The sequence below is a fragment of the Pseudomonas sp. GW822-FHT06D10 genome (genome assembly GCF_058799535.1).
The window spans coordinates 168,072-223,937 of the sequence record NZ_JBXALN010000011.1 but is presented as its reverse complement, the minus strand read 5'-3'; the positions used below and the strand labels follow the sequence as shown (position 1 = coordinate 223,937).

General features: G+C 62.5%; 55 protein-coding genes (2 of these 55 running past the window's edge). 37 read left to right on the top strand and 18 right to left on the bottom strand.

The genetic code is table 11. The features are described 5' to 3' along the window. The 7 genes from benC to AC1RL5_RS29690 all read right to left on the bottom strand — a co-directional run. On the bottom strand, window positions 1–158 hold the start of the coding sequence (gene benC, locus AC1RL5_RS29720; RefSeq protein ID WP_072452752.1) for a benzoate 1,2-dioxygenase electron transfer component BenC. The gene continues 856 nt to the left of window position 1, outside the view; 158 of the gene's 1,014 nt are visible here — the first part of the coding sequence; it begins with the start codon at window positions 156–158; its stop codon lies off the left edge, out of view. Window positions 159–168: 10 nt separating this feature from the next. Then, a complete protein-coding gene (gene benB, locus AC1RL5_RS29715; protein ID WP_011062145.1) occupies window positions 169–657 on the bottom strand; it encodes a benzoate 1,2-dioxygenase small subunit in 489 nt (162 codons plus the stop codon). Continuing rightward, window positions 654–2,018, bottom strand: coding sequence for a benzoate 1,2-dioxygenase large subunit (gene benA / locus AC1RL5_RS29710; protein ID WP_145714257.1), 1,365 nt, complete (start codon window positions 2,016–2,018; stop codon window positions 654–656). The genes benB and benA overlap by 4 nt, the downstream gene beginning before the upstream one ends. Window positions 2,019–2,409: 391 nt before the next feature. Further along, window positions 2,410–3,366: an AraC family transcriptional regulator gene (locus tag AC1RL5_RS29705; protein ID WP_492590016.1), complete on the bottom strand. Its 957-nt coding sequence runs from the start codon at window positions 3,364–3,366 to the stop codon at window positions 2,410–2,412. 155 nt (window positions 3,367–3,521) lie between these two features. Next, complete coding sequence (gene catA, locus AC1RL5_RS29700) at window positions 3,522–4,451, bottom strand: catechol 1,2-dioxygenase (protein ID WP_152686304.1); 930 nt, start codon at window positions 4,449–4,451, stop codon at window positions 3,522–3,524. Between the two features lie 51 nt (window positions 4,452–4,502). Next, entirely contained in the window at window positions 4,503–4,793 is a 291-nt protein-coding gene (gene catC, locus AC1RL5_RS29695; RefSeq protein WP_011062149.1) for a muconolactone Delta-isomerase, read from the bottom strand. A 10-nt stretch (window positions 4,794–4,803) separates the two neighbouring features. Continuing rightward, window positions 4,804–5,952 (bottom strand): muconate cycloisomerase family protein, encoded by a 1,149-nt coding sequence (locus AC1RL5_RS29690; RefSeq protein ID WP_011062150.1) that lies wholly within the window; start codon window positions 5,950–5,952, stop codon window positions 4,804–4,806. 125 nt (window positions 5,953–6,077) lie between these two features. Between AC1RL5_RS29690 and AC1RL5_RS29685 the strand changes: the two genes are divergently transcribed. Continuing rightward, a complete protein-coding gene (locus tag AC1RL5_RS29685) occupies window positions 6,078–6,986 on the top strand; it encodes a LysR family transcriptional regulator (RefSeq protein ID WP_492590014.1) in 909 nt (302 codons plus the stop codon). 72 nt (window positions 6,987–7,058) lie between these two features. Here AC1RL5_RS29685 and AC1RL5_RS29680 read toward each other — a convergent pair whose 3' ends face one another. Further along, on the bottom strand, window positions 7,059–7,811 hold the full coding sequence (locus tag AC1RL5_RS29680) for an outer membrane beta-barrel protein (protein ID WP_011062152.1): 753 nt from the start codon (window positions 7,809–7,811) through the stop codon (window positions 7,059–7,061). 184 nt (window positions 7,812–7,995) lie between these two features. On the opposite strand from AC1RL5_RS29680, the gene AC1RL5_RS29675 reads away from it, so the two are divergent. From AC1RL5_RS29675 to AC1RL5_RS29665, 3 genes are all read left to right on the top strand, one after another. After that, entirely contained in the window at window positions 7,996–8,451 is a 456-nt protein-coding gene (locus tag AC1RL5_RS29675; protein WP_145714252.1) for an RDD family protein, read from the top strand. 61 nt (window positions 8,452–8,512) lie between these two features. Next, window positions 8,513–8,848, top strand: coding sequence for a DUF6388 family protein (locus AC1RL5_RS29670; RefSeq protein ID WP_053152665.1), 336 nt, complete (start codon window positions 8,513–8,515; stop codon window positions 8,846–8,848). A 42-nt stretch (window positions 8,849–8,890) separates the two neighbouring features. Further along, entirely contained in the window at window positions 8,891–9,595 is a 705-nt protein-coding gene (locus AC1RL5_RS29665) for a YoaK family protein (protein ID WP_011062155.1), read from the top strand. A 15-nt stretch (window positions 9,596–9,610) separates the two neighbouring features. Here AC1RL5_RS29665 and AC1RL5_RS29660 read toward each other — a convergent pair whose 3' ends face one another. Further along, window positions 9,611–10,360 carry an SDR family oxidoreductase gene (locus AC1RL5_RS29660; RefSeq protein WP_011062156.1) on the bottom strand — a complete coding sequence of 250 codons (750 nt, stop codon included), beginning with the start codon at window positions 10,358–10,360 and terminating at the stop codon, window positions 9,611–9,613. 186 nt (window positions 10,361–10,546) lie between these two features. Here AC1RL5_RS29660 and tusD point away from each other — a divergent pair, with 186 nt between their 5' ends. From tusD to AC1RL5_RS29630, 6 genes are all read left to right on the top strand, one after another. After that, entirely contained in the window at window positions 10,547–10,939 is a 393-nt protein-coding gene (gene tusD / locus AC1RL5_RS29655) for a sulfurtransferase complex subunit TusD (RefSeq protein WP_019092899.1), read from the top strand. A 1-nt stretch (window position 10,940) separates the two neighbouring features. Further along, window positions 10,941–11,303, top strand: coding sequence for a sulfurtransferase complex subunit TusC (tusC, locus tag AC1RL5_RS29650; RefSeq protein ID WP_011062158.1), 363 nt, complete (start codon window positions 10,941–10,943; stop codon window positions 11,301–11,303). Beyond that, window positions 11,303–11,599: a sulfurtransferase complex subunit TusB gene (gene tusB / locus AC1RL5_RS29645; protein ID WP_492590012.1), complete on the top strand. Its 297-nt coding sequence runs from the start codon at window positions 11,303–11,305 to the stop codon at window positions 11,597–11,599. The genes tusC and tusB overlap by 1 nt, the downstream gene beginning before the upstream one ends. Further along, complete coding sequence (locus AC1RL5_RS29640; RefSeq protein WP_016966956.1) at window positions 11,596–11,931, top strand: TusE/DsrC/DsvC family sulfur relay protein; 336 nt, start codon at window positions 11,596–11,598, stop codon at window positions 11,929–11,931. The genes tusB and AC1RL5_RS29640 overlap by 4 nt, the downstream gene beginning before the upstream one ends. Continuing rightward, window positions 11,928–12,929 carry a glycosyl transferase family protein gene (locus tag AC1RL5_RS29635; protein ID WP_492590010.1) on the top strand — a complete coding sequence of 334 codons (1,002 nt, stop codon included), beginning with the start codon at window positions 11,928–11,930 and terminating at the stop codon, window positions 12,927–12,929. The genes AC1RL5_RS29640 and AC1RL5_RS29635 overlap by 4 nt, the downstream gene beginning before the upstream one ends. Before the next feature lie 88 nt (window positions 12,930–13,017). Beyond that, window positions 13,018–14,019, top strand: a complete 1,002-nt coding sequence (locus AC1RL5_RS29630) for a glutathione S-transferase family protein (protein WP_492590008.1) — start codon at window positions 13,018–13,020, stop codon at window positions 14,017–14,019. A 71-nt stretch (window positions 14,020–14,090) separates the two neighbouring features. Here AC1RL5_RS29630 and cysG read toward each other — a convergent pair whose 3' ends face one another. The 6 genes from cysG to AC1RL5_RS29600 all read right to left on the bottom strand — a co-directional run bounded on the left by cysG (window position 14,091) and on the right by AC1RL5_RS29600 (window position 21,613). Beyond that, a complete protein-coding gene (gene cysG / locus AC1RL5_RS29625; RefSeq protein ID WP_072452743.1) occupies window positions 14,091–15,485 on the bottom strand; it encodes a siroheme synthase CysG in 1,395 nt (464 codons plus the stop codon). Then, window positions 15,486–16,766, bottom strand: a complete 1,281-nt coding sequence (gene serS / locus AC1RL5_RS29620) for a serine--tRNA ligase (RefSeq protein ID WP_072452741.1) — start codon at window positions 16,764–16,766, stop codon at window positions 15,486–15,488. It abuts the gene before it with no gap. Between the two features lie 16 nt (window positions 16,767–16,782). Then, window positions 16,783–17,157, bottom strand: coding sequence for a fluoride efflux transporter CrcB (gene crcB / locus AC1RL5_RS29615; protein ID WP_011062165.1), 375 nt, complete (start codon window positions 17,155–17,157; stop codon window positions 16,783–16,785). After that, a complete protein-coding gene (locus AC1RL5_RS29610) occupies window positions 17,154–18,479 on the bottom strand; it encodes a replication-associated recombination protein A (RefSeq protein WP_015636284.1) in 1,326 nt (441 codons plus the stop codon). The genes crcB and AC1RL5_RS29610 overlap by 4 nt, the downstream gene beginning before the upstream one ends. A gap of 33 nt (window positions 18,480–18,512) precedes the next feature. After that, on the bottom strand, window positions 18,513–19,136 hold the full coding sequence (lolA, locus tag AC1RL5_RS29605) for an outer membrane lipoprotein periplasmic chaperone LolA (protein ID WP_011062167.1): 624 nt from the start codon (window positions 19,134–19,136) through the stop codon (window positions 18,513–18,515). A gap of 68 nt (window positions 19,137–19,204) precedes the next feature. Beyond that, window positions 19,205–21,613 carry a DNA translocase FtsK gene (locus AC1RL5_RS29600; RefSeq protein WP_015636285.1) on the bottom strand — a complete coding sequence of 803 codons (2,409 nt, stop codon included), beginning with the start codon at window positions 21,611–21,613 and terminating at the stop codon, window positions 19,205–19,207. A 295-nt stretch (window positions 21,614–21,908) separates the two neighbouring features. On the opposite strand from AC1RL5_RS29600, the gene trxB reads away from it, so the two are divergent. The 4 genes from trxB to infA all read left to right on the top strand — a co-directional run bounded on the left by trxB (window position 21,909) and on the right by infA (window position 24,697). Further along, complete coding sequence (gene trxB / locus AC1RL5_RS29595; protein ID WP_015636286.1) at window positions 21,909–22,859, top strand: thioredoxin-disulfide reductase; 951 nt, start codon at window positions 21,909–21,911, stop codon at window positions 22,857–22,859. Window positions 22,860–22,931: 72 nt separating this feature from the next. After that, window positions 22,932–23,612 (top strand): leucyl/phenylalanyl-tRNA--protein transferase, encoded by a 681-nt coding sequence (aat, locus tag AC1RL5_RS29590; protein WP_015636287.1) that lies wholly within the window; start codon window positions 22,932–22,934, stop codon window positions 23,610–23,612. 58 nt (window positions 23,613–23,670) lie between these two features. Then, entirely contained in the window at window positions 23,671–24,378 is a 708-nt protein-coding gene (locus AC1RL5_RS29585; protein ID WP_015636288.1) for an arginyltransferase, read from the top strand. Window positions 24,379–24,478: 100 nt separating this feature from the next. Beyond that, a complete protein-coding gene (gene infA / locus AC1RL5_RS29580; protein WP_002553999.1) occupies window positions 24,479–24,697 on the top strand; it encodes a translation initiation factor IF-1 in 219 nt (72 codons plus the stop codon). Window positions 24,698–24,824: 127 nt separating this feature from the next. Here infA and clpA read toward each other — a convergent pair whose 3' ends face one another. Together clpA and clpS are read right to left on the bottom strand one after the other, a co-directional pair. Further along, window positions 24,825–27,095: an ATP-dependent Clp protease ATP-binding subunit ClpA gene (gene clpA, locus AC1RL5_RS29575; protein WP_011062172.1), complete on the bottom strand. Its 2,271-nt coding sequence runs from the start codon at window positions 27,093–27,095 to the stop codon at window positions 24,825–24,827. 29 nt (window positions 27,096–27,124) lie between these two features. Next, complete coding sequence (clpS, locus tag AC1RL5_RS29570; protein WP_011062173.1) at window positions 27,125–27,487, bottom strand: ATP-dependent Clp protease adapter ClpS; 363 nt, start codon at window positions 27,485–27,487, stop codon at window positions 27,125–27,127. Window positions 27,488–27,705: 218 nt separating this feature from the next. Here clpS and cspD point away from each other — a divergent pair, with 218 nt between their 5' ends. Continuing rightward, the gene (cspD, locus tag AC1RL5_RS29565) at window positions 27,706–27,969 is read left to right on the top strand and encodes a cold shock domain-containing protein CspD (RefSeq protein WP_275656340.1); all 264 of its coding nucleotides are present in this window, start codon (window positions 27,706–27,708) and stop codon (window positions 27,967–27,969) included. A 79-nt stretch (window positions 27,970–28,048) separates the two neighbouring features. Here the strand turns inward: cspD and icd are convergent, their stop codons facing one another. Next, the gene (icd, locus tag AC1RL5_RS29560; RefSeq protein ID WP_011062175.1) at window positions 28,049–29,305 is read right to left on the bottom strand and encodes an NADP-dependent isocitrate dehydrogenase; all 1,257 of its coding nucleotides are present in this window, start codon (window positions 29,303–29,305) and stop codon (window positions 28,049–28,051) included. Between the two features lie 504 nt (window positions 29,306–29,809). Between icd and AC1RL5_RS29555 the strand changes: the two genes are divergently transcribed. The 22 genes from AC1RL5_RS29555 to nuoN all read left to right on the top strand — a co-directional run. Continuing rightward, window positions 29,810–32,035, top strand: a complete 2,226-nt coding sequence (locus AC1RL5_RS29555) for an NADP-dependent isocitrate dehydrogenase (protein ID WP_072452739.1) — start codon at window positions 29,810–29,812, stop codon at window positions 32,033–32,035. 147 nt (window positions 32,036–32,182) lie between these two features. After that, complete coding sequence (locus tag AC1RL5_RS29550; protein WP_053152686.1) at window positions 32,183–32,629, top strand: NUDIX hydrolase; 447 nt, start codon at window positions 32,183–32,185, stop codon at window positions 32,627–32,629. A 71-nt stretch (window positions 32,630–32,700) separates the two neighbouring features. Beyond that, window positions 32,701–33,834, top strand: a complete 1,134-nt coding sequence (mnmA, locus tag AC1RL5_RS29545) for a tRNA 2-thiouridine(34) synthase MnmA (RefSeq protein ID WP_492590006.1) — start codon at window positions 32,701–32,703, stop codon at window positions 33,832–33,834. Beyond that, on the top strand, window positions 33,831–34,454 hold the full coding sequence (gene hflD / locus AC1RL5_RS29540; RefSeq protein WP_011062179.1) for a high frequency lysogenization protein HflD: 624 nt from the start codon (window positions 33,831–33,833) through the stop codon (window positions 34,452–34,454). Before mnmA ends, hflD begins: the two co-directional genes overlap by 4 nt. Before the next feature lie 119 nt (window positions 34,455–34,573). Then, window positions 34,574–35,944, top strand: coding sequence for an adenylosuccinate lyase (gene purB / locus AC1RL5_RS29535; RefSeq protein ID WP_019092906.1), 1,371 nt, complete (start codon window positions 34,574–34,576; stop codon window positions 35,942–35,944). Between the two features lie 83 nt (window positions 35,945–36,027). Beyond that, window positions 36,028–37,194, top strand: a complete 1,167-nt coding sequence (locus AC1RL5_RS29530; protein WP_015636294.1) for a ribosomal protein uL16 3-hydroxylase — start codon at window positions 36,028–36,030, stop codon at window positions 37,192–37,194. Continuing rightward, window positions 37,187–37,609, top strand: a complete 423-nt coding sequence (locus AC1RL5_RS29525; protein WP_011062182.1) for a GNAT family N-acetyltransferase — start codon at window positions 37,187–37,189, stop codon at window positions 37,607–37,609. Before AC1RL5_RS29530 ends, AC1RL5_RS29525 begins: the two co-directional genes overlap by 8 nt. Before the next feature lie 178 nt (window positions 37,610–37,787). Beyond that, the gene (locus AC1RL5_RS29520) at window positions 37,788–38,543 is read left to right on the top strand and encodes a secretin N-terminal domain-containing protein (RefSeq protein ID WP_072452737.1); all 756 of its coding nucleotides are present in this window, start codon (window positions 37,788–37,790) and stop codon (window positions 38,541–38,543) included. A gap of 515 nt (window positions 38,544–39,058) precedes the next feature. Continuing rightward, window positions 39,059–40,384 carry an isocitrate lyase gene (gene aceA, locus AC1RL5_RS29515; RefSeq protein WP_011062184.1) on the top strand — a complete coding sequence of 442 codons (1,326 nt, stop codon included), beginning with the start codon at window positions 39,059–39,061 and terminating at the stop codon, window positions 40,382–40,384. 604 nt (window positions 40,385–40,988) lie between these two features. Further along, window positions 40,989–41,402: an NADH-quinone oxidoreductase subunit A gene (locus AC1RL5_RS29510; protein ID WP_011062185.1), complete on the top strand. Its 414-nt coding sequence runs from the start codon at window positions 40,989–40,991 to the stop codon at window positions 41,400–41,402. 10 nt (window positions 41,403–41,412) lie between these two features. Then, a complete protein-coding gene (locus tag AC1RL5_RS29505) occupies window positions 41,413–42,087 on the top strand; it encodes a NuoB/complex I 20 kDa subunit family protein (RefSeq protein WP_011062186.1) in 675 nt (224 codons plus the stop codon). 70 nt (window positions 42,088–42,157) lie between these two features. After that, the gene (gene nuoC / locus AC1RL5_RS29500; RefSeq protein WP_492584113.1) at window positions 42,158–43,939 is read left to right on the top strand and encodes an NADH-quinone oxidoreductase subunit C/D; all 1,782 of its coding nucleotides are present in this window, start codon (window positions 42,158–42,160) and stop codon (window positions 43,937–43,939) included. Window positions 43,940–43,941: 2 nt separating this feature from the next. Further along, on the top strand, window positions 43,942–44,439 hold the full coding sequence (nuoE, locus tag AC1RL5_RS29495) for an NADH-quinone oxidoreductase subunit NuoE (RefSeq protein WP_011062188.1): 498 nt from the start codon (window positions 43,942–43,944) through the stop codon (window positions 44,437–44,439). Then, window positions 44,436–45,791, top strand: a complete 1,356-nt coding sequence (gene nuoF, locus AC1RL5_RS29490; RefSeq protein WP_011062189.1) for an NADH-quinone oxidoreductase subunit NuoF — start codon at window positions 44,436–44,438, stop codon at window positions 45,789–45,791. The genes nuoE and nuoF overlap by 4 nt, the downstream gene beginning before the upstream one ends. A 137-nt stretch (window positions 45,792–45,928) precedes the next feature. Next, a complete protein-coding gene (gene nuoG / locus AC1RL5_RS29485) occupies window positions 45,929–48,643 on the top strand; it encodes an NADH-quinone oxidoreductase subunit NuoG (RefSeq protein ID WP_072452733.1) in 2,715 nt (904 codons plus the stop codon). Then, window positions 48,640–49,647 (top strand): NADH-quinone oxidoreductase subunit NuoH, encoded by a 1,008-nt coding sequence (nuoH, locus tag AC1RL5_RS29480; protein ID WP_011062191.1) that lies wholly within the window; start codon window positions 48,640–48,642, stop codon window positions 49,645–49,647. Before nuoG ends, nuoH begins: the two co-directional genes overlap by 4 nt. 11 nt (window positions 49,648–49,658) lie before the next feature. Then, a complete protein-coding gene (gene nuoI, locus AC1RL5_RS29475) occupies window positions 49,659–50,207 on the top strand; it encodes an NADH-quinone oxidoreductase subunit NuoI (RefSeq protein WP_003223795.1) in 549 nt (182 codons plus the stop codon). Window positions 50,208–50,216: 9 nt separating this feature from the next. Beyond that, window positions 50,217–50,717 carry an NADH-quinone oxidoreductase subunit J gene (nuoJ, locus tag AC1RL5_RS29470; protein WP_011062192.1) on the top strand — a complete coding sequence of 167 codons (501 nt, stop codon included), beginning with the start codon at window positions 50,217–50,219 and terminating at the stop codon, window positions 50,715–50,717. Between the two features lie 4 nt (window positions 50,718–50,721). Next, window positions 50,722–51,045, top strand: a complete 324-nt coding sequence (gene nuoK, locus AC1RL5_RS29465; protein ID WP_011062193.1) for an NADH-quinone oxidoreductase subunit NuoK — start codon at window positions 50,722–50,724, stop codon at window positions 51,043–51,045. Beyond that, on the top strand, window positions 51,042–52,895 hold the full coding sequence (nuoL, locus tag AC1RL5_RS29460) for an NADH-quinone oxidoreductase subunit L (protein ID WP_011062194.1): 1,854 nt from the start codon (window positions 51,042–51,044) through the stop codon (window positions 52,893–52,895). The genes nuoK and nuoL overlap by 4 nt, the downstream gene beginning before the upstream one ends. Window positions 52,896–52,934: 39 nt before the next feature. Further along, window positions 52,935–54,467 (top strand): NADH-quinone oxidoreductase subunit M, encoded by a 1,533-nt coding sequence (gene nuoM / locus AC1RL5_RS29455; RefSeq protein ID WP_015636298.1) that lies wholly within the window; start codon window positions 52,935–52,937, stop codon window positions 54,465–54,467. A 7-nt stretch (window positions 54,468–54,474) separates the two neighbouring features. Beyond that, window positions 54,475–55,866 carry the 5' portion of an NADH-quinone oxidoreductase subunit NuoN gene (gene nuoN, locus AC1RL5_RS29450; RefSeq protein ID WP_011062196.1) on the top strand. Its footprint extends 72 nt past the window's final position, so 1,392 of the gene's 1,464 nt are visible here — the first part of the coding sequence; it begins with the start codon at window positions 54,475–54,477; its stop codon lies off the right edge, out of view.

Here is a 55,866-nt window from a genome sequence, read left to right as displayed (position 1 = left end):
TCGGCAAAACACTTGCAGGTGCCGCAGGCGCCGTCGCGGCAGTCCAGGGGAACATTGATGCCCTGGCGGTAGGCGGCGTCGGCCACGGTTTCGCCCGGGTTGGCGTTGACGAAACGGGTCACGCCGTCTTCGAAGTTGAGTGCGATTTGATGGCTCATGGCGGTCGCCTCAGAGGTGGTAGATATCGACGACCTGGCGAACGTAGTCGTTCTTCAGGATGACTTTCTTGGCCAGGATCAGCGGGTTTTCGCCCCGCAGGTCGAGGGTGTAGAAGCTGCAGCCGAAATAGCTGTCCACAGTCTTGTAGCGAAAGCTCAGGGTGTGCCAGTTGAAGCGCAGCTTGCACTGGCCGTCGCCCTGCTCCAGCAGCTCGATATTGCTCAGGTTGTGGGAGGTGCGGGTGTCGGGAATGCTGGCGCTGGAGCGCTCGGTCTTGATGCGGAACACCCGGTCTTCCAGGCCGCTGCGGTTGCCGTACCAGATCAGCGAGATTTCCCGCTGCGGGTCTTCGGTCAACTGATCGCTGTCGTCCCAGGAGGGCATCCAGAAGGTCGCGTCCGGGGCGTAGAGTTCCAGCCAGCTGTCCCAGTCCTTGTCGTCCAGGTAGCGGGCTTCGCGGTACAGGAAATCGCGCACGGCGTCGTAGGAAATGGTCATTGCACGGCCTCCACGTCGATCCGGCGAGAGGCTTCAAGCTCCAGGGCCGCGAGCAGGGTTTGCTGCCAGTACTTGTGCTGCATCACGAACAGGCCCTCGTCCTCGGTGCGCACCCCGCTGAGGATCGGTTGCAGGTCGATTTCTTTCGCTGCGTCGTCCGCCCCCTGGACCCAGTGCTCGGCGCCGCGGGACATGTCGTTCCAGGCCGTGGTGCTGCCCTGGTAGCCGAGCTGGCAGGAGCGGAATTCCTCCAGGTCGTCGGGGGTGGCCATGCCGCTGACGTTGAAGAAGTCTTCGTACTGGCGGATGCGCCGGGCCCGGGCTTCGTCGCTCTCGCCCTTGGGGGCGATGCAGTAGATGGTGATTTCGGTGCGGTCCACGGCGATCGGCCGGGCGATGCGGATCTGCGAGCTGAACTGGTCCATCAGGTAGACGTTGGGGTACAGGCACAGGTTGCGCGAGTTCTCGATCATCCAGTCGGCGCGGGCCTGGCCAAAGTCCCGGGCCAGCTCGTCGCGGCGCTCGTAGAGCGGGCGGTCCTCGGGGTTGGACCAGCGGGTCCAGAGCAGCATGTGGCCCTTGTCGAACGAGTAGAAACCGCCGCCCTGCTTGGCCCAGGTGCCGGCGCTCATGGTACGGATGTCTTCCCCGGCCTCGCGCTGCTTGCGCTGGTTCTGGGTGGCCGCGTAGTTCCAGTGCACCGAGCTGACGTGGTAGCCGTCGGCGCCGTTCTCGGCGGTGAGTTTCCAGTTGCCTTCGTAGATGTAGCTGGAGGAACCGCGCAGCACTTCCAGGCCGTCGGCGGACTGGTCGACGATCATGTCGATGATCTTCGCCGACTCCCCCAGGTGTTCCACCAGGGGCAGCACGTCGGGGTTGAGGCTGCCGAACAGGAAGCCGCGGTAGGACTCGAAGCGCGCGACGCGGGTCAGGTCGTGGGAGCCTTCGCAGTTGAAGCTGGCCGGGTAGCCGGCGGCGGCCGGGTCCTTGACCTTGAGCAGCTTGCCGGTGTTGTTGAAGGTCCAGCCGTGGAACGGGCAGGTGAAGGAGGCCTTGTTGCCGGTCTTGTGCCGGCAAAGCATGGCGCCGCGATGGCTGCAGGCGTTGATGAAGGCATTGAGCTCGCCGTTCTTGTTGCGGGCGATGAACACCGGCTGCCGGCCCATGGTGGTGCTGTAGTAGTCGTTGGGGTTGGGGATCTGGCTTTCGTGGGCCAGGTACAGCCAGTTGCCTTCGAAGATGTGCTGCATCTCCAGGTCGAACAGCCGGGGGTCGGTGAACATCTCCCGCTTGCAGCGGTAGACGCCCTGGTCGGGGTCTTCTTCAAGCAGGGAATGCAGGTATTCGGGTCGCAGGGACATGGCCGCCGCCTCCATTGTTTTTATTCAGGCAGGGCCATGCTAGGGCGGGCTTGGAACGGGTAATAGCCAATGCCTGCAGACCTGTATCCGTTTTCTGCAGGCTGCGAACGGCCCGAAGGGACGCAAGGATCTCAAGGCCGCTGGAGGTTCGGCTGGCGATCGCCAGGCAAGGTCCTGCGGACCTTTTCGCAGCCTCGCAGGCTCGGCAGCGGCTACAAGGGCGTGTAGCCGCTGCCGCAGGCTGCGAACGGCCCGAAGGGACGCCAGGATCCCAAGGCCGCTGGAAGTCCGGCTGGCGATCGCCAGGCAAGGTCCTGCGGACCTTTTCGCAGCCTCGCAGGCTCGGCAGCGGCTACCAGCCGCCGAGCCGAGAGGCGGGCCCATCAAGGGCTCAGTGCCGACGCTTGAGGGTGTCGGAGGGCAGTTCGCCGTATTGCTGGCGGTAGCTTTGGGCAAAACGCCCAAGGTGCAGGAAGCCGAAATCCAGGGCCAGCTCGGTGACGTTGCGCACCGGGCTGTGCGGGTCGCTGAGGCAGGCGTGCACCCGTTGCAGTTTCTGCTGGCGGATGTAGTTCTTCGGCGTGGTGCGGGCGTTGCGCTCGAACAGCGCGTACAACGAGCGCAGGCTCATGCGCGCCTGTTGCGCCAGTTCTTCGCAGCCGATGTCGTGCTTGAGGTTGCGTTCGATGTAGTCGGCAATCCGTTCGAAGGTCGCCGCCGAGGCGCCCAGGGCACCGCGCTGCACGTTGGTCTGCATCAGCCCCAGCAGTTTGCCCACCAGGATGTGCGCGTAGTGCTCCTGGACCTTGGGCATGCTTTCCAGGGCTTCGGCTTCCTGGCACAGCAGGCTCAGCAAGGGCACGAAGCCTTCCAGTTCCTGCAGTTGGTAGCGCTGGCGCAGAAAGCGCACACCCTGCCCCGGGTACTGCCAGCGCTGTTCCTGACAGGCGTTTTCCAGCAAGCGGGTGGGAATCTTGATGATGAATTTTTCGCAGTCGTCGGAATAGGTCAGGTCCACCGGGTCGTCGGGGTTGATCAGCAGCAGTTCCCCCGGGGCGAAGTAGTGCTCCTGGCCCGGGCCACGCCACCGGCAGTGGCCCCGCAGCAGTACTTGCAAGTGGTAGATGCTTTCCAGGGCCGGCGAGGTGACGCGCACGCTGGCGCCGTAGCTGATGCTGCACAAATCCAGGCTGGCCAGGGCCCGGTGCTGCAGGCTGGCCTGGGGATGGCCGGCCCGGGGCAGGCGGATGCAGTGGCTGCCCACGTGCTGGTTGACGTAACCGGATACGGCATAGGGATCGGCTTGAACAAACACGCGGCTGCGTTCACTCAACAGATGCATTTGCATAATCGGGTCACTCTGATTGTTCTTGTTGGGGCTGCACCGCGCGGTGGCAGGCCGCGCAGGCAGGCAATCACGCAAGGTCAAAAAGCCCAGGCCGACAACGACAAAAGCCACGGGCCGCACAAGGCGTCCGTGGCTCGGTCTTGCCGTGCTGGGGGTCAGGCCTCCAGGGCACGCACCCGCTCGTGGCGCTGCTGCTCTTGCGGCTGGGCCGAAGACTGCAGGGTGAAGTCGAACTCGATCTCGGCAAAGCGCCCGCTGACCCCCAGGGCCTTGGCCCGAGCCTGGTCTTCGCTGAAGGTGATCTGGGCGATCAGCTCGTCGCGAGTGGCGTAGGCAAAATCGTCGTGCAGGTACTGGTCGCCATCCAGGTTGATCTGGGTGGTCAGGTGGCGATGGTCATCGGCCGAGATGAAGAAGTGGATGTGCGCCGGGCGCTGGCCATGGCGGCCCAGTTGGTCCAGCAGTTGCTGGGTCGGACCATCCGGCGGGCATCCGTAGCCGGACGGCACGATGCTGCGAAAGCGGTAGCGGCCCTCGGCGTCGGTGACGATGCGCCGGCGCAGGTTGAACTCCGACTGGCTGCCGTCGAAGTAGGAATAGGTGCCTCCGGTGTTGGCGTGCCAGACATCGACGATAGCCCCGGCCAGTGGCTCGCCGGCGGTGTTGCGAACCTGCCCCTGCATGAACAGCACCACCCCCGGGTCGACGCCGTCGTCCAGGCGCGCTTCGCCCTGGCTCAGCGGTGCACCGGCCACGTACAGCGGGCCTTCGATGGTGCGCGGGGTGCCGCCGGTCTTGCCCACCTGTTCGTCGGCAGCGTCCATCAGCAGGTCCAGGTAATGCTCCAGGCCCAGGCCCGCGGCCAGTAGCCCGGCTTCCTGGCGGGCGCCGAGAACGTTGAGGTAGTTGACGGCCTTCCAGAACTCTTCCGGGGTGATCTCCAGGTCTTCGATGATGTTCACCGAATCCCGCAGGATGCGGTAGATGATGGCCTTGGCCCGGGGGTTGCCGCCCTCGGTGAACTGGCCGCTGGCTTCTTCAAGAAACTGCTGGGCGCTGGCAGTGTGGGAAATTCTGACGTTCATGATTAATCCTCATCTTGTATTTATTAGAGTGGTGAACGGGCTGGCACGGGCTCAGCGGTCATCCTCATGAATGGACGAAGGATGCCTGCACATGGCGTCAACTTCGATGGCCATATAGGGGTACAGCGGCAATTGCATCAGGGTGTCGTGCAATTCCTGCACGCTGTCGACGTCGAACACGCTGTAGTTGGCGTACAGCCCGGCGATGCGCCACAGGTGGCGCCACTTGCCTTCGGCCTGCAGGCGTTGGGCCAGGGCCTTTTCGTCGGCTTTCAGCTGCGCGGCGCGCTCGGGGTTCATGTCGACCGGCAGGTTCACGGTCATTTTCACGTGGAATAGCATGCAGCCCTCCTCAGGTGTGATGCAGCACGGGGGTGGTTTTGTCGCGACGGAAGAACGCCAGGCGCTCCTCGTCCAGGCTCAGGCCAAGGCCCGGTGCCTTTGAGACATGCAGGTGGAAATCCCGGTACACCGGCGGCTCGGCGAGGATGTCCTCGGTCAGCAGCAGCGGGCCGAACAGTTCGGTGTCCCAGCTCAGTTTGTTCAGGGTCAGGAAGGCGTGGGCCGAGGCCAGGGTGCCGATGCCGCCCTCGAGCATGGTGCCGCCGTACAGGCCGATGCCCGCCGCCTCGGCAATTGCCGCGGTGCGCAGGGTGGCGCGAGGGCCGCCGTTCTTGGCGATCTTCAGGGCGAACACCGAAGCCGCCCCTTCCCGGGCCAGGTTGAAGGCGTCTTCCACGCACTCGATGGATTCGTCGGCCATGATCGGCGCCGGGCTGCTGGCATTCAGGCGCACCATGCCGGCGCGGTTGTTGCGCGAAATCGGTTGTTCGATCAGGTCGATGCCATTGCCGCCGAGGATGCGGCAGGCGCGCAGGGCCACGGCTTCGTCCCAGGCCTGGTTGACGTCGACCCGCACGCTGGCGCTGTCGCCCAGGGCCTTCTTGATGGCGATCACGTGGGCCAGGTCGCGGTCCACTTCACCGGCGCCGATCTTCAGCTTGAAGATGCGGTGGCGGCGCAGGTCGAGCATCTTCTGCGCTTCGGCGATGTCCTTGGCGGTGTCGCCACTGGCCAAGGTCCAGGCCACCGGCAGCGCATCGCGCACCCGGCCGCCCAGCAGTTCGCTGACCGGCAGCCCGAGGCGCTTGCCCTGGGCGTCGAGCAAGGCGCTTTCGATACCGGATTTGGCGAAGGTGTTGCCGCGGATGCTCTGCTCCAGGCGCAGCATGGCGGCGTTGATGTTGCTGGCGTCCTGGCCGATCAGCAGCGGCGCGACGAAACGGTCGATATTGGTCTTGATGCTGTCCGGGCTTTCATTGCCATAGGCCAGGCCACCGATGGTGGTGGATTCCCCCAGGCCTTCGATGCCGTCGGCGCAGCGCAGGCGGATCAGCACCAGGGTCTGGTTCTGCATGGTGTGCATGGCCAGCTTGTGGGGGCGGATGGTCGGCAGATCGACGATGATCGTCTCGATCGATTCAATGGCAGAAGCGTGCATTTCCATACCCATCAGGTTCTTGAAGTTCTGCCAGCGATTCTGTCCCGGCTTTTTCCGGGGTTCCAATATAGAATTGGTCTGGCTTGATACCTTTAAGGTATGCACTTCACCACTGGGGAGCTGTCATGGAACTGCGTCATCTGCGCTATTTCCAGGTGCTGGGGGAAACCCTCAATTTCACCCGCGCCGCCGAGCGCCTGCACATCGCCCAGCCGCCGTTGAGCCGGCAGATCCAGCAACTGGAAGACGAGTTGGGGGTGCTGCTGCTGGAGCGTGGCCGACCGCTGCGCCTGACCGCCGCCGGGCGGTTTTTCTACGAGCATTCCAACCGGGTACTGGAGCAGTTGGGCAAGGTCTGCGACAACACCCGGCGCATCGGCCTGGGGCACAAGACCTGGCTGGGCATCGGCTTTGCCCCCTCGACCCTGTACGGCGTGCTGCCGCAACTGATCCGCCGCCTGCGCAGCAACGGCACCCTGGAACTGGAACTGGGCCTGTCGGAGATGACTACCCTGCAGCAGGTGGAAGCCTTGAAGGCCGGGCGCATCGATATCGGCTTCGGGCGTATCCATCTCGACGACCCGGCCATCGTGCAGAAGGTGCTGACCGAAGACCGCCTGGTGGTCGCCCTGCCCGCCGGCCACCCGCTGCTGGGGCAACCGGTGAGCCTGGCGCAACTGGCGGACGAGCCTTTCGTGCTGTACCCGGCCAACCCGCGCCCGAGCTACGCCGACCATGTGATCGCGCTGTTCAGTGCCCGCGGCCTGAACCTGAAGATCGCCCAGTGGACCAATGAACTGCAGACCGCCATCGGCCTGGTGGGCGCCGGCATCGGCATTACCCTGGTACCGGCCTCGGTGCAGGTGCTGCACCGTGACGACATCGGCTTCTGCCCGCTACTGGAGGCCGAGGCCACCTCGCCGATCATCCTCAGCCGCCGCATCGGCGAGCCCTCGCCGGGCCTCACCCACTGCCTGCACCTGATCGCCCAGTTGCGCAGCGAGATCGGCCGCGAACACCCCATCGTCAGCTGAAAGCACAACCGCCGGCCCCATCGAAAGACGGGCACCGGCGGCTCTCTTGCAGCTTGGAACGGGCGGCTGCCCTTAGAAGGTCAGGCCCACCTTGAAGCCATACTCGTTACGCTTGAGCTTGGTGTTGTCAGCCACAGGCGTATCTTCGTCCAGCTTGTACTCGGTGCGGGTGTAATAGACCCCGGCCATGACTGGCAGCGAGCCGTTCTGGTTCATCAAGAAATTCACCTCGGCGTAAGGGTTGGTGCGGTCCTTGAGGTCCACGGTGTCGCTGCCGACGTCATCCACCTTGAGCCGCGCCTTGCCGTTGATGGTGTGGCGCGCACCCAGCTCGACGCGCATGGTCAGGTCGTCAAACTGGTGGTTGTAGCCCAGGGCAGCCTTGGCGAAGGGCGACTTGTTGGTGAGCTTCATGTCGTAGTCGCCGGTGTCCGGCTCGTAGCGGGTCCAGGTGTAGCCACCCCCCACCAGCACATCGACAAAGTTGCGCGCGTCCAGGGCGGCGCGCCAGCCCAGGTCGAGGTCGGCCTGGCCTTCCTTGAGCTTGTTGTCGTGCTTCTTGCCGAACTTGGCCTCGACCCCAGCCTGGTAGATCAGGCCCGATTCGGCGGTCATCTTGTTGCCGAAGTTGTAGAACACACCCCCTTCACCCAGGTGCTCCTTGTCGCTTTCACTACCGCCTTCGAGCTTGAAGTCGTTGTAGCTCCCGAGGATACCCAGGGTGGAAATCGGCCCGGTGGCCGGGGCGGCCATGGCGCTGCTGGAAAGGGCCAGCAAGGTGGCTGCAGAGGTGCTGGCCAGAAGGGTTGCGAATACCTTTGACATCGTGTGTAGATCTCCCTGTTTGAATAAGGCAAATGCTGCAGGAGCCTTTTCGAGGGAAGCCAAAAGCAAAAGGTTCTAATTATTTTTCACGTTTTTTTCACATCCCTGTGAAGCCTCGCCCCCGCAGGGGCTTTAGGCCTTACAATAGGGCGCTCAATACAGGGCGTAGTCTTTGGGGCAGTGCATGGAAGTATCGAGAGCCGGCCTGATCATCCGGCGCATTCTGGCTTATCTGGTCGACGGCCTGCTGGTACTGCTGCTGTGGTTTGTCCTGTGCCGACTGGCCGAACGCCTCCAATACCCGGATATGGAGCAATTCTCCACCTGGTGCCTGCTGGCCACCTGGTGCCTGTATTTTCCCCTCAACGAATACCTGTGGCGTGGCTACACCACCGGCAAGGCACTTTGCGGCCTGCAAGTGATCAATGGCATCGGCCAGCCCCCCTCGCTGTTGCAGGTATTGATCCGCTCGGCGACCCGCCCCTTCGAAGCGGCCATCAGCCCGGTGACCCTGCTGATCTGCTGCGAATCAAGCCGCGGCCAGCGCATCGGCGACCGGCTGGCGCGCACCTATGTCATCCCGTGCAAGGATCTGGCGCGACTGCGTGGCTTGATGACCGCTCAGCCGAACCTGCCTTGAGCATCCGGCCGTAACCCATTCAGTCTTGCGCCCTGGCGTGGCGCTTTTTCCGGGAGTCTTCATGGCAATCGATCAACACCCGCATGAACAGGCCTTGGTCACGTTCCTCGAACAGCGCCCCGAGCTGCGCGAACAGCTGGACAACCTCAACCCCCTGGAAGCCCGGGCCCGGGGCGAAACCCCGGCGCAGTATCGCGCCGAGCGCCTGCATGAAGCCTTCGAGGCCGAAGCCGAACGCCTGGGGCTGTTCGCCTGGGAACTGAGCCTGCAACTGACCGCTGCCAGCCCCGAGGAATTCCACGCCCAGCGCCTCGAAGTGCACCGGGAAGTGGCGGAGATGGCCGGCATGCCGTGGGACGAGTACTGCACCCTGCACCACCTTGACCCTCGGCCTTGACCCCCACGCGCCCCTCGCAGTCCCTGTTCAGGAGAACCGACGATGTTGCCTTCGACTTCCACGCAATCGGCCAGCGCAGCCCTGCAGCACACGCAGAAATGGCGCGGACGGGTCGGCCTCGGGCTGGTGGCCTGCCTTTCGGTGCTGGCGGGGATGACCGACGCCATCGGCTTCATGGCCACCGGGGATTTCGTTTCCTTCATGAGCGGCAACACCACGCGCATGGCCGTAGCCATCAGCGATGGCGAACCGGGCCTGGTGCTGCGCCTGCTGCTCCTGGTGGCCACCTTTATCGTCGGTAACGCCCTGGGCGTGGTGGTCAGTCGCCTGGCCGGGCACCGTGCCCTGCCCTTGCTGCTGAGCATCGGAGCGTTGCTCTGCGCCTCTGCCGCCTGGCCTTTCGAGCAGCAACTGCCGGCCCTGCTGGCGGCCATCATTGCCATGGGCATGCTCAACGCCGCGGTGGAGGAAGTGAACGGCCTGCCCATCGGCCTGACCTACGTCACCGGCGCCCTCTCACGCTTTGGCCGCGGCCTGGGGCGCTGGATGCTCGGCGACCGGCGCAACGGCTGGCGGGTGCAACTGGTGCCCTGGAGCGGCATGTTCGCCGGGGCGGTGCTGGGCGCCTTGCTGGAACAGCACCTGGGGCTCAAGGCACTGTATGTCAGCGGGTTGTTTGCCGTGCTGCTGGGTGTGGCGTCATTGAAGATCCCCCGCCGCTGGCAACTGGGCTACAAGAACCGCTGACATTGAGCATGGCTATCAGCTGAACAGGCCGCCGCTGTCGGTATCGATCACGATCGACGACAGGCTGATATGCCGCGGCCGGGTCAGGGCGAAGATCACGGCCTCCACCACATCACGGTTGGTGCCCTGCTCGCCCTTCTGCCGCGCCGGAATCTGCTGCCAGGCCTCATCCAGCGGCGAGACATCCTCCAGGTACGGCGGGTGCACGCACAGCGAGCGCACCGGTGTGCCCTTGAGCATCTGCCGCAGGCCATCGGCCAGGGCCAGTTGCCCGTGCTTGGCCGCATAGAACGGCAGCGACACGCTGTGCAGCGGTGCATTGGGCAAGCCGCTGATGGAGCCGATGGTGACGATGTCCGGGCGCTTGGAAGCCTTGAGCACCGGCAGCAGGCCCTGGGTCAGGAGGAAGGTGCCGCTCAGTGCGGCGTCGATCACCCCGGTGACTTCAGCGGCGCTGTGGGGCTGCTCGCTGGCCTCCAGCCACATGGCGCCGTTGTTGATCAGGATGTCCACTTGCGGGTGGCGGACGTGGATCTCAGCCAGGGCGGCCTTGACGCTGTCGCTGCTGGCCAGGTCCACCACCACCTGATCGGCGGGGCTGCCGGTACGCGCCTCGATGGCCGCGCTGACCTGCGCCAGGGCCTCGGGGTTGCGCCCACAGAGAATCAGCTTGCAGCCCTGGTCCGCCAGGCTGATGGCAAGCGCGGCCCCCAAGCCCCTTCCGGCCCCCGTGACCACTACCACCGCCGAATTCAGATCCATCATCCCTTGCTCCTTGTCCCCGGTTGAATGAAGGCGCGAGTCTATCCCTCGCTTCGCGGTTTGGGGCCGGGCAATGCTTTACCCGATATGTCCTGCATGCCTGGAACCAGAGCCCCAGGGGCGAAACGGGTTTAGCCGATGTTCGGAGAAAGCTTTATCATGGCCGCAGTTTTATCCATCGAGTCCGTCATGAAGTTCGCCATCGCCCTGTTCTCTGCCGCCCACGCGCCTTCCTCGCGCCGCGCCCTGCTGTTCGCCCAGGCGGCGCTGGCGGGCGGGCATGAAATTGTCCGGCTGTTTTTCTACCAGGACGGCGTGTACAACGCCGCCAACAGCATCGTCACGCCCCAGGACGAACAGGACCTGCCTCGGGAATGGCGCGAGTTTGTCGGCCAGCATCAACTGGACGGCGTGGTGTGCATCGCCGCAGCCCTGCGCCGAGGCGTGTTGAATGCTGACGAAGCCCAACGCTACCAGCGCACGTCGGTGAGCGTCGAAGCCCCCTGGGAGCTCTCGGGGCTCGGGCAATTGCATGACGCGGTACAGGCCGCCGACCGCCTGATCTGTTTTGGAGGGGCGTGACATGGCCAAATCCCTGTTGTTGATCAGCCGCCAGGCGCCGTGGACCGGCCCTGGCGCCCGGGAAGCCCTGGATATCGTCCTGGCCGGCGGCGCCTTCGACCTGCCCATCGGCCTGCTGTTTCTCGATGATGGCGTGCTGCAACTGGCGCCCGGGCAACAGGCCTCGCTGCTGCGCCAGAAAGACCTGAGCGCCAACCTGCAGGCGCTGTCGCTGTTCGGCGTCGACGAACTGTTTGCCTGCAGCGCCAGCCTCGCTGCCCGCGGCCTCGACCCGGCGAGCTTGAGTCTTGACGATGTACAGCTGCTGGACGCCCCGGAACTGGCCGGGATCATCGACCGTTTTGATCAGGTGATTACCCTCTGATGTCGACCTTGCATGTGTTGTCCCACTCGCCCTTCACCGACACCCGCCTGAGCAGTTGCCTGCGCCTGCTGGGCAGCGTCGACGGCCTGCTGCTGTGCGGCGACGCCGCCTATGCCCTGCAACCGGGCAGCGCCATTTGCAGCGAACTGAGCACCCGTAGCGGCTTGAATCTGTACGTGCTGGAAGAAGACCTGAACGCCCGCGGCCTGGCCCTGCCGGCCTGGGCCCGCGCGGTGGACTACCCGGGCTTCGTCGAGCTGTCCCTTCAGCATGACAAGGTCAACACCTGGCTATGAGTACCTTGACCGTGGGCGCTCGCGCCATCGAACTGGACAAGGACGGCTACCTGGTCAACCTCGACGACTGGTCCGCCGACGTGGCGCAAGCCCTGGCCGCCAACGAAGAGCTTGAGCTGAGCGCGGAACACTGGGAAATCCTCGAACTGCTCCAGGGCTTCTACAAGGAGTTCCAGCTGTCCCCGGCCACCCGCCCGCTGATCAAGTACACCGCCCTCAAGCTGGGCCCGGACAAGGGCAACAGCCTGCACCTGAACCGACTGTTCAAAGGCACTCCCGCCAAACTTGCCGCCAAGCTGGCGGGCCTGCCCAAGCCGACCAATTGCCTATGAACGATTTCGCCCCCCTGCTCACCCAAACCCCGGAAGAACACCCTTTCGCCCAGTTCGTGCGCATCCTTGGCAAGGGCAAGCGCGGCGCGCGCAACCTGACTCGCGAGGAAGCCCGGGAAGCCATGGGCATGCTGCTGGACGGCAAGGTCGAGGACACCCAACTGGGCGCCTTCCTCATGCTGCTGCGGCACAAGGAAGAAAGCCCGCAAGAGCTGGCGGGCTTCACCGAAGCCTTGCGCGAACGCCTCAACACCCCGGCGATTGCCCTGGACCTCGACTGGCCGACCTACGCCGGCAAGAAGCGCCACCTGCCCTGGTACCTGCTGGCGGCCAAGTGCCTGGCGCAGAACGGCGTGCGCATCCTGCTCCACGGTGGCGGCGCCCATACGGCCGGGCGCCTCTACACCGAGCAGTTGCTGGAGCCCCTGGGGATTCCCCTGTGCCGTGACTGGCAGGCGGTCGGCCAGACACTGGACCAGGGCAACCTGGCCTTCATGCCCCTGGGGGACTGGGCGCCGCAACTGCAGCGCATGATCGACTTGCGCAACATCCTCGGCCTGCGCTCACCGATCCATTCCCTGGCGCGAATCCTCAACCCCCTGGGCGCCCGCTGCGGCCTGCAGAGCATCTTCCACCCCGGCTACCAGGCAGTGCACCGCGATGCCAGCGGCCTGCTGGGGGACAACGTCATCGTGATCAAGGGCGATGGCGGCGAGATCGAGATCAACCCGGACAGCGCCAGCCATCTGTACGGCAGCACCGGTGGCGTCAGTTGGGACGAGGAATGGCCGGCACTGTCGGCGCAACGCCATGTGAAACCTGCGAGCCTGGAACCCGAGCACCTCAAGGCGCTGTGGCGCGGCGATGTAGAAGACAGCTACCCGCAACTGGCCCTGCTGGCCACCATGGCCCTGGCCTTGCGCGGCCTGGGCACGCCTCGGGAGCAGGCCTTCGAGCGCGCCCGGCAGTACTGGGATGCGCGGGAAAGATCGATTTAATCGATCAAAACCGCCCATGCTTTGCGCTTTTTGTTCGAACCCAGGGGCATAGACTGCACTCCAACGCAAAACAGCCGAGGAGCATTTCATGGGTCTGCTGATCGAAGGGCGCTGGCATGACCAGTGGTACGAAAGCGGCAAGGACGGCGCCTTCCAACGGGAACAGGCGCAACGTCGCAACTGGGTCACTGCCGATGGCCGCCCCGGCCCCAGCGGTGAAGGCGGCTTCGCCGCCGAGGCCGGGCGCTACCACCTCTATGTCTCCCTGGCCTGCCCCTGGGCCCACCGCACGCTGATCCTGCGCAAGCTCAAGGGTCTGGAAAAGCTGATCGACGTCTCGGTGGTCAGCTGGCTGATGCGCGAGAACGGCTGGACCTTCGACACCGCCTACGGCTCCAGCGGCGACCCCCTGGACCACTTCGACTTCATGCACCAGCGCTACACCGCCGACACCGCGGACTACACCGGCCGCGTCACCGTACCGGTGCTGTGGGACAAACAGCGCCAATGCATCGTCAGCAACGAATCGGCGGAAATCATCCGCATGTTCAACAGCGCCTTCGACGGCTTGACCGGCAATACCCTGGACTTCTATCCGCAACCCTTGCGCAGCAGGGTCGATGAGCTCAACGGGCGCATCTATCCGGCACTGAACAACGGCGTGTACCGCGCCGGGTTCGCCACCTCGCAAAAGGCTTATGAGACGGCGTTCGATGATGTCTTCGCCGAACTGGATGCGCTGGAGGCCCTGCTCGACACGCAGCGCTACCTGGCCGGCGAGTACCTGACCGAAGCCGACGTGCGGCTGTTCACCACTCTGATCCGCTTCGATGCGGTGTACTACAGCCACTTCAAGTGCAACCTGCGGCGGATTGCCGATTACCCGAACCTGTCGAACTGGCTGCGGGAGCTGTACCAGTGGCCGGGGATTGCCCAGACCGTGGACTTTACCCACATCAAGGGGCACTACTACGCCAGCCATCGCACCATCAATCCGACCGGGATTGTGCCGAAGGGGCCGTTACAGGACTTCAGCCGCGGCCATGATCGGCAGCGGTTGAGTGGGCAAGGGGTTTGGTGCAGGGGTTGAGGACGCTTTCGCCGGCAAGCCGGCTCCTACAACAGCGGAATGTGTAGGAGCCGGCTTGCCGGCGAAGCTTTTCAGACCTCGGACTGAGCGCCTTCGAACCAGGCCAGCTTCTCGCGTAGCTGGACCACTTCGCCAACGATCACCAAGGTCGGGGCATGCACTTCGTGTTCCGCCACCAGGGCCGGCAGGTTGCCCAGGGTGCCGGTGAAGACACGCTGGTTGCTGGTGGTGCCCTGCTGAACCAGCGCCGCCGGGGTGTCGGCGCCGCGACCGTGCTTGATCAGTTGCTCGCAGATGGTCGGCAAGCCCACCAGGCCCATGTAGAACACCAGGGTCTGGGCCGGCGCCACCAGGTCGCTCCAGGGCAGGTTGCTGGTGCCGTCCTTGAGATGGCCGGTGACGAAGCGCACTGACTGGGCATAATCACGGTGAGTCAGGGGAATCCCGGCATAGGCCGAACAACCACTGGCCGCGGTAATCCCCGGCACCACCTGGAACGCAATGCCGTGGGCCGCCAGCTCTTCGATCTCTTCGCCGCCCCGGCCGAAGATGAACGGATCACCACCCTTCAGGCGCACCACCCGCTTGCCTTGCTGGGCCAGGGTCACCAGTTGCTGGTTGATCTGTTCCTGGGGCACGGCGTGATCGGCACGACGCTTGCCGACGTAGATGCGTTCGGCGTCGCGGCGGCACAGCTCGAGAATCGCCGGTGCCACCAGGCGGTCGTAGAGCACCACGTCGGCCTGCTGCATCAGGCGCAGGGCGCGGAAGGTCAGCAGGTCCGGATCACCCGGGCCTGCGCCCACCAGATACACCTCGCCCGGCGCATGGGGCGCCTTGCCGGCGATCTTGGCCTGCAACAGACGTTCGGCTTCCGCGCCCTGCCCCGCCAGCTGGCGATCGGCGATGGGGCCCTGGAATACATCTTCCCAGAACGCCCGGCGCTGCTGCACATCCGGAAACAGGCCTTTGACCTGGGCGCGGAAACGCGCCGCCAACCCGGCCAGTTGGCCGTAGGTGGAAGGAATCCAGGTTTCCAGCTTGGCCCGGATCAGCCGCGCCAGCACCGGCGCATCGCCGCCACTGGAGACTGCGATGACCAGCGGCGAACGGTCGACGATGGCCGGGAAGATCACGCTGCACAGGGCCGGCGCGTCCACCACATTGACCGGCACGCAACGCCGATGGGCATCGGCGGAGACCTGGGCATTCAGGGATTCGTCGTCGGTGGCGGCGATGATCAGGGTGCAGCCGTCGAGGTCCGCCTCGACATACCCGCGCAACAGGGACTCACCGCCGCTGGCGACGATCAGTTCCTGCAATTGCGCTTCTATTTCAGGTGCGACCACTCGCAGCTGCGCACCGGCATCGGCCAGCAGACGGGATTTGCGCAAGGCAATCTCCCCTCCGCCGACCACCAACACACGACTGCCGCGAAGGTTGTGAAACAGCGGCAGATATTCCATTTAGCCGATGACCTCAAGGCCACCCATGTACGGCTTCAGCACATCCGGCACACGGATCGAACCGTCGGCCTGCTGGTAGTTCTCCAGCACCGCCACCAGGGTGCGGCCCACGGCCAGGCCGGAACCGTTGAGGGTGTGCACCAGCTCCGGCTTACCGGTTTCCGGGTTGCGGAAGCGCGCCTGCATGCGGCGGGCCTGGAAGTCGCCACAGTTGGAGCACGAGGAGATCTCGCGGTACTTGTCCTGGCTCGGTACCCAGACTTCCAGGTCGTAGGTCTTGACCGCACTGAAGCCCATGTCGCCGGTGCACAGGGCCAGTACGCGGTACGGCAGTTGCAGCAGTTGCAGGACTTTCTCGGCGTTGGCGGTCAGGCCTTCCAGGGCTTCCATGGAGGTCGACGGCTCGACCACCTGGACCATCTCGACCTTGTCGAACTGGTGCTGGCGGATCATGCCGCGGGTATCGCGACCCGAAGCACCGGCTTCACTACGGAAGCACGGCGTGTGGGCGACGAACTTCAGCGGCAGTTGCTTGGCGTCGAGAATCTCGCCAGCGACGATGTTGGTCAGCGACACTTCAGCGGTCGGGATCAGGTACAGATCGGCTTCGCCTTCGCGAGTGATCTTGAACAGGTCTTCCTCGAACTTCGGCAACTGGCTGGTGCCCACCAGCGCCGGAGCCTGCACCAGGTACGGGGTGTAGGCCTCTTCGTAGCCGTGCTCGCCGGTGTGCAGGTTGATCATGAACTGCGCCAGGGCGCGGTGCAGACGGGCGATCGGGCCGCGCAACAGGGCAAAACGCGCGCCGGACAGCTTGGCGGCGGTTTCAAAGTCCAGCCAGCCGTGGGTTTCGCCCAGGGCCACGTGGTCCTTGATCGGGAAATCGAAGGCGGTCGGAGTGCCCCAGCGGCGCACTTCGACGTTGCCGTCTTCGTCTTCGCCCACCGGCACCGACTCATGGGGCAGGTTGGGAATGCCGAACAGGATCGAATCCAGTTCGTTCTGGATGTTTTCCAGCTCCGCCTTGCCGGAGCTCAGCTCGTTCCCCATGCGCTCAACGTCGGCCATCAGCGGGGCGATGTCTTCGCCGCGTTGCTTGGCCTGGCCGATGGACTTGGAGCGCGCGTTACGTTCAGCCTGCAGTTGCTCGGTGCGGGTCTGCACGGTCTTGCGCTGTTCTTCCAGCGCTTCGATGCGTGCCACATCCAGGGCAAAGCCGCGGGATGCCAGACGATCCGCTACGTCCTGGAGGTTGCTACGTAACAGTTTGGAATCGAGCATGTCGTTCTCTCGTTTATCAAAGTTTGGTCAAGGACAGGCCGGCCCAGGTAGCAAGCAGCCCGCCGAATACACTCAGTGCCGCGTAGCCCAGGGCCAGCGCCACTTGTCCGCTTTCCAGCAGACGCACGGTATCCAGTGAAAAGGATGAAAAAGTCGTCAGGCCACCGAGGAAGCCCACTATCAATCCGGCACGCACTTCGATCGGCACTTCCGGACGGACCAGGAACAGCCCGTACAACACGCCGATCAGCAGGCAGCCCACGATATTAACGGCCAGCGTCGCGGTATAGAAGTGCCGCGGCCAATTGGCGTTGATCCAGTTGCCGGTGGCAAAGCGCAACAGGGTGCCGGCCACGCCGCCGGCGGAGACTGCGAGGATCAGGGGGATCAAGGTTTTCTCCGCTGCAAGGGGCTGGCCCGGTCCAGGGCGGCCAGGTGCTTGAGCTTCTCGCCGATCTTCAGTTCCAGGCCACGGGGCACCGGCTGGTAGAGCGGCAAGGGTTCGAGTTCTTCGGGGAAATAGTCTTCACCGGCGGCGTAGGCATCCGGCTCGTCATGGGCGTAGCGGTATTCGTCGCCGTAGCCCAGTTGCTTCATCAGCTTGGTCGGAGCATTGCGCAGGTGGATCGGCACTTCCAGCGAGCCGTGCTCGGCAGCAGCGCGCATGGCGGCCTTGAAACCCATGTACACAGCGTTGCTCTTCGGCGCACAGGCCAGGTAGGTGATGGCCTGGGCCACTGCCAGCTCGCCTTCGGGGCTGCCCAGGCGCTCCTGCACATCCCAGGCCGCCAGGCACAGGCTCAGGGCCCGCGGGTCGGCGTTGCCAATGTCTTCGCTGGCCATGCGCACCACGCGCCGGGCCAGGTACAGCGGGTCGCAGCCGCCGTCGAGCATGCGCGCGAACCAGTACAGGGCGCCGTCGGGATTGGAGCCGCGCACCGACTTGTGCAACGCGGAAATCTGGTCGTAGAAGGCTTCGCCGCCCTTGTCGAAACGCCGGCGGGTGTCACCCAGCAGGCTTTGCAACAGATCGACACTGATCTCGCCACCGTCTTCCGCCAGGTCCGAGGCGTTTTCCAGCAGGTTGAGCATGCGCCGGCCATCGCCATCGGCGGCCGACAGCAACATCTGGAAGCCTTCATCGCTGAGGCTCAGCTGGCGCTTGCCCAGCCCCCGCTCCTCGGTCAGGGCGCGCTGTACCAGGGTGCCCAGGGCCGCTTCATCCAGGCTCTTGAGCACATAGACCCGCGCTCGGGAGAGCAAGGCGTTGTTGAGCTCGAAGGACGGGTTTTCCGTGGTGGCGCCGATAAAGATCAGCGTGCCGTCTTCCACGTAGGGCAGGAAGGCATCCTGCTGCGATTTGTTGAAGCGGTGCACTTCGTCGACAAACAGGATGGTTCGCCGACCGTATTGCCCGGCCTGCTGCTTGGCGACTTCCACCGCCTGGCGGATCTCCTTGACCCCGGCCAGCACCGCCGAGACGGTTTCGAAGTGGGCATCCGAGACTTCCGCCAACAGCCGCGCCAGGGTGGTCTTGCCGACCCCGGGCGGGCCCCAGAAGATCATCGAATGCAGCGCGCCCTGCTCCAGGGCCTCGCGCAGCGGCTTGCCCCGGGCCAACAGGTGCTGCTGGCCAACGTACTCGTCCAGGTTGGTCGCACGCAGGCGTGCGGCCAGTGGCTGGGCAATCGGGGCACTACGAAACAGGTCCATGGACTACCTTCGAAACCTTGCGGTTGCGGCTGCTTACTCTTGGATCACATCGGCACCCTTGGGGATGTCGAACTTGAACTTGGACGCCGGGATGGCTTCGTTGGCCTTGACCCCGGTGAACAGGATATTGGTGCGCTGGCCAACGCTGTCGATCAACTGCATGTCGTTGATCATGCCGTTGCGAAACGACAGGCGCAGGCTGTCGAACAGGGTGTCGCGGGTTTTCGGCTTGAGGGTGAAGTCCATCACGCCGCCGGCTTCCTTGGAGGTGATGTCGAAGCTTTCGCTGATTTTCGACACGTCACCGGAGAGCAACAGGGCCGGGGTCTGGGTCAGGCGCTGGTCGAGCTTCTTGATGGTCACCTGCTCCAGGTCCGGGTCCCACAGGGAGACTTTCTGGCCGTCGGAAACCATCAGCTGTTCTTGTGGCGCATCGGTGTGCCAGTAGAACAGGCCCGGGCGCTGCAGGGACATCTCGCCGGCGGTTTCCTGCAACTGGGTGCCGCTGCCATCCAGGGTCAGCTGGGAGAAACGCGCGGTCAGGGTCTGGGACTTTTCCAGCAACTGGGTCAGGCGCGCCACGTCTTTGGGGTCGGCGTGGGCCGACAAGGTGGTCACAGCCAATACCGGCAGCAGCAACATGCGAATCAGGCGCATGGAATTCCTCATTAATTGGATGGGTATACGAGCGGCGTGACTTCACGCCGCTGCAAGCGAAACAGGGATCAGTCGCGCGTCGGGCCCGGCGCCAGCACTTCGCGGGAGCCGTTGGTGTTCATCGCCGTCACCACCCCGGCCATTTCCATGGCCTCGATCATCCGGGCGGCGCGGTTGTAGCCAATCTTCAGCTTGCGCTGTACCGCCGAGATCGAGGCCCGGCGGCTTTCCAGGACGAACTGCACGGCTTCGTCGTAGAGCGCGTCGGCTTCCGGATCATCGCCGTCCCCCCCGCCGCTGCTACCTTCGAAACCACTGCCCGCCTCTTCGACACCGTTGAGGATATCGTCGTTGTATTCCGGCGCACCGCGCAGCTTCCAGGCCTCCACCACGCGGTGCACTTCATCATCGGAGACGAAGGCGCCGTGGACGCGGATCGGCAGGCTGGTGCCCGGCGGCATGTAGAGCATGTCACCGTGGCCCAGCAATTGTTCGGCACCGCCCTGGTCGATGATGGTCCGCGAGTCGATCTTGCTCGACACCTGGAACGCCATGCGGGTCGGGATGTTGGCCTTGATCAGGCCGGTGATCACGTCCACCGATGGCCGCTGGGTGGCGAGAATCAGGTGGATACCGGCGGCACGGGCCTTCTGGGCGATACGGGCGATCAGTTCCTCAACCTTCTTGCCGACGATCATCATCATGTCGGCGAATTCGTCCACCACCACCACGATGGTCGGCAGCTTGGTCAACAGCGGCGCTTCGTCGTGGATGCTTTCGCGGTTGTACAGCGGGTCGGCCAGCGGGGTACCTGCTTCAATCGCTTCCTTGACCTTGGCGTTGAAGCCCGAGAGGTTGCGCACGCCCATCTTGGCCATGAGCTTGTAGCGCCGCTCCATCTCCGCCACGCTCCAGCGCAGGGCGTTGGCCGCGTCCTTCATGTCGGTCACCACCGGGCACAGCAGATGCGGAATGCCCTCGTAGATCGACAGTTCGAGCATCTTCGGGTCGATCATGATCAGCTTGGCGTCTTCCGGGCCGGACTTGAACAGGATCGACAGGATCATCGCGTTGACCCCCACCGACTTACCGGAACCGGTGGTACCGGCCACCAGCAGGTGAGGCATTTTTGCCAGGTCAGTGATGATCGGCTTGCCGCCGATATCGTGACCCAGGGCCAGGGTGACCGGGGATTTGAAGTTGTCGTATTCAGGGGTCGAGAGCACTTCGGAGAAGCGCACGATCTGCCGGTCTTCGTTGGGAATCTCGATGCCCACGGTGGTCTTGCCGGGAATCACTTCCACTACGCGAACACTGGTCACGGCCAGGGAACGCGCCAGGTCCTTGGCCAGGTTGGCGATCCGGCTGACCTTCACCCCTGCCGCCGGCTGGATTTCGTAACGGGTAATCACCGGCCCCGGGTGGATCGAATCCACCGAGACTTCGACGCCGAACTCCTTGAGCTTGATCTCCAGCAGGTGGCCAACCGCCGCCAGGGATTCGGGGGAATAGTTCAGCTGTTTCTTTTCTGCCGGGTCGAGGATCGAGATCGGCGGCAAGGTGCCTTCCACCGCGCTGTCGACGAACAACGGCACCTGTTTCTCTTTCTGCACGCGCTTGCTGGGCTCCGGCGCCTTGGTGGCGATCGGCGTGATCACTGGCGGCACCTGCTTTTCGCGCTCGGACATGTGCTTGCTCAGGGCCTGCTCGCGCTCGATAAGGCGCTCCTTGACCTTGGCCTGCTCGCGCTTGTCGGCCACGTTCGGGGTCACGACTTCATCGACCCGGGCATCCACTTCGCGCAATTGCGCCACCAGTTGCTTGCGCTCCACGCGCGCATCCCACCAGCGGTTGGCGGCGCCCTGGAACAGTTCGAACAGGTCGAGGGTGATCTTGCCGGTCACGTCCATCACCTTGAACCACGACAGGTCGGTGAACACCGTCAGGCCGAACAGGAACAGGGCAATGAACATCAGGGTGCTGCCCTGCACGTTCAGGGCATTCTTGGCCAGGTCGCCCAGGCTTTCGCCCAGGGCGCCACCGGCACCGGCCGGCAGGCCCGTGGCGGCATGGAAATGGATATGGGCCAGCGCGGCGCCCGACAGCACCAGGAACACCAGGCCGATCAGCCGCCAGGAAAACAGCCAGCCGCTCCACTGCCAGGGCTCATGGCGCTGGCGGAAGATCTGGTAGGTCTTGATCGCCAACAGCAGCGGGAAGATATAGGCGAAGTAACCCAACACCATAAACAGGATATCGGCGCTGTAGGAACCGGCCGGGCCACCGAAGTTCTGCACGTCTTCAATCTTGCTGTTATGACTCCAGCCCGGATCATCTTTCCCATAGGTCAGAAGTGCCATCATCAAGAACAGGCACAGGGCGCCAATGGCGATCAACGCACCTTCCTTGAGCCGGTAGTGCAATTGTTGACGCCAGAGCGGAACAACAGGTTTAGGTGCTGCGGTGGATTTCTTCAAAACGCGTCTTTTCCTGCGCCAAGGGCGCGTCCAACGGATGATTGACTACAAGATACTGCTCAATCCGAGCAGGTAAATAAAGTTGACCGGCGTAACTGGGGCTACTTTTAACACTCTGCCCCTTGCTTCTGAAACAGTGCAATTCTGAATAAACCCGGTACAGCGTCGTATTGTACGGGTTTGTTCACGCCATGCCACGTCGGAACCCTCCGACCAGCATAGTCAACGGCCTGTTACGCACTGTTCAATTGGAGCATGCATTCTCTTTTGTGACAAAGGCTTATGAGGTGTTTTTATGAACGATGCGAAGCATTCACGCCTGATCATTCTGGGCTCTGGCCCTGCCGGTTACAGCGCTGCCGTCTATGCCGCTCGGGCCAACCTCAAACCGACGGTGATCACCGGTTTGCAAGCCGGCGGCCAACTGACCACCACCACCGAAGTCGACAACTGGCCCGGCGATGTCGAAGGCCTGACCGGCCCGGTGCTGATGGAGCGGATGCAGAGACACGCCGAACGCTTCGACACCGAGATCGTCTATGACCACATCCACACCGCACAGTTGCAGCAGCGGCCGTTTATCCTCATCGGCGACAGCGGCACCTACAGTTGCGACGCGCTGATCATCGCCACCGGCGCCTCGGCGCAATACCTGGGCCTGCCCTCCGAAGAGGCCTTTGCCGGCAAGGGGGTTTCCGCCTGCGCCACCTGCGATGGCTTCTTCTACCGCAATCAGGTGGTGGCAGTGGTGGGCGGCGGCAACACCGCCGTGGAGGAAGCACTGTACCTGTCGAACATCGCCAAAGAAGTGCACCTGGTGCATCGCCGCGACAAGCTGCGGGCCGAGAAGATTCTCCAGGACAAGCTGTTCGACAAGGCCGCCAATGGCAATATCCGCCTGCACTGGAACCAGCACCTGGAGGAAGTGCTGGGCGATGCCAGCGGCGTGACCGGCGCCCGCCTCAAGGACAGCCACAGTGGAGAAACCAAGGATCTGGCACTGGCCGGGGTGTTTATCGCCATCGGCCACAAGCCCAATACCGATCTGTTCCAGGGCCAACTGGAGATGCGCGACGGCTACCTGCTGGTGCGTGGAGGCAGCGAAGGCAATGCCACGGCCACCGGCATCCAGGGGGTATTTGCCGCCGGCGACGTGGCCGACCACGTCTATCGCCAGGCCATCACTTCGGCCGGCGCCGGCTGCATGGCAGCGCTAGATGCGGAAAAATTCCTCGACGACAACTAAGCCCTCGCCCTACGCTTGTGGCGGGCCCGCAATGGCTCGCCACCGCCCTCCCCTGCCGCAAGTCTGGATACCATGCTGACCTGGTTACAACGCAACACACTCGACTTCCCGCCGCTGGAAAAGGCCATGCGCGAGCCCAATGGCTTGCTGGCCGCGGGCGGAGACTTGTCTGCCGACCGCCTGATCCAGGCCTATCGTCACGGCTGCTTTCCCTGGTTTTCCGAAGGCCAGCCGATTCTCTGGTGGTCCCCCGATCCGCGCACAGTGTTATTCCCGGACGAACTGCATGTTTCCCGCAGCCTGGGCAAACTGTTGCGCAAACAACGCTATCAGGTGACCTTCGATCAGGACTTTGCCGCAGTCATCAGCGCCTGTGCTGCGCCTCGCGCCTATGCCGACGGCACCTGGATCAGCGAAGCGATGCAACGCGCCTACCTGCAACTGCATCAACGCGGTTACGCCCATTCGGTGGAGGTCTGGGACCAGGGAGTGCTGGTGGGCGGCTTGTATGGACTGGCCATGGGGCAGCTGTTTTTCGGCGAGTCGATGTTCAGCCGCGCCGACAATGCCTCGAAATTCGGCTTTGCCACTCTGGTGGAGCGCTTGAAGGCGTGGGGATTTGTGCTGATCGACTGCCAGATGCCCACCGAGCACCTGCACAGCCTCGGCGCCCGATCCATTTCCCGTCCAGAGTTCGCGAATTACCTGAAACACCACCTGGACCTGCCGAGCCGCGCCATATGGGTTTCCTAGGCGGGTTTGCCGGGGGTGGCTTACACTTAATTGCAAAGCTTATTCCGAGGGTTGACTCATGACCGAGTTGGCGCGCCTGAAGTTCTATGCCACCCAACCCCACTCTTGCAGCTACCTGCCCGACGAACAGGCGACCACTCTGTTCCTCGATCCCAGCCAGCCCATGGACGTGCATGTCTACGCGGATCTGTCGGAAATGGGCTTTCGGCGCAGCGGCGATCATCTGTATCGCCCCCACTGCCAGAACTGCAACGCCTGCGTGCCGGCGCGCATTCCTGCTACACAGTTCCTGCCCAGCCGCCAGCAAAAGCGCATTCTCAAACGCAACAGCGACCTGACCGTACACGCGGCCAAACCCTGCTTCAGTGAAGAGTATTTCGACCTCTACCAGCGCTACATCGAGCAACGCCACGCCGATGGCGACATGTTCCCCCCAAGCCGCGACCAGTTCTCGACCTTCCTGGTTCGAGACCTGCCCTTCTCGCGCTTCTACGAGTTCCGCCTGGACGGCCGCCTGCTGGCCGTGGCGGTCACCGACCTGCTGCCCAATGGCCTTTCAGCGGTCTACACCTTCTATGAACCCGACGAAGAGCGCCGCAGCCTCGGGCGCTTTGCGATCCTCTGGCAAATCGGCGAAACCCTGCGCCTGGGGCTGGATGCGGTGTACCTCGGCTACTGGATCAAGAACTGCAAAAAGATGAACTACAAGACCCAATATCGCCCCATAGAGCTGCTGGTTAACCAGAGATGGGTGATCCTCAACTAGAAGGTCTTGGCTTAAACCCCACTTTTCGGGCACAATGCACGCCGCTTTTGCCTGGCGCAGTTGCACCGGGCCATTCATTGGACACCGAGGGCTTTACTGCATGTCGAAAGAAGACAGCTTCGAAATGGAAGGCACTGTCGTCGACACCCTGCCCAACACCATGTTTCGTGTGGAGTTGGAAAATGGGCACGTCGTAACCGCGCATATTTCCGGCAAGATGCGCAAGAACTACATTCGTATTCTTACCGGTGACAAAGTGCGCGTCGAGCTGACGCCCTATGACTTGAGCAAAGGGCGCATCACTTACCGCGCTCGCTAAGCAAGTCAATACAAGACGCCCGGTTATGCCGGGCGTTTTTGTTCGTCTGCAAAAAAACGTTTCAAACGCCAGATAGCACAAAGGCACCTCCCGGTGCCTTTGGCTGTACTGCTGCGTTATGCGGCGATCAAGCCATTTCCGCCGTGGTCTCGAAATCGAAGGTCAGCTCGCCATCCTTGATGTCGATGTGGACCACACCGCCATGGTCGGACAACTCGCCAAACAGGATCTCCTCGGCCAGGGGACGCTTGATCTTGTCCTGGATCAAGCGCGCCATCGGACGGGCGCCCATGGTCACGTCGTAACCACCGGCGGCCAGCCAGCTGCGAGCGGCATCGGTCACTTCCAGCTGCACGCGCTTGTCTTCCAGCTGCGCCTGAAGCTCGGTAAGGAACTTGTCCACCACGCTCTTGATCACTTCGTGGCTCAGGCGACCGAACTGGATAATGGTGTCCAGACGGTTGCGGAACTCCGGCGTGAAGCTCTTCTTGATCACTTCCATGGCATCGGAAGAGTGATCCTGATGCGTGAAACCGATGGAGGCTCGCGCCGCGGTTTCAGCACCGGCGTTGGTGGTCATGATGACGATCACATTGCGGAAATCCGCCTTGCGCCCGTTGTTGTCGGTCAGGGTCCCGTGGTCCATCACCTGCAGCAGCAGGTTGAAGACTTCCGGGTGGGCCTTCTCGATTTCATCGAGCAGCAATACGCAATGCGGCTGCTTGGTGATGGCCTCGGTCAGCAAGCCACCCTGATCGAAACCAACATAGCCGGGAGGCGCACCAATCAAGCGCGAGACGGTGTGCCGCTCCATGTACTCGGACATGTCGAAGCGTACCAGCTCGATCCCCATGGCCTTGGCCAACTGCCGCGCCGCTTCGGTCTTGCCGACACCGGTAGGACCGGCGAACAGGAAGGAACCGACCGGCTTGTCCGGCGATTTCAGGCCTGCACGGGACAGCTTGATCGCGGTAGACAGCGAATCGATCGCCGCATCCTGGCCAAACACCGTCAGCTTGAGATCGCGCTCAAGATTGCGCAGCAGCTCTTTATCGGAACTGGTGACGTGTTTTGGTGGAATCCGCGCGATTTTCGCCACGATGTCTTCGACCTGGGCCACTTCGATGCGCTTCACGCGCTTCTCCGCCGGCTGCAGGCGCTGATAGGCCCCTGCCTCGTCGATGACGTCGATGGCCTTGTCCGGCATATGCCGGTCATTGATATAGCGCGAGGCCAATTCTGCAGCGGCACGCAGGGCTTCATCACTGTATTCGATACTGTGATGCTGCTCGAAACGCCCCTTGAGGCCGCGCAGGATGCCAATGGTGTCTTCAACCGAGGGCTCGGACACATCGACTTTCTGGAAGCGCCGCGCCAAGGCCCGGTCCTTCTCGAAAATGCCACGGAACTCCTGGAAGGTAGTCGAACCGATGCAACGGATATCACCCGAGGACAGCAGCGGCTTGAGCAGGTTCGAGGCGTCCATCACCCCACCGGAGGCCGCACCGGCACCGATGATGGTGTGGATTTCGTCGATGAACAGGATCGCCTGAGGGCGCTTTTTCAATTCGCCCAGCAGCGCCTTGAAGCGCTTCTCGAAATCGCCGCGGTATTTGGTACCGGCCAGCAACGCCCCGAGATCCAGCGAGTAGACGACGCTGTTGACCAGTAGGTCCGGCACTTGATTGTCGACGATGCGCTTGGCCAGGCCCTCGGCAATCGCGGTCTTGCCCACGCCTGCCTCACCCACCAGCAGCGGGTTGTTCTTGCGCCGGCGCGCCAGGATCTGCGCTACGCGCTCGACTTCCTGCTCGCGCCCTACCAACGGATCAATGCGACCCTGACGGGCCAGTTCATTGAGGTTGCTGGCATAGGCATCCAGAGGATTGCCCGAAGAAGACGACTCACCACCCTCTTCGTCCTGCATATCCTGTTCACCTTCAGAATGATCGCCATGCCCGGGCACCTTGGAGATCCCATGGGCGATGTAGTTGACCACGTCGATACGGGCAACGCTCTGCTGTTTCAGCAGGAACACCGCCTGGCTCTCTTGCTCACTGAAGATTGCCACCAGCACATTGGCACCGGTGACTTCACGCTTGCCCGAGCTCTGTACGTGAAAGACAGCACGTTGCAATACGCGCTGGAAACCCAGGGTTGGCTGAGTTTCGCGATCCTCGTCGTGCACGGGAATCAGCGGCGTGGTGGAGTCGATGAACTCCTGCAGGTCGTGCTTGAGTTTGTCGAGGTTTGCTCCGCAGGCACGTAAAACGGTGGCGGCGGCCTCATTATCCAAAAGAGCCAACAGGAGGTGCTCGACGGTCATGAACTCATGACGCTTCGAACGGGCCTCCTTGAAGGCGAGATTGAGGGTGACTTCGAGCTCGCGGTTTAACATAGCTTCACCTCATACCCAAGTGGTCGGCGTTAACCGTCCTTCTCGATTTCACAGAGTAGCGGATGCTGGCTTTCCCGGGCGTACTGGTTGACCTGCATGGCCTTGGTCTCGGCGATGTCGCGGGTAAACAATCCACACACTGCCCGCCCTTCGGTATGGACGGCCAGCATGACCTTGGTCGCCAGCTCGCGATTCAGGTTAAAAAACATCTCGAGCACTTCGACGACGAAATCCATCGGCGTGTAGTCATCGTTGAACAAAACCACCTTGTACATCGGCGGCGCCTGGAGAGCAGGCTTAGCCTCCTGTACTGCCAAGCCAGCGGAATCGTCGTCGTGCAAGTCCGGGCGATCCTGATTGAATGTTAGTCGAATCTGGCTGATTGCATGCATGGAAAGAAAGGTTCGTCAGTTGTGCAAATACAGTGGTGGGGGCGCCCTGGAAGGATTTCAACTCCGACCGCCGGGTCAACTTGACTATCGGCAAAACGGTGTTACAACCAATAGGGCCCACATTGGGTAATAAACGTCCGCGGCGTCAACCTTTTTACCAAGCTTGGCGGCGGATGAACTGGATGATACTCCAGTGATGGAGTCTGTTGCAGAGGGATATGAGTATGGCTAGCGGTAAGGTCAAGTGGTTCAACAACGCCAAGGGTTATGGCTTTATTAATGAGGAGGGCAAGACTGACGATCTGTTTGCCCATTACTCGGCCATCGATATGGATGGCTACAAGACCTTGAAAGCCGGACAGGCTGTGAGCTTCGAGATCATCCAAGGGCCCAAGGGCCTGCATGCGATCAAAATCAGCGCGTTGAAGGTGCCCGGCGAAATCGTCAGCGCCGAGGCCCAGCCCGAAAGCGCCCTTAGCTGATCCAACCAACATCCAGTCATAAAAAAACCGGCCGACTCAAGGGATTGAGTCGGCCGGTTTGCTTTGGGCGCCGTACAGCTTACATGTGCGAGATCAGCGCATCGCCGAAGGCCGAGGAAGACAGCAGGGTTGCACCGTCCATCAGGCGTTCGAAGTCATAGGTCACGGTCTTGGCCGAGATTGCGCCATTGGTGCCCTTGATGATCAGGTCGGCTGCTTCGGTCCAGCCCATGTGGCGCAGCATCATCTCTGCGGAAAGGATCAGCGAGCCCGGGTTGACCTGGTCCTTGCCGGCATACTTGGGCGCGGTACCGTGGGTGGCTTCGAACATGGCCACGGTATCGGACAGGTTGGCGCCTGGTGCAATGCCGATGCCGCCCACTTCCGCCGCCAGGGCGTCGGACAGGTAGTCACCGTTGAGGTTGAGGGTCGCGATCACATCGTATTCGGCCGGGCGCAGCAGGATCTGCTGGAGCATGGCGTCGGCGATAGCATCCTTGACGATGACGTTCTTGCCGGTTTTCGGGTTCTTGAACTGCATCCAGGGACCGCCGTCCAGCAGGGTCGCGCCGAACTCTTCGGCCGCCACTTCATAGGCCCATTCCTTGAAGGCACCTTCGGTGAACTTCATGATGTTGCCTTTGTGCACGATGGTCAGCGAGTCACGGTCGTTATCCACTACATATTGCAGCGCCTTGCGCGCCAGACGCTTGGTGCCCTGCAGGGAAACCGGCTTGACGCCGATGCCGCAGTTTTCGTCGAAACGGATCTTGGTGACACCCATTTCCTCCTTGAGGAACTTGATGACCTTGGTGGCTTCTGCCGAGCCGGCTTTCCACTCGATGCCGGCGTAAATGTCTTCGGAGTTTTCACGGAAGATGGTCATGTCCACGTCACCCGGCTTCTTCACCGGGCTGGGCACGCCTTCGAACCAGCGCACAGGGCGCAGGCATACATAAAGATCGAGTTGCTGACGCAGGGCCACGTTCAGGGAACGGATGCCACCACCGACCGGAGTGGTCAGCGGGCCCTTGATGGAAACCACGTAATCCTTCACTGCGTCCAGGGTTTCCTGAGGAAGCCAGGTGTCCTGGTCGTACACTTGAGTCGCTTTTTCCCCGGCATACACTTCCATCCAGGAAATCTTGCGTTCGCCGCCGTAAGCCTTCTTAACCGCAGCATCGACAACCTTGATCATGACCGGGCTGATATCAACACCAATACCGTCGCCTTCGATGAAAGGAATAATCGGGTTGTTAGGAACATTGAGAGAATGGTCTGCGTTGACGGTGATTTTGTCGCCGACTGCTGGAACCTGAATCTTCTTGTATCCCATGCTGAACTCCGTTGTGTGGATTGAACATCTGGCTGCGTTCGAGCGTACCCCAGTTGAATCTGGACGGGAACCTCATGTTCCACCCATATGCCGTGAAAGCTGCACAGTTCGCGGCCTACAAGCCTGAAAGCAAAGGGAAAAGTGCCAAAGTAAAGCACCCCGAGCGACTCTACGCCTGCACCCTGCCTGCGACCTTTAGACCAATGGACGAGAACGGGCGCCTATGAAGCATCGGCGTTTTGCTAGCTACCTATGTATAATGCCGCCGCTGACCACAGAGTCACGACGGCCGAACGCTCTGCTACCGACAAAACAAGCCGAGAATGGCCGCCCAAAGCCGGGTTGTTACCGCAGCCCACCCGCTTGACGCTCGACTGATGCACCCAACATCACCGCGAAGAAACCTCGACATTCGGCTCATGGATGACCTTTGAACGAAAGCGCTTACCCGGCGCACCTCGAGTTTCTGCGCACGCTTTAGCAAAGAAGAGAGTTAATCCGAATATGCCCACCCGCTCGAAGATCATCTACACCTTCACCGACGAAGCCCCGGCCCTCGCCACCTATTCCCTGCTGCCTATCGTAGAAGCCTTCACCGCTTCGGCTGATATCGCCGTGGAAACCCGCGACATCTCCCTGGCCGGCCGCATCCTCGCCAGCTTCCCTGAGCAGTTGGGTACCAAAGCGGTGCCGGACCACCTTGCCGAACTGGGCGAGCTGGCGGTCACCCCAGAAGCCAACATCATCAAGCTGCCGAACATCAGCGCCTCGGTCCCGCAACTGCAAGCCGCGATCAAAGAGCTGCAGGCCCAGGGCTATGCGCTGCCGGACTACCCAGAAACCGTGACCTGCGACGCCGACAAAGACGCCAAGGCGCGTTACGACAAGGTCAAGGGCAGCGCCGTGAACCCGGTCCTGCGTGAAGGCAACTCCGATCGCCGCGCTCCGCTGTCGGTGAAGAACTATGCGCGCAAGCACCCGCACAAGATGGGCGCCTGGGCCAAGGACTCCAAGTCCCACGTTGCCCACATGAGCAACGGCGACTTCTACGGCAGCGAAAAAGCGGCCCTGATCGAAGCAGCCGACAGCGTCAAGATCGAACTGATCGCCCAGGACGGCACTGCCACCGTCCTGAAGGAAAAGACCGCCGTGCAAGCCGGCGAGATCCTCGACTGCGCCGTAATGAGCAAAAAGGCCCTGCGCGCCTTCATCGCCGCTGAAATCGAAGACGCCAAGAAGCAAGGCGTACTGCTCTCGGTACACCTCAAGGCCACCATGATGAAGGTCTCCGACCCGATCATGTTCGGCCAGATCGTTGCCGAGTTCTATCAGGATGCCCTGAGCAAGCACGCCACCGTACTGCAAGAAATCGGCTTCAACCTGAACAACGGCATCGGCGACCTGTACGCCCGCATCAAGGCCCTGCCGGCCGACCAGCAAGCTGCGATCGAAGCCGACATCCAGGCCGTCTACGCAGCCCGCCCTGCCCTGGCCATGGTCAACTCCGACAAAGGCATCACCAACCTGCACGTGCCGAGCGACGTGATCGTCGACGCCTCGATGCCTGCCATGATCCGTGACTCCGGCAAGATGTGGGGCACCGACGGCCAGCTGCACGACACCAAGGCCGTGATCCCGGACCGTTGCTACGCCACCATCTACCAGGCCGTGATCGAAGACTGCAAAGCCAATGGCGCGTTCGATCCGACCACCATGGGCAGCGTGCCGAACGTTGGCCTGATGGCGAAAAAAGCCGAAGAATACGGTTCCCACGACAAGACTTTCGAAATCAAGGCTGACGGCGTGGTTCGCGTCACCGACAGCAAAGGCAGCCTGCTGCTGGAGCAGAAAGTCGAAGCCGGCGACATCTTCCGCATGTGCCAGACCAAAGACGCGCCGATCCAGGACTGGGTCAAACTGGCGGTCAACCGTGCTCGCGCCAGCAGCACCCCGGCCATTTTCTGGCTGGACCCGATGCGTGCCCACGACGGCGTGATGATCGAGAAAGTTCAGGCCTACCTGAAGGATCACGACACCAGCGACCTGGACATCCGCATCATGTCCCCGGTCGAAGCCATGAAGTTCACCCTGTCCCGCACCCGCGACGGCAAGGACACCATCTCGGTGACCGGCAACGTACTGCGCGACTACCTGACCGACCTGTTCCCGATCATGGAACTGGGCACCAGCGCCAAGATGCTGTCGATCGTGCCGCTGATGAACGGCGGCGGCCTGTTCGAAACCGGCGCCGGCGGCTCGGCTCCCAAGCACGTACAGCAGCTGCTGGAAGAGAACTTCCTGCGCTGGGACTCCCTGGGTGAGTTCCTGGCCCTGGCCGCTTCCCTGGAGCACCTGGGCAACACCTACAACAACCCCAAAGCCCTGGTGCTGGCCAAGACCCTGGACCAGGCGACCGGCCAGTTCCTCGACAACAACAAGTCGCCATCGCGCAAGGTCGGCAACATCGACAACCGCGGCAGCCACTTCTACCTGGCGCTGTACTGGGCTCAAGCCCTGGCCGCCCAGACCGAGGACGCTGCCCTGCAAGCGCAGTTCAGCACCCTGGCCAAGACCCTGACCGAGAACGAAGCGACCATCGTCGCCGAGCTCAACGCCGTACAGGGCAAGCCCGTGGACATCGGTGGCTACTACAGCGCCAACCCCGAGCTGGTGAGCCAAGCCATGCGCCCGAGCGCCACCCTCAACGCGGCCATCGCTGCGCTGGTGTAAGCACGAGCGAACACACAAACCCCGGCCCCGCGCCGGGGTTTGTGCTTCTGGAGTCCGCAGCAACCGGCCTGTCGGCGAAACAGACAGCGCTCGCTTCGCCGGCAAGCCGGCTCCTACAATGTTCACCCTTTATAAAGGAGTGCCTTTATGGAATGGCAACCGCATATTACTGTCGCCACCATCGTCGAGGACCAGGGCAGCTTCCTGTTCGTCGAGGAATACCAGGGCGAACAAGCCGTGCTCAACCAGCCCGCCGGGCACCTGGATGCCAATGAAAGCCTGCTCCAGGCCGCCGTCCGCGAAACCCTGGAAGAAACCGGCTGGGACGTGGAGTTGACCGGCGTGGTCGGCATCTACCTCTACACCGCCCCCAGCAACGGCGTGACCTACCAGCGCGTGTGCTTTGCCGCCAAGCCACTGCGCCATCATCCGGACTATCAGTTGGATGACGGCATCATCGGCCCGCGCTGGCTGAGCCGCGAGCAACTGCTGGAGCAACGGGCCAACTGGCGCAGCGAGCTGATCCTGCAGTGCCTGGACGATTACCTGGATGGCCAGTTGCACAGCCTGGCACTGATCCGACCAATGCTTTAACCGCAGTTTTAGCCTTGCAGGCCTCAGCCTGTTAGAATCGCGTCCTTTTTCAAGACACCCGTTGAATTCCTATGCGTGATCCAGCCCCTTCTGATAACCAAAAGAAGCGCGTCATTGTCGGCATGTCCGGCGGCGTGGATTCTTCCGTTTCCGCCCTCCTGCTGATGGAGCAGGGTTACCAGGTGGAAGGCCTGTTCATGAAGAACTGGGAGGAAGACGACGGAACCGAATACTGCACCGCCATGGACGACCTGGCCGACGCCCAGGCCGTGTGCGACAAGATTGGCATCAAGCTGCACACCGCCAACTTCGCCGCCGAATACTGGGACAACGTGTTCGAGCACTTCCTGGCCGAATACAAGGCCGGCCGCACGCCGAACCCGGACATCCTCTGCAACCGCGAAATCAAGTTCAAGGCCTTCCTCGACTACGCCATGATGCTTGGCGCCGACCTGATCGCCACCGGCCACTATGTGCGCCGCCGCGACATCGATGGCCGCACCGAACTGCTCAAGGGCCTGGACCCGAACAAGGACCAGAGCTACTTCCTCCACGCCGTTGGCGGCGAACAGATCGCCAAGACCCTGTTCCCGGTAGGTGAGCTGGAAAAGCCCGAAGTGCGCGCCATTGCCGAAAAACAGGACCTGGCCACGGCGAAGAAGAAAGACTCCACCGGCATATGCTTTATCGGTGAGCGGCGCTTCAGCGACTTCCTCAAGCAATACCTGCCGGCCCAGCCCGGCGAGATCAAGACCACCGAAGGTGAAGTCATCGGCCGCCATCACGGTTTGATGTACCACACCATTGGCCAGCGTCAGGGCCTGGGCATCGGCGGCCTGAAAGACGCCGGCGAAGAGCCGTGGTACGTGCTGATCAAGGACCTGGAGCACAACGAGCTGATCGTGGGCCAGGGCAATGATCACCCCTGGCTGTTCTCCCGCGCCCTGCTGGCCTCCGACATCTATTGGGTCAACCCCATCGACCTGAGCCAGCCGCGACGCCTGACCGCCAAGGTGCGCTACCGCCAGAGCGACCAGCCCTGCACCCTGGAAAAGACCGCCAACGGCTACCGCGCCACCTTCGACGACCCACAGCGCGCCGTCACTCCCGGCCAGTCCGTGGTGTTCTACGACGGCGAGATCTGCCTCGGTGGCGGCGTGATCGAAGTGGCCGAACCCTGGAGCAGCAAGGACGCCCGTCCATGAGCCCGATTCAGGAACAACTGACGGCGCTGGGCGGTGTATTCCTGGCCGCCGTGCTGGTGGACCGGATCGCCAAGACCGGCCAGGTCAGCGAAGCGGCCTTGAGCTGCATGCTCGGCAGCCTGCTGATCCGCGACCCGAAAGACACCCTGGAAGTCTACGGCGGCGACGACATCAACCTGCGCGAGGGTTACCGGGCCCTGATCGGCGCCCTGGAGCGCGACCCCAGCACCCTGCAGCGCGAACCGCTGCGCTACGCTTTGTCGATGCTCGGCCTGGAGCGCCAGCTGGCCAAGCGCGACGACCTGCTGGAGACCATCGGCAAACGCCTGCCGCAGATCCAGTCCCAGGTAGAACATTTCGGTCCAGCTCACGAAAACGTCATCGCCGCGTGCGGCGGGCTGTACCAGGACACCCTGAGCACCCTGCGCCAGCGCATTCAGGTGCACGGCGACATGCGCAACCTGCAGCAGCCCAGCAATGCCTCGAAGATCCGCGCCCTACTGCTGGCCGGCATCCGCTCGGCACGCCTGTGGCGACAGCTGGGCGGCCATCGCTGGCAACTGGTGATCAGCCGGCGCAAATTGCTCAAAGAGCTTTATCCGTTGATGCGCAGCAGCTGAGCTGCGCCTGATTTTTCAAGAGCTGCGCGTAAGACGCTGGTCAGTTGGCAACGGACCGGCGGATATTTTCATGTATGATACGCGCCCCATTTCGTTGCCCGACTGTCCGAGAACACCCCATGCAGCTCTCTTCGCTCACTGCGGTTTCCCCTGTTGACGGCCGCTACGCCGGCAAAACCCAGGCCCTGCGCCCCATTTTCAGCGAATACGGCCTGATCCGTGCTCGCGTCCTCGTTGAAGTGCGCTGGCTCCAGCGCCTGGCCGCCCATAGCGCCATCAGCGAAGTGCCGGCGTTCTCCGCCGAAGCCAACGCCGTCCTCAATGCCCTGGCAGAGAACTTCTCGCTGGAGCACGCCGAGCGCGTCAAAGAGATCGAGCGCACCACCAACCACGACGTCAAGGCCATCGAGTACCTGCTCAAGGAGCAAGCTGCCAAGTTGCCTGAACTGGCCAACGTCAGTGAGTTCATCCACTTCGCCTGCACCAGCGAGGACATCAACAACCTGTCCCACGCCCTGATGCTGCGCGAAGGCCGTGATGAAGTGATGCTGCCGCTGATGCGCCAGACCGCCAACGCCATCCGCGAACTGGCGATCCGTTTCGCCGAAGTGCCGATGCTCTCGCGCACCCACGGCCAGCCGGCCTCGCCGACCACCCTGGGCAAGGAACTGGCCAACGTCGTTTACCGCCTGGAGCGCCAGATCGCCCAGGTCGCTGCCGTGCCGCTGCTGGGCAAGATCAACGGCGCCGTGGGCAACTACAACGCCCACCTGTCGGCCTACCCGGACATCGACTGGGAAGCCAACGCCCGCGCCTTCATCGAAGACGAACTGGGCCTGGCCTTCAACCCCTACACCACGCAGATCGAGCCGCACGACTACATCGCCGAGCTGTTCGACGCCATCGCCCGCTTCAACACCATCCTGATCGACTTCGATCGCGATATCTGGGGCTACATCTCCCTGGGCTACTTCAAGCAGCGCACCATCGCCGGCGAAATCGGTTCCTCGACCATGCCGCACAAGGTCAACCCGATCGACTTCGAAAACTCCGAAGGCAACCTGGGCATCGCCAACGCACTGTTCCAGCACCTGGCAAGCAAACTGCCGATCTCCCGCTGGCAGCGCGACCTGACTGACTCCACCGTGCTGCGCAACCTGGGCGTGGGCTTTGCTCACAGCGTGATTGCCTACGAGGCCAGCCTCAAGGGCATCAGCAAACTGGAGCTCAACGCCCAGAAAATCGCCGAAGACCTGGACGCCTGCTGGGAAGTCCTGGCCGAGCCGATCCAGACCGTGATGCGCCGCTACAACATCGAAAACCCCTACGAAAAGCTCAAGGAACTGACGCGCGGCAAGGGCATCAGCCCAGAAGCGCTGCAGACTTTCATCGACGGGCTGGACATGCCCGCCGCGGCCAAGGCCGAGCTGAAACAGCTCACCCCGGCCAGCTACATCGGTAATGCCGCAGCCCAGGCCAAGCGCATCTGACCGTTTGCTCGACCTTTTGACGCCCGGCCGCGCCGGGCGTTTTTATTCCTGCTAGAAAAGTACACTTTTTCAATAGGTTACACATGAATCCTGATATTCCTCTTCAACTTCTGGGCGGCATCACTGCACGGGAATTTCTGCGTGACTACTGGCAGAAGAAACCCCTGCTGATCCGTCAGGCCCTGCCTGACTTCGAAAGCCCGATCGAACCTGACGAACTGGCCGGCCTGGCCCTGGAAGAAGAAGTCGAATCGCGCCTGGTGATCGAGAACGGCGAGCGCCCATGGGAACTGCGCCGCGGCCCCTTCGCCGAAGACGAGTTCAGCAAGCTGCCGGAACGCGACTGGACCCTGCTGGTCCAGGCCGTGGACCAGTTCGTCCCGGAAGTCGCCGAGCTGCTGGAGCACTTCCGCTTCCTGCCGAGCTGGCGCATCGATGACGTGATGATCAGCTTCGCCGCACCTGGTGGTAACGTCGGCCCGCACTTCGACAACTACGACGTGTTCCTGCTGCAAGGCTTTGGTAAGCGCAACTGGAAGATCGGCCAGATGTGCGACTCCGAAAGCCCGCTGCTGCAGCACGCGGACCTGCGCATCCTCGCCGAATTCGAAGAAACCGAAAGCTGGGTCCTGGAGCCCGGCGACATGCTCTATCTGCCACCGCGCCTGGCCCACTATGGCGTTGCGGTGAACGATTGCATGACCTATTCGGTCGGTTTCCGCGCCCCGAGCGCCGCCGAAGTCCTGACCCACTTCACCGATTTCCTCGGCCAGTTCCTGCCGGACGAAGACCGCTACACCGACGCCGACGTGCAGCCGGCCAGCGACCCGCACCAGATCCAGCAGGACGCCCTCGACCGGCTCAAGGGCCTGCTGGCCGAGCACATGAGCGACGAGCGCCTGCTGCTGACCTGGTTCGGCCAGTTCATGACCGAACCACGCTACCCGGAACTGGTGACCGGACCCGAACTGGAAGAAGAAGACCTGCTGGGCAGCCTGGAACAGGGCGCGATCCTGATCCGCAACCCGAGCGCGCGCCTGGCCTGGTCGGAAGTGGATGAAGACCTGCTACTGTTCGCCAGCGGCCAAAGCCGCCTGCTTCCCGGTAAGCTGCGCGAACTGCTGAAAATGATTTGCGCCGCCGACGCCCTGCATATCGATAACCTCGGCCAGTGGCTGGCGGATGACGATGGGCGCGGCCTGTTGTGTGAACTGGTCAAGCAAGGGAGCCTGGGGTTTGCCGATGAATAAGATTCACGTACGTGTCGCAGACTGGCAAAAGGACAACGCCGAGATCCGGCGCATCCGTGAAGCCGTATTCATTGCCGAGCAATCGGTGCCGCCCGAACTGGAGTGGGATGCCGACGACGACAGCGCCGTGCACTTCCTGGCCTTCGAGGGCGACTTCCCCATCGGCACCGCTCGCCTGCTGCCCGACGGCCATGTGGGCCGGGTTTCGGTGCTCAAGGACTGGCGCGGCCTGAAGGTTGGCGACGCGCTGATGCGCGCGGTGATCGATGAAGCCGAAAAGCGCGGCCTGAAGCAGCAGATGCTCAGCGCCCAGGTCCAGGCCACGGCGTTCTATGAACGCCTGGGCTTCTCCATCGTCAGCGAGGAGTTCCTCGAAGCGGGCATTCCCCACGTCGACATGGTTCGCGGCGCCTGACCGACACACCGCTCGCGGCAACGGCCAGCCAAAACGCCCCGCCATCCCTCCTCCGGCAACTAAGCTGGAGACCAGGATGCCGGGGCGTTTTGCCGTGCGCGATTCAACTTGCCCCACCCAAAGCCGACAAAGTGTCAAACTCAAGGCTTTACGCCAGCTACTCGCGGAGATAACGGATATGTCCCTACGCACCCTGCTCACGACGCTGCTGCTGACCTTCAGCTGTTCGGTCATGGCCGCCACCGAGATCGTGCCCCTCAACAACCGCACCAGTGCCGACCTGCTGCCGGTGGCGCAGAACTTCCTCGGCAAGGACGGCAAGGTCAGCGCCTATGGCAACCAGCTGATCGTCAACGCCGAGCCGGGCAAGATCGCCGAACTGCGGGCTTTCATTGCGCAATTGGATACGGCGGCCAAGCGCCTGCTGATCACCGTCGATACCAATGAAAACAACTTCCAGGACAATCAGGGCTATTCGGTCAACGGTGCGCCCCAGACCCGAATCATCAATCGCAGCACCGAGAGCCGCGATGGCGGCATCCAACAGGTCCAGGCCAGCGAAGGCGTGCCGGCGCTGATCCAGGTCGGCCAGAGCGTGCCGTTGACCACCACCCAGACCGACCCCTACGGGCGCCTGCAGAACCAGACCCAGTACCGCAACGTCACCCAGGGTTTCTATGTCACCGCCAGCGTCACCGGCGAGACCGTGCACCTGAGCATCAGCACCAACCGTGACCGCATGAGCCAGGAACGTCCCGATGTAGTGAACGTGCAAAGTACCGACACGACTGTCAGCGGGCGCCTGGGCGAATGGATCACCCTGGCCGGGGTCAATCGCCAGACCCAGGCCGATAAACAGGGCCCGGGCCGCAGCTACTCGACTCAAGGACGGGATGACATGACCTTGCGCGTCAAGGTCGACGCCTTGGACTAAAGCACCAAAAACTGACTGATTAGTCGTATTAGACCAAAGATGTAGTGCTACAAAAAAAGCACTACAAAACATTTGACGAGCCAAAAAACCGCGGGCATGATGGCCTCGCTCCCGCTAATCAGGGGCCCTGGCAAGGGCCTTCGGATCGCCGCTCTAACCTACCCACCTGAGCCGATTCGTGTCTGTACCGCCCACAAGGTGTGTTTGACGAGATTGCGACTGGAACGAAGTTGTCCCGAGGGACGGAAGCGTAATTAGGTAGATCGGCAACACACTGATGGAACGCACCAAGGCCCACGACGCCGGCATGCGCCCCGCAGCTCGCCTTCACCTGCTCACTTTCCCCTCGAGCCCATCGTTCACCCGTCGCCATCCCCGCCAGACCCGACTTGACCGCCATAAGCTTCCTGGTCAGCGAGCAGCCTTTTACGCAGCGTTATGACGCGTGATCGGCGGAGCCGGAATTCTCCAACCAAGAACGACTTTTTACACAAGACGCGACGAGGTTTATCTCCATGGCACTGACACGCGAACAGCAAATTGCAGCCCTTGAAAAAGACTGGGCTGAAAACCCGCGCTGGAAAGGCGTGACTCGCACCTACTCCGCTGCCGACGTGGTCCGTCTGCGTGGCTCGGTTCAACCCGAGCACACCCTGGCACGCATGGGCGCCGAGAAGCTCTGGAACCTGGTCACCCAAGGTGCCAAGCCGTCCTTCCGTCCTGATAAAGATTTCGTCAACTGCATGGGCGCCCTGACCGGCGGCCAGGCTGTACAACAGGTTAAAGCCGGTATCCAGGCGATCTACCTGTCGGGCTGGCAAGTGGCTGCGGACAACAACTCCGCCGAATCCATGTACCCCGACCAGTCGCTGTACCCGGTGGACTCGGTTCCAACCGTGGTCAAGCGCATCAACAACTCGTTCCGTCGCGCCGACCAGATCCAGTGGAAAGCCGGCAAGAACCCGGGCGACGACGGCTACATCGACTACTTCGCACCGATCGTGGCCGACGCTGAAGCCGGTTTCGGCGGCGTACTGAACGCCTACGAGCTGATGAAGAGCATGATCGAAGCAGGCGCCGCCGGCGTTCACTTCGAAGACCAGCTGGCTTCCGTGAAGAAGTGCGGCCACATGGGCGGCAAGGTACTGGTGCCAACCCAGGAAGCCGTACAGAAGCTGACCGCTGCCCGCCTGGCGGCCGACGTTGCCGGCGTACCGACCATCATCCTGGCCCGTACCGACGCCAACGCTGCCGACCTGTTGACTTCCGACTGCGACCCGTACGACCAGCCATTCGTGACTGGCACCCGCACCCAGGAAGGCTTCTACAAAGTGAAAGCCGGCCTGGACCAGGCAATCGCCCGCGGCCTGGCTTACGCTCCGTACGCCGACCTGATCTGGTGCGAAACCGCCAAGCCGGACCTGGACGAAGCCCGTCGCTTCGCCGAGGCGATCAAGAAGGAATACCCGGACCAGATCCTGTCGTACAACTGCTCGCCTTCCTTCAACTGGAAGAAGAACCTGGACGATGCGACCATCGCCAAGTTCCAGCGCGAACTGTCCGCCATGGGCTACAAGCACCAGTTCATCACCCTGGCCGGCATCCACAACATGTGGCACAGCATGTTCAACCTGGCGCACGACTACGCCCGCAACGACATGACCGCCTACGTGAAACTGCAAGAGCAAGAGTTCGCTGACGCCGCCAAGGGCTACACCTTCGTGGCTCACCAGCAGGAAGTGGGCACCGGCTACTTCGACGACATGACCACCGTGATCCAGGGTGGCTCGTCCTCGGTAACCGCGCTGACCGGCTCCACCGAAGAAGAACAGTTCCACTGATTTAGGCCTCACGGCTTGATCGAGCGGCCAATGCAGACCCGGTAAAAACAACTGCATTGCTGTACAGCTGACGCCCCGACTGGTTCGGGGCGTTTTTTTTGCCCACCCCTCCTGTAGGAGCCGGCTTGCCGGCGAACCTCTACCCTGCGCGCCCTCCTCAAAAGCCTCGCCATGCCCGCCCCCTGCAAAAAAGCTGGCCAAACATTGATCCAGGGCGGTGTTAGCAAGGGCGAAAGAGGTTAAAAGGTGCGCCCCTGCTACTTGCAGTAACAGGGATATAACAAGCAACTTTCCCACTCCCCGAAGGAAAGCAGATTAAAACAGCCTCCAAACAATATTGATTATCATTTAGCAGTTGTAACTTTCGTTACAGCAGCTACAAAACATAATTAACAAAACCTCCCCTAATGCCCGCAGGCCGCGGCTTACGGGGCTACCGGGGTGAGCTATGTCCTTATTACGATAAACAATTTCGCTTTAGAAATTTTACTTGCCCGGTGTTTAGCCATAAAATCAGCGCGATTGATTGCGCTGCGACATATCGTCACTGCTTTATTTCTTTATCAAGCTCAGAGACTCTTGCTCTCTGTTAAGGATTACCAGCATGCCCGAAGCGACAGGACTCATGGCCCACAACTGGGGCTTTGCCATTTTCCTTCTGGGCGTTGTCGGCCTTTGCGCCTTCATGCTCGGCGTCTCCAGCCTCCTCGGGTCAAAAGCCTGGGGCCGCAGCAAAAACGAACCGTTCGAGTCCGGCATGCTACCTACCGGTGGCGCCCGCTTGCGGCTCTCAGCCAAATTCTATCTGGTCGCGATGCTCTTCGTGATCTTCGATATCGAAGCCCTCTTTCTCTTTGCCTGGTCTGTGTCCGTCCGCGAAAGCGGCTGGACCGGATTCGTCGAAGCTCTCGTTTTCATAGCAATTCTGTTGGCAGGTCTTGTCTACCTTTGGCGGGTGGGGGCTCTTGACTGGGCTCCGGAAGGTCGTCGTAAGCGGCAGGCGAAGCTAAAACAATGAGGCTTTGGCGATGCAATACAATCTCACCCGGATCGACCCCGATGCTCCTAACGATCAGTATCCGATCGGCGAACGGGAAACCGTTTCCGATCCGTTAGAGGATCAGGTCCACAAAAACATCTTCATGGGCAAGCTCGAAGACGTGCTGAGCGGCGCGGTCAACTGGGGGCGTAAGAACTCCCTGTGGCCGTACAACTTCGGCCTTTCCTGCTGCTACGTGGAAATGACCACCGCCTTCACGGCGCCCCACGACATCGCGCGCTTTGGCGCCGAGGTTATCCGGGCATCGCCGCGTCAGGCGGACTTCATGGTTATCGCCGGGACCTGCTTCATCAAGATGGCGCCGATCATCCAGCGTCTCTATGAGCAAATGCTCGAGCCAAAATGGGTTATCTCCATGGGTTCGTGCGCCAACTCCGGCGGCATGTACGACATCTACTCGGTAGTCCAGGGGGTGGACAAGTTCCTGCCCGTGGACGTCTACGTACCTGGCTGCCCGCCCCGCCCCGAAGCGTTCCTGCAAGGCCTGATGCTCTTGCAGGAATCCATTGGCCAGGAGCGTCGCCCACTTTCCTGGGTCGTCGGCGACCAAGGCGTGTATCGCGCCGAGATGCCGTCGCAAAAGGAACAGCGCCGCGAACAGCGTATACAGGTCACCAACCTGCGCAGCCCTGACGAAGTCTGATCCAGTTCTGTTCTTACAAAGAAACGAACCTGGCTTCACTCTTTACGTTGACCGAAAGCGATAAAAAACCATGACTACAGGCAGTGCTCTGTACATCCCGCCTTATAAGGCTGACGACCAGGATGTGGTCGTCGAACTCAATAACCGTTTTGGCCCTGAGGCGTTCACCGCCCAAGCCACCCGCACCGGCATGCCGGTGCTGTGGGTTACCCGCTCCAAGCTCGTTGAAATCCTGACCTTCCTGCGCAACCTGCCCAAGCCATACGTCATGCTCTATGACCTGCACGGCGTGGACGAGCGCCTGCGCACCAAGCGCCAGGGCCTGCCAGGTGCCGACTTCAGCGTGTTCTACCACTTGCTGTCGATCGAACGTAACAGCGACGTGATGATCAAGGTGGCCCTGTCCGAAGGCGACCTCAGCCTGCCCACCGTGACCGGTATCTGGCCTAATGCCAACTGGTACGAGCGTGAAGTCTGGGACATGTTCGGCATCGACTTCGCCGGCCACCCTCACCTCTCGCGGATCATGATGCCGCCGACCTGGGAAGGTCACCCGCTGCGCAAGGACTTCCCGGCCCGCGCCACCGAGTTCGACCCGTTCAGCCTGAACCTGGCCAAGCAGCAGCTGGAAGAAGAAGCCGCGCGCTTCCGTCCGGAAGACTGGGGCATGAAGCGTTCCGGTGCCAACGAGGACTACATGTTCCTCAACCTGGGCCCGAACCACCCTTCGGCCCACGGTGCCTTCCGCATCATCCTGCAGCTGGACGGTGAAGAGATCGTCGACTGCGTACCGGACATCGGCTACCACCACCGTGGTGCCGAGAAGATGGCCGAGCGTCAGTCCTGGCACAGCTTCATCCCTTACACCGACCGTATCGACTACCTCGGCGGGGTGATGAACAACCTGCCGTACGTGCTCTCGGTCGAGAAACTGGCCGGCATCAAGGTGCCGGAGAAGGTCGACGTCATCCGCATCATGATGGCCGAGTTCTTCCGGATCACCAGCCACCTGCTGTTCCTGGGCACCTACATCCAGGACGTCGGCGCCATGACCCCGGTGTTCTTCACCTTTACCGACCGTCAGCGCGCCTACACGGTGATCGAAGCCATCACCGGTTTCCGCCTGCACCCGGCCTGGTACCGCATCGGTGGCGTCGCCCACGACCTGCCGCGTGGCTGGGAAAAGCTGGTCAAGGACTTCGTCGAATGGCTACCCAAGCGCCTCGACGAATACACCAAGGCCGCCCTGCAGAACAGCATCCTCAAGGGCCGGACCATCGGCGTTGCCGCCTACAACACCAAGGAAGCCCTGGAGTGGGGCGTCACCGGTGCCGGCCTGCGCTCCACCGGTTGCGATTTCGACCTGCGCAAGGCCCGTCCGTACTCCGGCTACGAGAACTTCGAGTTCGAAGTCCCGCTGGCCGCCAACGGTGACGCCTATGACCGCTGCATGGTTCGCGTCGAGGAAATGCGCCAGAGCATCAAGATCATCGACCAGTGCCTGCGCAACATGCCGGAAGGCCCGTACAAGGCGGATCACCCGCTGACCACGCCGCCGCCCAAAGAGCGCACCCTGCAGCACATCGAAACCTTGATCACGCACTTCCTGCAAGTTTCGTGGGGCCCGGTGATGCCGGCCAACGAATCCTTCCAGATGATCGAAGCGACCAAGGGCATCAACAGTTATTACCTGACGAGCGATGGCGGCACCATGAGCTACCGCACCCGGATCCGTACCCCAAGCTTCGCCCACCTGCAGCAGATCCCTTCGGTGATCCGCGGCAGCATGGTCGCGGACTTGATCGCGTACCTGGGTAGTATCGACTTCGTTATGGCCGACGTGGACCGCTAAGCATGAACAGCACGCTTATCCAGACAGACCGTTTCGCCCTGAGCGAAACCGAGCGCTCGGCCATCGAGCACGAGATGCATCACTACGAGGACCCGCGCGCGGCGTCCATCGAAGCCCTGAAGATCGTCCAGAAGGAACGTGGCTGGGTGCCTGACGGCGCGGTCTACGCCATCGGCGAGATCCTCGGCATTCCTGCCAGCGACGTTGAAGGCGTGGCGACGTTCTACAGCCAGATCTTCCGCCAGCCAGTGGGCCGCCACATCATTCGCGTCTGCGACAGCATGGTCTGCTACATCGGCGGCCACGAATCCGTGGTCAGCCAGATCCAGAGCGAGCTGGGCATCGGCCTCGGCCAGACCACCGCCGACGGCCGCTTCACCCTGCTGCCGGTGTGCTGCCTGGGCAACTGCGACAAGGCCCCGGCGCTGATGATCGACGACGACACTTTCGGCGACGTGCAACCTGCTGGCGTGGCCAAACTGTTGGAGGGCTACGTATGACCCTGACCTCTTTCGGTCCTGCGAACCGCATTGCGCGCACCGCAGAAACCCATCCCCTGACCTGGCGCCTGCGCGACGACGGCGAGCCGGTCTGGTTCGACGAGTACCAGGCCAAGAACGGTTACGCGGCGGCCCGCAAGGCCTTCGCCGACCTGTCCCAGGACGACATCGTGCAGACCGTCAAGGATGCCGGCCTCAAGGGTCGCGGCGGTGCGGGCTTCCCCACCGGCGTGAAGTGGGGCCTGATGCCCAAAGACGAATCCATGAACATCCGCTACCTGCTGTGCAACGCGGACGAAATGGAGCCCAACACCTGGAAAGACCGCATGCTGATGGAGCAACTGCCCCATCTGCTGATCGAAGGCATGCTGATCAGTGCTCGCGCACTCAAGACCTACCGCGGCTATATCTTCCTGCGCGGCGAGTACACCACCGCCGCCAAGCACCTGCGTCGTGCCGTGGAAGAAGCCAAGGCCGCAGGCCTTCTGGGCAAGAACATCCTGGGCAGCGGCTTCGATTTCGAGCTGTTCGTCCACACCGGCGCCGGGCGTTACATCTGCGGTGAAGAAACCGCACTGATCAACTCCCTGGAAGGCCGTCGCGCCAACCCGCGCTCCAAGCCGCCCTTCCCTGCCGCCGTGGGCGTGTGGGGCAAGCCGACCTGCGTGAACAACGTCGAGACCCTGTGCAACGTGCCGGCGATCATCGGCGACGGCGTGGAATGGTACAAATCCCTGGCCCGCGAAGGCAGCGAAGACCACGGCACCAAGCTGATGGGCTTCTCCGGCAAAGTGAAGAACCCCGGCCTGTGGGAGCTGCCCTTCGGCGTGACCGCGCGCGAGCTGTTCGAGGACTACGCCGGCGGCATGCGCGACGGCTTCAAGCTCAAGTGCTGGCAGCCAGGCGGCGCCGGTACCGGCTTCCTGTTGCCCGAGCACCTGGACGCCCAGATGTATGCCGGCGGCATCGCCAAAGTGGGCACCCGCATGGGTACCGGCCTGGCCATGGCGGTGGACGACAGCATCAACATGGTGTCCCTGCTGCGCAACATGGAGCAGTTCTTCGCCCGCGAGTCCTGCGGCTTCTGCACACCGTGCCGCGACGGCCTGCCCTGGAGCGTCAAGCTGCTGATGGCCCTGGAAAAAGGCCAGGGCCAGCAAGGGGACATCGAGACCCTGCTGGGCCTGGTGGGTTTCCTCGGCCCAGGCAAGACCTTCTGTGCTCACGCACCGGGTGCCGTGGAGCCTTTGGGCAGCGCCATCAAGTATTTCCGTCCAGAGTTCGAAGCCGGCATCGCGCCCACCAGCGCCGCCGTCCCGCCTCTGGCCCGACCGATCGTAGTCGGCGCGTAACGCTTAAATGAGGGCGCCGGGTCCGTGCCCTGCGCTCGACGTGCGATGACGCCGTGAACGGCTGTGTTGATTCGCACGCATAACAAGATTCCATTAGCCACGCCCGCTGACACCGGGCCAACGAAGAACTTTGAACCATGGCCACTATCCACGTAGACGGCAAAGCGCTCGAAGTCGATGGGGCGGACAACCTGTTACAGGCTTGTCTGTCACTAGGCCTCGACATCCCTTATTTCTGCTGGCACCCCGCTCTCGGTAGCGTCGGTGCCTGTCGCCAGTGCGCGGTCAAGCAGTACACCGACGAGAACGACACCCGTGGTCGTATCGTCATGTCCTGCATGACCCCGGCCACCGACAACACCTGGATCTCCATCGACGATGAAGAATCCAAGGCGTTCCGCGCCAGTGTCGTCGAGTGGCTGATGACCAACCACCCCCACGACTGCCCGGTCTGTGAGGAAGGCGGTCACTGCCACCTGCAGGACATGACGGTGATGACCGGCCACAACGAGCGCCGTTATCGCTTCACCAAGCGTACCCACCAGAACCAGGACCTCGGCCCGTTCATTTCCCACGAGATGAACCGCTGCATCGCCTGCTATCGCTGTGTGCGCTTCTACAAGGACTACGCCGGCGGCACCGACCTGGGCGTCTACGGCGCCCACGACAACGTGTACTTCGGTCGCGTTGAAGACGGCACCCTGGAAAGCGAGTTCTCCGGCAACCTCACCGAGGTCTGCCCGACCGGTGTGTTCACCGACAAGACTCACTCCGAGCGCTACAACCGCAAGTGGGACATGCAGTTCTCGCCGAGCATCTGCCATGGCTGCTCCAGCGGTTGCAACATCTCCCCGGGCGAGCGCTACGGCGAGCTGCGCCGCATCGAGAACCGCTACAACGGTTCGGTGAACCAGTACTTCCTCTGCGACCGTGGCCGCTTCGGCTATGGCTACGTCAACCGCAAGGACCGTCCACGCCAGCCACGCCTGGCCGATGGCACCAAGCTGACCCTGGACCAGGCACTGGATCAGGCCGCAGACCTGCTGCGTGGCCGTAACATCGTCGGTATCGGTTCGCCCCGCGCCAGCCTGGAAAGCAACTACGCGTTGCAGGAACTGGTCGGTGCCGAGCACTTCTACTCCGGTATCGAAGCCTCCGAACTGGAGCGCATCCGCCTGGTTCTGCAGGTCCTGAACGACAGCCCGCTGCCGGTTCCGAACATGCGCGACATCGAAGACCACGACGCCGTCTTCGTTCTCGGTGAAGACCTGACCCAGACCGCCGCACGCATGGCCCTGGCCCTGCGCCAGTCGGTCAAGGGCAAGGCCGAGGAAATGGCCGATGCCATGCGCGTCCAGCCTTGGCTCGACGCTGCGGTGAAGAACATCGGCCAGCACGCGCTGAACCCGCTGTTCATCGCCAGCCTGGCTGAAACCAAGCTCGACGACGTGGCCGAGGAGTGTGTACACGCCGCTCCAGACGACCTGGCGCGCATCGGTTTTGCCGTGGCCCATGCCATCGACGCCAGCGCCCCTGCCGTGGAAGGCCTGGACAGCGAAGCCCTGGAACTGGCCAAGCGCATCGCCGATGCCCTGCTGGCAGCCAAGCGCCCGCTGATCATTTCCGGTACCTCCCTGGGCTCCAAGGCGCTGATCGAAGCCGCGGCCAACATTGCCAAGGCCTTGAAGCTGCGCGAGAAAGCCGGCTCCATCAGCCTGGTGGTGCCAGAGGCCAACAGCCTCGGCCTGGCCATGCTCGGCGGCGAATCCGTGGACGCCGCCCTGCAGGCGGTGATCGACGGCCGTGCCGACGCCATCGTGGTACTGGAAAACGACCTGTACACCCGCACCGACGCGGCCAAGGTGGATGCAGCGCTGAACGCGGCGAAGGTGGTGATCGTTGCCGATCATCAACAAACCGCTACCCTCGAGCGCGCGCACCTGGTGCTGTCGGCGGCGAGCTTTGCCGAAGGCGACGGTACCCTGGTCAGCCAGGAAGGTCGCGCCCAGCGCTTCTTCCAGGTCTTCGATCCGACCTACCTGGACGCCAGCATCATGGTCCACGAAGGCTGGCGCTGGCTGCACGCCCTGCGCAGCACCCTGCTGAACAAGCCGGTGGACTGGACCCAACTGGACCACGTGACCGCCGCCTGCGCCGCGAGCACGGCGCAACTGGCCAGCATCGTCGATGCCGCACCTTCCGCGGCGTTCCGCATCAAGGGCCTGAAACTGGCGCGCGAACCGCTGCGCTACAGTGGCCGTACCGCCATGCGCGCCAACCAGAGCGTGCACGAGCCACGTACCCCGCAAGATCCGGATACCGCCTTCGCCTACTCCATGGAAGGTTACTCGGGCTCCGTCGAACCGCGCTCGCAAGTGCCGTTCGCCTGGTCGCCGGGCTGGAACTCGCCACAGGCCTGGAACAAGTTCCAGGACGAAGTCGGTGGCCACCTGCGCGCCGGTGACCCGGGCACTCGCCTGATCGAAACCCAGGGCGACCGCCTCAACTGGTTCGCCAGCGTGCCACGGGCCTTCTCCCCGGCCCCGGGCACCTGGCAGGCCGTGCCGTTCTACCACCTGTTCGGCAGCGAGGAAAACTCTTCGAAAGCCGCTCCGGTGCAGGAGCGCATCCCGGCTCCGTACGTTGCTCTGGCTAAATCCGAAGCGGATCGCCTGGGTGTCAACGACGGTGCCCTGCTCGCGGTGAACGTGGCTGGCCAGACCCTGCGTCTGCCGCTGCGCATCAACGAAGAGCTGGGTGCTGGCCTGGTGGGCCTGCCTGCCGGCCTGGCGGGTATTCCTCCGGCAATCGCAGGCATTTCCGTTGATGGTCTGCAGGAGGCGGCACAATGAGTTGGTTTACCCCTGAAGTGATCGACGTGATCCTGACGGTCGTCAAGGCCATCGTCATCCTGCTGGCCGTAGTGATCGCCGGTGCGCTGCTGAGCTTCGTCGAACGTCGCCTGCTGGGCTGGTGGCAGGACCGTTACGGTCCGAACCGCGTTGGCCCGTTCGGCATGTTCCAGATCGCCGCCGACATGCTGAAGATGTTCTTCAAGGAAGACTGGACCCCGCCGTTTGCCGACAAGGTGATCTTCACCCTGGCACCGGTGGTGGCCATGTCCGCCCTGCTGATCGCCTTCGCGATCATCCCGATCACCCCGACCTGGGGCGTGGCGGATCTGAACATCGGCCTGCTGTTCTTCTTCGCCATGGCCGGTCTGTCGGTCTACGCGGTACTGTTCGCTGGCTGGTCGAGCAACAACAAGTTCGCCCTGCTCGGCAGCTTGCGTGCCTCGGCGCAGACCGTGTCCTACGAAGTGTTCATGGGCCTGGCCCTGATGGGCATCGTGGTACAGGTCGGCTCGTTCAACATGCGCGACATCGTCGAGTACCAGGCGCAGAACCTGTGGTTCATCATTCCGCAGTTCTTCGGCTTCTGTACCTTCTTCATCGCTGGCGTGGCCGTGACTCACCGTCACCCCTTCGACCAGCCGGAAGCGGAGCAGGAACTGGCCGACGGCTACCACATTGAATACGCCGGTATGAAATGGGGCATGTTCTTCGTCGGTGAATACATCGGCATCATCCTGATCTCGGCGCTGCTGGTCACCCTGTTCTTCGGTGGCTGGCACGGTCCGTTCGGCATCCTGCCGCAACTGTCCTTCGTCTGGTTCGCACTGAAGACCGCGTTCTTCATCATGCTGTTCATCCTGCTGCGCGCTTCCATCCCGCGTCCGCGTTATGACCAGGTGATGGACTTCAGCTGGAAATTCTGCCTGCCACTGACCCTGATCAATTTGCTGATAACCGCTGCGGTTGTGTTGTGGAACACACCTGCGGTTGCGGTTCAGTGAGGATTTGACCCATGTTCAAATATATTGGCGACATCGTTAAGGGTACTGGTACCCAGTTGCGCAGCCTGGTCATGGTCTTCGGCCATGGCTTTCGCAAGCGCGACACCTTGCAATACCCGGAAGAGCCGGTCTACCTGCCTCCACGCTACCGTGGCCGCATCGTCCTGACCCGCGACCCCGATGGCGAAGAGCGTTGCGTAGCCTGCAACCTGTGCGCCGTGGCCTGCCCCGTGGGTTGCATCTCGCTGCAGAAAGCTGAAACCGAAGACGGTCGCTGGTACCCGGACTTCTTCCGCATCAACTTCTCGCGCTGCATTTTCTGTGGCCTCTGCGAGGAAGCCTGCCCGACCACCGCGATCCAGCTGACACCGGATTTCGAGATGGCCGAGTTCAAACGTCAGGACCTGGTTTACGAGAAAGAAGATCTGCTGATCTCCGGTCCCGGAAAGAACCCTGATTACAACTTCTATCGTGTTGCAGGTATGGCCATTGCCGGTAAGCCAAAAGGCTCCGCGCAGAATGAAGCCGAGCCGATCAACGTGAAGAGCTTGCTGCCTTAAGGAAGAAAGATGGAATTCGCTTTCTATTTCGCGTCAGGTGTTGCGGTTGTCTCCACACTCCGTGTGGTCACCAATACCAACCCTGTGCACGCCCTGCTCTACCTGATCATTTCGCTGATCGCCGTGGCCATGACCTTCTTCAGCCTTGGCGCGCCGTTCGCCGGTGCCCTGGAAGTGATCGCCTACGCCGGTGCCATCATGGTGCTGTTCGTGTTCGTGGTGATGATGCTGAACCTCGGCCCGGCCGCGGCTCAGCAAGAGCGCATCTGGCTCACGCCCGGCATCTGGATCGGCCCGGTCATCCTGGCCGCGCTGCTGCTGGCTGAACTGCTGTACGTACTGTTCAGCCATCAGAGCGGTGCCGGTATCGGTCAAACCACCGTCAGCGCCAAGGCCGTGGGCATCAGCCTGTTCGGCCCTTACCTGCTGGTGGTCGAACTCGCCTCGATGCTGCTGCTTGCCGCGGCCGTCACGGCGTTCCACTTGGGCCGCAACGAGGCGAAGGAGTAATACGATGCCTACTATCTCTCTCGGTACTATCCCGATGGAACATGGCCTGGCGGTTGCCGGTATCCTGTTCTGCCTCGGTCTGGTCGGCCTGATGGTCCGCCGTAACATTCTCTTCGTGTTGATGAGCCTGGAAGTGATGATGAACGCCTCTGCACTGGCCTTCATCGTTGCGGGCGCCCGCTGGGCGCAGCCGGATGGACAAGTGATGTTCATCCTGGTGATCAGCCTGGCAGCCGCCGAGGCCAGTATCGGCCTGGCGATCCTGCTGCAGCTGTACCGCCGCTTCCACACTCTCGATATCGATGCAGCCAGCGAGATGCGCGGATGAACCTTCTCTTTCTGACTTTCGTATTCCCCCTGATCGGTTTCCTGCTGCTGTCGTTCTCCCGTGGACGCCTCTCGGAAAACCTCTCGGCCCTGATCGGTGTCGGCTCCATTGGCCTCTCGGCCATCGTTGCTGCCTACGTGATCTGGCAATTCAACGTCGCGCCGCCCGAGGGTGGCCACTACACCCAGGTGCTGTGGCAGTGGATGTCGGTGGACGGTTTCGCGCCGAACTTCGCCCTGTACCTGGATGGTCTGTCCGTGACCATGCTGGGTGTGGTGGTGGGCGTGGGCTTTTTGATCCACTTGTTCGCGTCCTGGTACATGCGTGGTGAAGCCGGCTACTCGCGCTTCTTCGCCTACACCAACCTGTTTATCGCCAGCATGCTGTTCCTGGTACTGGGCGATAACCTGCTGTTCCTGTACTTCGGCTGGGAAGGCGTGGGCCTGTGCTCCTACCTGTTGATCGGTTTCTACTACAGCAACCGCAACAACGGTAACGCCGCACTCAAGGCCTTCATCGTCACCCGTATCGGCGACGTGTTCATGGCCATCGGCCTGTTCATCCTGTTCCAACAGGTGGGCACGCTGAACGTCCAGGAACTGCTGGTGCTGGCCCCGCAGAAATTCCAGGCCGGCGACTTCTGGATCACCCTGGCAACCCTGATGCTGCTGGGTGGCGCCGTGGGTAAATCTGCCCAGTTGCCACTGCAGACCTGGCTGGCGGACGCGATGGCCGGCCCGACCCCGGTTTCGGCACTGATCCACGCCGCAACCATGGTCACCGCCGGTGTCTACCTGATCGCCCGTACCCACGGCCTGTTCACCCTGGCGCCGGAAATCCTGCACCTGGTGGGCCTGGTCGGCGGCGTGACCCTGGTACTGGCCGGTTTCGCCGCGCTGGTGCAGACCGACATCAAGCGGATCCTCGCCTACTCCACCATGAGCCAGATCGGCTACATGTTCCTGGCCCTGGGCGTTGGCGCCTGGGACGGCGCGATCTTCCACCTGATGACCCACGCCTTCTTCAAGGCCCTGCTGTTCCTTGCTTCCGGTGCGGTGATCGTTGCCTGCCACCACGAGCAGAACATCTTCAAGATGGGCGGCCTGTGGAAGAAACTGCCTCTGGCCTACGCCAGCTTCATCGTCGGCGGCGCGGCCCTGGCGGCCCTGCCTCTGGTGACCGCAGGCTTCTACTCCAAGGACGAGATCCTCTGGGAAGCCTTCGCCAGCGGCAACCATGGCCTGCTGTACGCCGGCCTGGTGGGTGCGTTCATGACCTCGCTGTACACCTTCCGCCTGATCTTCATCACCTTCCACGGTGAAGCCAAGACCGAAGCCCACGCCGGCCACGGGATCTCCCACTGGCTGCCGCTGGTGGTGCTGATCGTGCTGTCCACTGCGATCGGCGCGATGATCACCCCGCCCCTGCATGGCGTGCTGCCGCAAAGCGTCGGCCATGCCGGTGGCGAAGCCAAGCACAGCCTGGAAATCGCCTCGGGTGCCATCGCCCTGGCCGGTATCCTGCTGGCCGCCCTGTTGTTCCTTGGCAAGCGTCGCGTTGTGACCGCCATCGCCAACAGCGGCATCGGGCGTCTGCTCTCGGCCTGGTGGTTCGCCGCCTGGGGCTTCGACTGGATCTACGACAAACTGTTCGTCAAGCCATACCTGGCCATCAGCCACGTACTGCGCAAGGACCCGCTCGATCAGACCATCGGTTTGATCCCGCGTATGGCCAAGGGGGGGCACACCTCCCTGAGCCGTACCGAGACCGGTCAACTGCGTTGGTACGCCGCCTCGATGGCAGCCGGTGCCGTGCTGGTCATCGGCGCCATTGTGCTGGTAGCGGTCTGATATGAACCTTGCGAACTTGCGAAAGGAATTGAGCCCGTCATGATTCTGCCTTGGCTAATCCTGATCCCCTTCATCGGCGGCCTGCTGTGCTGGCTGGGTGAGCGCTTCGGCGCCACCCTCCCCCGCTGGATTGCGCTGTTGACCATGACCCTGGAACTCGCCCTCGGCCTCTGGCTGTGGGCCCACGGTAACTATTCATTTGCTCCGGCGCCTGGCGCCGATCCAACTTGGGCCATCGAGTTCAAGCACGTCTGGATCGAGCGCTTCGGCATCAACGTGCACCTGGCGCTGGACGGCCTGTCGCTGCTGATGATCCTGCTGACCGGCCTGCTGGGTATCCTCTCGGTACTCTGCTCCTGGAAAGAGATCCAGCGCCACGTGGGCTTCTTCCACCTGAACCTGATGTGGATCCTGGGCGGCGTTGTCGGCGTGTTCCTGGCGCTGGACCTGTTCATGTTCTTCTTCTTCTGGGAAATGATGCTGGTGCCGATGTACTTCCTCATCGCGCTCTGGGGTCACAGCTCGGCAGACGGCAAGAAAACCCGGATCTACGCAGCGACCAAGTTCTTCATCTTCACTCAGGCTTCCGGCCTGATCATGCTGGTGGCGATCCTGGGCCTGGTGCTGGTGAACTTCAACAACACCGGGGTCATCACCTTCGATTACGCCCAGTTGCTGAAGACCAAGATGTCCACCGCCACCGAGTACATCCTGATGCTCGGCTTCTTCATCGCCTTCGCGGTGAAGCTGCCCGTGGTGCCATTCCACTCCTGGCTGCCTGACGCTCACGCCCAGGCACCGACCGCCGGTTCCGTGGACCTGGCGGGCATCCTGCTGAAGACGGCGGCCTACGGCCTGCTGCGTTTCGCCCTGCCACTGTTCCCCAACGCCTCGGCAGAGTTCGCACCGATCGCCATGACCCTGGGTCTGGTCGGGATCTTCTACGGTGCCTTCCTGGCCTTCGCCCAGACCGACATCAAGCGCCTGATCGCCTTCTCCAGCGTTTCCCACATGGGCTTCGTGCTGATCGGGATCTACTCCGGCAGCCAGCAGGCCCTGCAGGGCGCGGTGATCCAGATGCTGGCCCACGGTGTTTCGGCAGCCGCGCTGTTTATCCTCAGCGGCCAGCTGTACGAGCGCACCCATACCCGCGACATGCGTGAAATGGGCGGCCTGTGGTCACGTATCGCCTACCTGCCGGCCATCAGCCTGTTCTTTGCAGCCGCCTCCCTGGGCCTGCCGGGCACCGGCAACTTCGTCGGCGAGTTCCTGATCCTGATCGGCACCTTCGTCAGCGCTCCATGGATCACCGCGATCGCGACTTCGGGCCTGGTGTTCGGCTCGGTCTACTCGCTGATCATGATCCACCGTGCCTACTTCGGCCCGTCCAAGTCGGACGCGGTGCTGCACGGCATGGATGCTCGCGAACTGATCATGGTGCTGGGGCTGGCGGTACTGCTGATCTACATCGGCGTGTACCCGCAACCGTTCCTCGATACCTCTGCCGCCACCATGCATGGCGTGCAGCAATGGCTCAGCACCGCCTTCACTCAACTCGCTTCGGCCCGGTAAGAGCGCTATGGACTTTACGATTCAACACTTTATAGCCCTGGCGCCGCTGCTGATCACCAGCGCCACCCTTGTGGTGGTGATGCTGGCGATCGCCTGGCGGCGCAACCACGCCCAGACCTTCCTGCTATCGGTGGCCGGTCTGAACCTGGCATTGCTGTCGATCTTCCCGGTGCTGAAAGTGGCACCGCTGGCGGTCACCCCGCTGTTGCAGATCGACCAGTTCGCCTGCCTGTACATGGCCCTGATCCTGGTGGCCACCCTGGCCTGCGTCACCCTGGCCCACGCCTACCTGGGCGATGGCAGCAGCGGTTACCCGGGCAACCGTGAAGAGCTGTACCTGCTGATCCTGCTGGCCGCCGCTGGTGGCCTGGTACTGGTCAGCGCGCAGAACCTGGCCGGCCTGTTCATCGGCCTGGAGCTGCTCTCGGTACCGGTCTACGGCCTGGTGGCCTATGCCTTCTTCAACAAGCGCTCCCTGGAAGCCGGCATCAAGTACATGGTGCTGTCGGCCGCCGGTTCGGGCTTCCTGTTGTTCGGCATGGCCCTGCTCTACGCAGAAGCCGGCAGCCTGAGCTTCAGCGGTATCGGCCAGGCCCTGGCCGCCACCGGCCTGCCAAGCCCGCTGGCGCAACTGGGCCTGGGCATGATGCTGATCGGCCTGGCCTTCAAGTTGTCGCTGGTGCCGTTCCACCTGTGGACCCCGGACGTCTATGAAGGCGCCCCGGCCCCGGTGGCCGCCTTCCTGGCCACCGCCAGTAAGGTGGCGGTATTCGCGGTGCTGGTGCGTCTGTTCCAGCTCTCGCCAGTGGCCAGCAGCGGTGTCCTGAGCAACGTGCTGACCGTGATCGCCATCGCCTCGATCCTGGTGGGCAACCTGTTGGCGCTGACCCAGAGCAACCTCAAGCGTCTGCTGGGTTACTCCTCCATCGCCCACTTCGGTTACCTGCTGATCGCCCTGGTGGCGAGCAAGGGCCTGGCCATGGAAGCCATCGGCGTGTACCTGGTCACCTACGTGATCACCAGCCTGGGCGCCTTCGGTGTGATCACCCTGATGTCTTCGCCGTACAAGGGCCGTGATGCCGACGCCCTGTACGAGTACCGCGGCCTGTTCTGGCGCCGTCCGTACCTGACCGCCGTCCTCACCGTGATGATGCTGTCCCTGGCCGGTATCCCGCTGACTGCAGGCTTCATCGGCAAGTTCTACATCATCGCTACCGGTGTCGAAGCGCACCAATGGTGGCTGGTCGGTTCCCTGGTAATGGGCAGCGCCATCGGCGTCTTCTACTACCTGCGAGTGATGGTCACCCTGTACCTGATCGAGCCGAACCTGCGTCGCGTCGATGCCCAGCTGCACTGGGAACAGAAAGCCGGTGGCGTCATGCTGCTGGCCATCGCGCTC

Excerpts from the sequence above, each read along its gene's own strand:
- benB (WP_011062145.1), bottom strand. The coding sequence starts at position 657 with ATGACCATTTCCTACGACGCCGTGCGCGATTTCCTGTACCGCGAAGCC.
- benA (WP_145714257.1), bottom strand. The coding sequence starts at position 2,018 with ATGTCCCTGCGACCCGAATACCTGCATTCCCTGCTTGAAGAAGACCCC.
- AC1RL5_RS29705 (WP_492590016.1), bottom strand. The coding sequence starts at position 3,366 with ATGCAAATGCATCTGTTGAGTGAACGCAGCCGCGTGTTTGTTCAAGCC.
- catA (WP_152686304.1), bottom strand. The coding sequence starts at position 4,451 with ATGAACGTCAGAATTTCCCACACTGCCAGCGCCCAGCAGTTTCTTGAA.
- catC (WP_011062149.1), bottom strand. The coding sequence starts at position 4,793 with ATGCTATTCCACGTGAAAATGACCGTGAACCTGCCGGTCGACATGAAC.
- AC1RL5_RS29690 (WP_011062150.1), bottom strand. The coding sequence starts at position 5,952 with ATGCACGCTTCTGCCATTGAATCGATCGAGACGATCATCGTCGATCTG.
- AC1RL5_RS29685 (WP_492590014.1), top strand. The coding sequence starts at position 6,078 with ATGGAACTGCGTCATCTGCGCTATTTCCAGGTGCTGGGGGAAACCCTC.
- AC1RL5_RS29680 (WP_011062152.1), bottom strand. The coding sequence starts at position 7,811 with ATGTCAAAGGTATTCGCAACCCTTCTGGCCAGCACCTCTGCAGCCACC.
- AC1RL5_RS29675 (WP_145714252.1), top strand. The coding sequence starts at position 7,996 with ATGGAAGTATCGAGAGCCGGCCTGATCATCCGGCGCATTCTGGCTTAT.
- AC1RL5_RS29670 (WP_053152665.1), top strand. The coding sequence starts at position 8,513 with ATGGCAATCGATCAACACCCGCATGAACAGGCCTTGGTCACGTTCCTC.
- AC1RL5_RS29665 (WP_011062155.1), top strand. The coding sequence starts at position 8,891 with ATGTTGCCTTCGACTTCCACGCAATCGGCCAGCGCAGCCCTGCAGCAC.
- AC1RL5_RS29660 (WP_011062156.1), bottom strand. The coding sequence starts at position 10,360 with ATGATGGATCTGAATTCGGCGGTGGTAGTGGTCACGGGGGCCGGAAGG.
- tusD (WP_019092899.1), top strand. The coding sequence starts at position 10,547 with ATGAAGTTCGCCATCGCCCTGTTCTCTGCCGCCCACGCGCCTTCCTCG.
- tusC (WP_011062158.1), top strand. The coding sequence starts at position 10,941 with ATGGCCAAATCCCTGTTGTTGATCAGCCGCCAGGCGCCGTGGACCGGC.
- tusB (WP_492590012.1), top strand. The coding sequence starts at position 11,303 with ATGTCGACCTTGCATGTGTTGTCCCACTCGCCCTTCACCGACACCCGC.
- AC1RL5_RS29640 (WP_016966956.1), top strand. The coding sequence starts at position 11,596 with ATGAGTACCTTGACCGTGGGCGCTCGCGCCATCGAACTGGACAAGGAC.
- AC1RL5_RS29635 (WP_492590010.1), top strand. The coding sequence starts at position 11,928 with ATGAACGATTTCGCCCCCCTGCTCACCCAAACCCCGGAAGAACACCCT.
- AC1RL5_RS29630 (WP_492590008.1), top strand. The coding sequence starts at position 13,018 with ATGGGTCTGCTGATCGAAGGGCGCTGGCATGACCAGTGGTACGAAAGC.
- cysG (WP_072452743.1), bottom strand. The coding sequence starts at position 15,485 with ATGGAATATCTGCCGCTGTTTCACAACCTTCGCGGCAGTCGTGTGTTG.
- serS (WP_072452741.1), bottom strand. The coding sequence starts at position 16,766 with ATGCTCGATTCCAAACTGTTACGTAGCAACCTCCAGGACGTAGCGGAT.
- AC1RL5_RS29610 (WP_015636284.1), bottom strand. The coding sequence starts at position 18,479 with ATGGACCTGTTTCGTAGTGCCCCGATTGCCCAGCCACTGGCCGCACGC.
- lolA (WP_011062167.1), bottom strand. The coding sequence starts at position 19,136 with ATGCGCCTGATTCGCATGTTGCTGCTGCCGGTATTGGCTGTGACCACC.
- trxB (WP_015636286.1), top strand. The coding sequence starts at position 21,909 with ATGAACGATGCGAAGCATTCACGCCTGATCATTCTGGGCTCTGGCCCT.
- aat (WP_015636287.1), top strand. The coding sequence starts at position 22,932 with ATGCTGACCTGGTTACAACGCAACACACTCGACTTCCCGCCGCTGGAA.
- AC1RL5_RS29585 (WP_015636288.1), top strand. The coding sequence starts at position 23,671 with ATGACCGAGTTGGCGCGCCTGAAGTTCTATGCCACCCAACCCCACTCT.
- infA (WP_002553999.1), top strand. The coding sequence starts at position 24,479 with ATGTCGAAAGAAGACAGCTTCGAAATGGAAGGCACTGTCGTCGACACC.
- clpA (WP_011062172.1), bottom strand. The coding sequence starts at position 27,095 with ATGTTAAACCGCGAGCTCGAAGTCACCCTCAATCTCGCCTTCAAGGAG.
- clpS (WP_011062173.1), bottom strand. The coding sequence starts at position 27,487 with ATGCATGCAATCAGCCAGATTCGACTAACATTCAATCAGGATCGCCCG.
- cspD (WP_275656340.1), top strand. The coding sequence starts at position 27,706 with ATGAGTATGGCTAGCGGTAAGGTCAAGTGGTTCAACAACGCCAAGGGT.
- icd (WP_011062175.1), bottom strand. The coding sequence starts at position 29,305 with ATGGGATACAAGAAGATTCAGGTTCCAGCAGTCGGCGACAAAATCACC.
- AC1RL5_RS29555 (WP_072452739.1), top strand. The coding sequence starts at position 29,810 with ATGCCCACCCGCTCGAAGATCATCTACACCTTCACCGACGAAGCCCCG.
- AC1RL5_RS29550 (WP_053152686.1), top strand. The coding sequence starts at position 32,183 with ATGGAATGGCAACCGCATATTACTGTCGCCACCATCGTCGAGGACCAG.
- mnmA (WP_492590006.1), top strand. The coding sequence starts at position 32,701 with ATGCGTGATCCAGCCCCTTCTGATAACCAAAAGAAGCGCGTCATTGTC.
- hflD (WP_011062179.1), top strand. The coding sequence starts at position 33,831 with ATGAGCCCGATTCAGGAACAACTGACGGCGCTGGGCGGTGTATTCCTG.
- purB (WP_019092906.1), top strand. The coding sequence starts at position 34,574 with ATGCAGCTCTCTTCGCTCACTGCGGTTTCCCCTGTTGACGGCCGCTAC.
- AC1RL5_RS29530 (WP_015636294.1), top strand. The coding sequence starts at position 36,028 with ATGAATCCTGATATTCCTCTTCAACTTCTGGGCGGCATCACTGCACGG.
- AC1RL5_RS29525 (WP_011062182.1), top strand. The coding sequence starts at position 37,187 with ATGAATAAGATTCACGTACGTGTCGCAGACTGGCAAAAGGACAACGCC.
- AC1RL5_RS29520 (WP_072452737.1), top strand. The coding sequence starts at position 37,788 with ATGTCCCTACGCACCCTGCTCACGACGCTGCTGCTGACCTTCAGCTGT.
- aceA (WP_011062184.1), top strand. The coding sequence starts at position 39,059 with ATGGCACTGACACGCGAACAGCAAATTGCAGCCCTTGAAAAAGACTGG.
- AC1RL5_RS29510 (WP_011062185.1), top strand. The coding sequence starts at position 40,989 with ATGCCCGAAGCGACAGGACTCATGGCCCACAACTGGGGCTTTGCCATT.
- AC1RL5_RS29505 (WP_011062186.1), top strand. The coding sequence starts at position 41,413 with ATGCAATACAATCTCACCCGGATCGACCCCGATGCTCCTAACGATCAG.
- nuoC (WP_492584113.1), top strand. The coding sequence starts at position 42,158 with ATGACTACAGGCAGTGCTCTGTACATCCCGCCTTATAAGGCTGACGAC.
- nuoE (WP_011062188.1), top strand. The coding sequence starts at position 43,942 with ATGAACAGCACGCTTATCCAGACAGACCGTTTCGCCCTGAGCGAAACC.
- nuoF (WP_011062189.1), top strand. The coding sequence starts at position 44,436 with ATGACCCTGACCTCTTTCGGTCCTGCGAACCGCATTGCGCGCACCGCA.
- nuoG (WP_072452733.1), top strand. The coding sequence starts at position 45,929 with ATGGCCACTATCCACGTAGACGGCAAAGCGCTCGAAGTCGATGGGGCG.
- nuoH (WP_011062191.1), top strand. The coding sequence starts at position 48,640 with ATGAGTTGGTTTACCCCTGAAGTGATCGACGTGATCCTGACGGTCGTC.
- nuoI (WP_003223795.1), top strand. The coding sequence starts at position 49,659 with ATGTTCAAATATATTGGCGACATCGTTAAGGGTACTGGTACCCAGTTG.
- nuoJ (WP_011062192.1), top strand. The coding sequence starts at position 50,217 with ATGGAATTCGCTTTCTATTTCGCGTCAGGTGTTGCGGTTGTCTCCACA.
- nuoK (WP_011062193.1), top strand. The coding sequence starts at position 50,722 with ATGCCTACTATCTCTCTCGGTACTATCCCGATGGAACATGGCCTGGCG.
- nuoL (WP_011062194.1), top strand. The coding sequence starts at position 51,042 with ATGAACCTTCTCTTTCTGACTTTCGTATTCCCCCTGATCGGTTTCCTG.
- nuoM (WP_015636298.1), top strand. The coding sequence starts at position 52,935 with ATGATTCTGCCTTGGCTAATCCTGATCCCCTTCATCGGCGGCCTGCTG.